Annotated in this window: 40 protein-coding genes, 1 CRISPR repeat array and 1 riboswitch (2 of these 42 running past the window's edge); of the genes, 22 read left to right on the top strand and 18 right to left on the bottom strand. The window is 36.9% G+C overall.

Going from position 1 to position 57,671, the window contains the following annotated elements; translation table 11 throughout:
- Nucleotides 1-718, top strand: the 3' portion of a protein-coding gene (mazG, locus tag EIY84_RS01675; protein ID WP_124639980.1) for a nucleoside triphosphate pyrophosphohydrolase. It extends 53 nt beyond the left edge of the window; only the last 718 of its 771 coding nucleotides appear in the window; the start codon falls outside the window, past its left edge; its stop codon occupies nt 716-718.
- Nucleotides 719-778: 60 nt separating this feature from the next.
- Here mazG and EIY84_RS01680 read toward each other — a convergent pair whose 3' ends face one another.
- The 4 genes from EIY84_RS01680 to EIY84_RS01695 all read right to left on the bottom strand — a co-directional run bounded on the left by EIY84_RS01680 (nt 779) and on the right by EIY84_RS01695 (nt 6,607).
- Nucleotides 779-2,767: a KUP/HAK/KT family potassium transporter gene (locus EIY84_RS01680; RefSeq protein ID WP_124639856.1), complete on the bottom strand. Its 1,989-nt coding sequence runs from the start codon at nt 2,765-2,767 to the stop codon at nt 779-781.
- A gap of 229 nt (nt 2,768-2,996) precedes the next feature.
- Nucleotides 2,997-3,980, bottom strand: coding sequence for a pyruvate dehydrogenase complex E1 component subunit beta (locus tag EIY84_RS01685; RefSeq protein ID WP_124639858.1), 984 nt, complete (start codon nt 3,978-3,980; stop codon nt 2,997-2,999).
- 157 nt (nt 3,981-4,137) lie between these two features.
- Nucleotides 4,138-4,557 (bottom strand): DUF2147 domain-containing protein, encoded by a 420-nt coding sequence (locus EIY84_RS01690; protein ID WP_124639860.1) that lies wholly within the window; start codon nt 4,555-4,557, stop codon nt 4,138-4,140.
- Nucleotides 4,558-4,669: 112 nt separating this feature from the next.
- The gene (locus tag EIY84_RS01695) at nt 4,670-6,607 is read right to left on the bottom strand and encodes an LTA synthase family protein (protein WP_124639862.1); all 1,938 of its coding nucleotides are present in this window, start codon (nt 6,605-6,607) and stop codon (nt 4,670-4,672) included.
- Nucleotides 6,608-6,806: 199 nt separating this feature from the next.
- Here EIY84_RS01695 and EIY84_RS01700 point away from each other — a divergent pair, with 199 nt between their 5' ends.
- The 5 genes from EIY84_RS01700 (at nt 6,807) to rpoN (ending at nt 11,756) form a co-directional block, all read left to right on the top strand.
- Nucleotides 6,807-7,325: a nitroreductase family protein gene (locus EIY84_RS01700; protein ID WP_124639864.1), complete on the top strand. Its 519-nt coding sequence runs from the start codon at nt 6,807-6,809 to the stop codon at nt 7,323-7,325.
- Between the two features lie 102 nt (nt 7,326-7,427).
- Nucleotides 7,428-7,970, top strand: coding sequence for a 30S ribosomal protein S16 (locus tag EIY84_RS01705; RefSeq protein ID WP_124639866.1), 543 nt, complete (start codon nt 7,428-7,430; stop codon nt 7,968-7,970).
- Between the two features lie 70 nt (nt 7,971-8,040).
- Nucleotides 8,041-8,583 (top strand): ribosome maturation factor RimM, encoded by a 543-nt coding sequence (rimM, locus tag EIY84_RS01710; protein ID WP_124639868.1) that lies wholly within the window; start codon nt 8,041-8,043, stop codon nt 8,581-8,583.
- 120 nt (nt 8,584-8,703) lie between these two features.
- A complete protein-coding gene (gene asnS, locus EIY84_RS01715) occupies nt 8,704-10,152 on the top strand; it encodes an asparagine--tRNA ligase (protein WP_124639870.1) in 1,449 nt (482 codons plus the stop codon).
- 125 nt (nt 10,153-10,277) lie between these two features.
- Nucleotides 10,278-11,756: an RNA polymerase factor sigma-54 gene (gene rpoN, locus EIY84_RS01720; protein ID WP_124639873.1), complete on the top strand. Its 1,479-nt coding sequence runs from the start codon at nt 10,278-10,280 to the stop codon at nt 11,754-11,756.
- A gap of 282 nt (nt 11,757-12,038) precedes the next feature.
- On the opposite strand, the gene uvrC is transcribed toward rpoN, so the two are convergent.
- On the bottom strand, nt 12,039-13,829 hold the full coding sequence (gene uvrC, locus EIY84_RS01725; RefSeq protein ID WP_124639875.1) for an excinuclease ABC subunit UvrC: 1,791 nt from the start codon (nt 13,827-13,829) through the stop codon (nt 12,039-12,041).
- A 128-nt stretch (nt 13,830-13,957) separates the two neighbouring features.
- Here uvrC and hutH point away from each other — a divergent pair, with 128 nt between their 5' ends.
- Nucleotides 13,958-15,451 carry a histidine ammonia-lyase gene (hutH, locus tag EIY84_RS01730; protein WP_124639877.1) on the top strand — a complete coding sequence of 498 codons (1,494 nt, stop codon included), beginning with the start codon at nt 13,958-13,960 and terminating at the stop codon, nt 15,449-15,451.
- Nucleotides 15,452-15,551: 100 nt separating this feature from the next.
- Here the strand turns inward: hutH and EIY84_RS01735 are convergent, their stop codons facing one another.
- Nucleotides 15,552-16,118, bottom strand: coding sequence for a Crp/Fnr family transcriptional regulator (locus tag EIY84_RS01735; RefSeq protein WP_124639879.1), 567 nt, complete (start codon nt 16,116-16,118; stop codon nt 15,552-15,554).
- Between the two features lie 226 nt (nt 16,119-16,344).
- Here EIY84_RS01735 and EIY84_RS01740 point away from each other — a divergent pair, with 226 nt between their 5' ends.
- The 4 genes from EIY84_RS01740 (at nt 16,345) to EIY84_RS01755 (ending at nt 20,014) form a co-directional block, all read left to right on the top strand.
- Nucleotides 16,345-17,037: an HAD family hydrolase gene (locus EIY84_RS01740; protein ID WP_124639881.1), complete on the top strand. Its 693-nt coding sequence runs from the start codon at nt 16,345-16,347 to the stop codon at nt 17,035-17,037.
- Nucleotides 17,038-17,039: 2 nt separating this feature from the next.
- Nucleotides 17,040-17,570: a GNAT family N-acetyltransferase gene (locus EIY84_RS01745; protein WP_206428185.1), complete on the top strand. Its 531-nt coding sequence runs from the start codon at nt 17,040-17,042 to the stop codon at nt 17,568-17,570.
- Between the two features lie 1,080 nt (nt 17,571-18,650).
- Nucleotides 18,651-19,277 (top strand): chloramphenicol acetyltransferase, encoded by a 627-nt coding sequence (locus EIY84_RS01750; protein WP_124639883.1) that lies wholly within the window; start codon nt 18,651-18,653, stop codon nt 19,275-19,277.
- 155 nt (nt 19,278-19,432) lie between these two features.
- Nucleotides 19,433-20,014 (top strand): hypothetical protein, encoded by a 582-nt coding sequence (locus tag EIY84_RS01755; RefSeq protein WP_124639885.1) that lies wholly within the window; start codon nt 19,433-19,435, stop codon nt 20,012-20,014.
- 120 nt (nt 20,015-20,134) lie between these two features.
- On the opposite strand, the gene EIY84_RS01760 is transcribed toward EIY84_RS01755, so the two are convergent.
- Complete coding sequence (locus EIY84_RS01760; RefSeq protein WP_124639887.1) at nt 20,135-21,100, bottom strand: EamA family transporter; 966 nt, start codon at nt 21,098-21,100, stop codon at nt 20,135-20,137.
- A gap of 173 nt (nt 21,101-21,273) precedes the next feature.
- Nucleotides 21,274-21,371, bottom strand: a riboswitch (purine riboswitch).
- A gap of 88 nt (nt 21,372-21,459) precedes the next feature.
- Nucleotides 21,460-21,969 (bottom strand): YceI family protein, encoded by a 510-nt coding sequence (locus tag EIY84_RS01765; protein ID WP_124639889.1) that lies wholly within the window; start codon nt 21,967-21,969, stop codon nt 21,460-21,462.
- 128 nt (nt 21,970-22,097) lie between these two features.
- Here EIY84_RS01765 and EIY84_RS01770 point away from each other — a divergent pair, with 128 nt between their 5' ends.
- From EIY84_RS01770 to EIY84_RS11780, 7 genes are all read left to right on the top strand, one after another.
- Complete coding sequence (locus EIY84_RS01770; protein WP_124639891.1) at nt 22,098-24,239, top strand: S9 family peptidase; 2,142 nt, start codon at nt 22,098-22,100, stop codon at nt 24,237-24,239.
- A gap of 441 nt (nt 24,240-24,680) precedes the next feature.
- Nucleotides 24,681-29,135 carry a type II CRISPR RNA-guided endonuclease Cas9 gene (cas9, locus tag EIY84_RS01775; protein WP_124639893.1) on the top strand — a complete coding sequence of 1,485 codons (4,455 nt, stop codon included), beginning with the start codon at nt 24,681-24,683 and terminating at the stop codon, nt 29,133-29,135.
- Between the two features lie 67 nt (nt 29,136-29,202).
- On the top strand, nt 29,203-29,802 hold the full coding sequence (locus EIY84_RS01780) for a plasmid pRiA4b ORF-3 family protein (RefSeq protein WP_124639895.1): 600 nt from the start codon (nt 29,203-29,205) through the stop codon (nt 29,800-29,802).
- An 18-nt stretch (nt 29,803-29,820) separates the two neighbouring features.
- Nucleotides 29,821-30,714 (top strand): type II CRISPR-associated endonuclease Cas1, encoded by an 894-nt coding sequence (cas1, locus tag EIY84_RS01785; RefSeq protein WP_124639897.1) that lies wholly within the window; start codon nt 29,821-29,823, stop codon nt 30,712-30,714.
- The gene (gene cas2 / locus EIY84_RS01790) at nt 30,711-31,049 is read left to right on the top strand and encodes a CRISPR-associated endonuclease Cas2 (protein ID WP_124639899.1); all 339 of its coding nucleotides are present in this window, start codon (nt 30,711-30,713) and stop codon (nt 31,047-31,049) included. The genes cas1 and cas2 overlap by 4 nt, the downstream gene beginning before the upstream one ends.
- 645 nt (nt 31,050-31,694) lie before the next feature.
- Nucleotides 31,695-31,892, top strand: a complete 198-nt coding sequence (locus EIY84_RS01795) for a hypothetical protein (RefSeq protein ID WP_124639901.1) — start codon at nt 31,695-31,697, stop codon at nt 31,890-31,892.
- A gap of 791 nt (nt 31,893-32,683) precedes the next feature.
- Nucleotides 32,684-34,325: a CRISPR direct-repeat array (repeat unit 46 nt; unit sequence GTTGCGACACATCGCGAATTTAAAAATTTTGAAAGCAATTCACAAC).
- Between the two features lie 264 nt (nt 34,326-34,589).
- Nucleotides 34,590-34,733 (top strand): hypothetical protein, encoded by a 144-nt coding sequence (locus tag EIY84_RS11780; protein WP_164471998.1) that lies wholly within the window; start codon nt 34,590-34,592, stop codon nt 34,731-34,733.
- Between the two features lie 256 nt (nt 34,734-34,989).
- Here the strand turns inward: EIY84_RS11780 and EIY84_RS01800 are convergent, their stop codons facing one another.
- Both EIY84_RS01800 and EIY84_RS01805 read right to left on the bottom strand, forming a co-directional pair.
- Nucleotides 34,990-37,212, bottom strand: coding sequence for a thioredoxin-like domain-containing protein (locus tag EIY84_RS01800; RefSeq protein WP_124639903.1), 2,223 nt, complete (start codon nt 37,210-37,212; stop codon nt 34,990-34,992).
- Nucleotides 37,213-37,222: 10 nt separating this feature from the next.
- A complete protein-coding gene (locus tag EIY84_RS01805; RefSeq protein ID WP_124639905.1) occupies nt 37,223-38,119 on the bottom strand; it encodes an ABC transporter ATP-binding protein in 897 nt (298 codons plus the stop codon).
- A gap of 194 nt (nt 38,120-38,313) precedes the next feature.
- On the opposite strand from EIY84_RS01805, the gene alaS reads away from it, so the two are divergent.
- On the top strand, nt 38,314-40,917 hold the full coding sequence (gene alaS, locus EIY84_RS01810; RefSeq protein WP_124639907.1) for an alanine--tRNA ligase: 2,604 nt from the start codon (nt 38,314-38,316) through the stop codon (nt 40,915-40,917).
- Nucleotides 40,918-41,054: 137 nt separating this feature from the next.
- Here the strand turns inward: alaS and EIY84_RS01815 are convergent, their stop codons facing one another.
- From EIY84_RS01815 to EIY84_RS01835, 5 genes are read right to left on the bottom strand one after another with little or no spacing between them, the layout of a single operon-like run.
- Entirely contained in the window at nt 41,055-41,540 is a 486-nt protein-coding gene (locus tag EIY84_RS01815; RefSeq protein ID WP_124639909.1) for a DUF4920 domain-containing protein, read from the bottom strand.
- 28 nt (nt 41,541-41,568) lie between these two features.
- Nucleotides 41,569-42,717 carry a cytochrome-c peroxidase gene (locus EIY84_RS01820; protein WP_124639911.1) on the bottom strand — a complete coding sequence of 383 codons (1,149 nt, stop codon included), beginning with the start codon at nt 42,715-42,717 and terminating at the stop codon, nt 41,569-41,571.
- A 3-nt stretch (nt 42,718-42,720) separates the two neighbouring features.
- Nucleotides 42,721-44,241, bottom strand: a complete 1,521-nt coding sequence (locus tag EIY84_RS01825; RefSeq protein ID WP_124639913.1) for a DUF6850 family outer membrane beta-barrel protein — start codon at nt 44,239-44,241, stop codon at nt 42,721-42,723.
- Between the two features lie 12 nt (nt 44,242-44,253).
- Complete coding sequence (locus tag EIY84_RS01830; RefSeq protein ID WP_124639915.1) at nt 44,254-45,480, bottom strand: DUF4876 domain-containing protein; 1,227 nt, start codon at nt 45,478-45,480, stop codon at nt 44,254-44,256.
- 18 nt (nt 45,481-45,498) lie between these two features.
- A complete protein-coding gene (locus EIY84_RS01835; protein WP_124639917.1) occupies nt 45,499-48,249 on the bottom strand; it encodes a TonB-dependent receptor in 2,751 nt (916 codons plus the stop codon).
- 302 nt (nt 48,250-48,551) lie between these two features.
- On the opposite strand from EIY84_RS01835, the gene EIY84_RS01840 reads away from it, so the two are divergent.
- A complete protein-coding gene (locus EIY84_RS01840) occupies nt 48,552-49,646 on the top strand; it encodes a type II asparaginase (RefSeq protein WP_124639919.1) in 1,095 nt (364 codons plus the stop codon).
- 75 nt (nt 49,647-49,721) lie between these two features.
- Here EIY84_RS01840 and EIY84_RS01845 read toward each other — a convergent pair whose 3' ends face one another.
- A complete protein-coding gene (locus EIY84_RS01845) occupies nt 49,722-50,108 on the bottom strand; it encodes an SRPBCC family protein (protein ID WP_124639921.1) in 387 nt (128 codons plus the stop codon).
- 37 nt (nt 50,109-50,145) lie between these two features.
- On the opposite strand from EIY84_RS01845, the gene EIY84_RS01850 reads away from it, so the two are divergent.
- Complete coding sequence (locus EIY84_RS01850; protein WP_124639923.1) at nt 50,146-50,751, top strand: NUDIX hydrolase; 606 nt, start codon at nt 50,146-50,148, stop codon at nt 50,749-50,751.
- A gap of 46 nt (nt 50,752-50,797) precedes the next feature.
- Here EIY84_RS01850 and EIY84_RS01855 read toward each other — a convergent pair whose 3' ends face one another.
- A complete protein-coding gene (locus tag EIY84_RS01855) occupies nt 50,798-52,069 on the bottom strand; it encodes a UDP-N-acetylmuramoyl-tripeptide--D-alanyl-D-alanine ligase (protein WP_124639925.1) in 1,272 nt (423 codons plus the stop codon).
- A 61-nt stretch (nt 52,070-52,130) separates the two neighbouring features.
- Complete coding sequence (locus tag EIY84_RS01860; protein WP_124639927.1) at nt 52,131-53,720, bottom strand: SUMF1/EgtB/PvdO family nonheme iron enzyme; 1,590 nt, start codon at nt 53,718-53,720, stop codon at nt 52,131-52,133.
- Nucleotides 53,721-53,885: 165 nt separating this feature from the next.
- On the opposite strand from EIY84_RS01860, the gene porU reads away from it, so the two are divergent.
- Nucleotides 53,886-57,671, top strand: partial view of a type IX secretion system sortase PorU gene (porU, locus tag EIY84_RS01865; protein WP_124639984.1) — the 5' portion only. Its footprint extends 96 nt past the window's final position; only the first 3,786 of its 3,882 coding nucleotides appear in the window; the start codon lies at nt 53,886-53,888; the stop codon falls past the right edge of the window.

A 57,671-nucleotide genomic window follows, 5' to 3' on the forward strand; every position in this document is an offset into this window, starting at 1 on the left:
GGACGACTTGCGAGAGAAATGTCCTTGGGACAAAAAGCAAGATTGGCAATCGCTCCGACATCTGACTTTGGAAGAGGTCTATGAACTCTCAGATTCTATCCTGAAAGAAGATTTACCCGAAATAAAAAAAGAGTTGGGAGATGTGCTTTTGCATTTGGTATTTTATGCCAAATTGGGTTCAGAGACTCGCTCTTTCGATATTGCCGATGTCATCAATGCGCTGAATGAAAAACTTATCTTTAGACATCCGCATATTTATGGAGATGTCGAAGTTGCTGATGAGGAAGAGGTGAAACAAAATTGGGAAAAATTAAAACTGAAAGAAGGAAATAAGTCCATTTTGTCGGGAGTTCCAAAAGGTTTGCCCAGTTTGGTAAAAGCGTACAGAATACAAGATAAAGTGAAAGGTGTGGGCTTTGATTTTCCAAACAAAGATCAATCTTGGAAAAAAATTGAAGAAGAATTTGCCGAATTCATGTACGAAGACGATCCTGTGAAAAAGGAAATGGAATTGGGCGATGTTTTATTTTCCATCATCAACCACGCCAGGATCATCGGCATCAATCCGGATACGGCGCTGGAAAAAACCAATCAGAAATTCATCAACCGCTTTCAGAAAATGGAAAAAATGGCGGAAAAAAACCAATACCAGTTGGATCAATTGTCGATTGACGAGTTGGATCATCTCTGGGAATTGGCGAAAAGAGAGGAGAAATAATCTGTAAAGTTACTCTCATTAAAAACAAATAAGGCTACCTGTTTCGGTAGCCTTACTTTTTTATCTGTGGTTGGTCTTCAACTGTTCTATTTTTCGAGTTACAATCTCTTGATCCATAATTGGTGCCGACTCTACCACCACATTGTGTGGAGATACTCCCCAAGCTTTGAAATCGTCACTGCCTATGTATTTTACAAAATTATAAATATTGAGTGTGATTTTTTCTTTCACCGTAAGTAAAGTTTCATTGATGTAAGTGTTGTCAATGATTACATATTTCAAATCCGGTGGGATGTTGTGATCTCTGAGCGATGGATGCGAGCTTCTTCCGGAAATAACCTCATCCTCAATCATGTCCTTCAGTACCTGATCAAAATAGTCGTTAATTCTACGATCTACTTTAAAACCGAGTAAGAAATTTATTCTGTAGATGGTTCCCGGCATAATTTCATCCACAAAATATTTGAAGGTATATGGGTCTTCTTGGTTAATGATGTTGAGAATGAAGTAATGATCGGCTCTTTTCGGTTGTTTTCTTATGATGGAGTAGATGATCTTGGATTCAATTTCATCTTCTCTTTTGGCACGGCTCAAAAAGGCCAGGTTGGTTGCATATTTAGGGATGGTCTCGTCCAATTTCATGTCCTTGATGATGGGTACATACTTGTCCAATTTTACAAAAGTGATGAATTTGGTTTTGATGCGTCTCCCGTTGAACCAAGCATACATGCATATCCCGATAAAACCACCAAGTACAACGGTAATCCAACCGCCTTCAAAAAACTTAATGATGTTGGCCGAGAAAAACCCTATTTCTATGGATAAATAAACAATGATAAATGCCAAAATCAATAATTTATTGGCTCTTTTCTTCAGCAACCAATATACCAAAAGTATGGAGGTCATCAACATGGTTACCGTAATGGAAAGTCCGTAGGCAGCCTCCATTTTGCCGGACTCTTCGAAGTGTAGAACGACAATTAAACAAAATAGCAGCAATCCCCAATTGATTCTAGGGATGTACATCTGACCTTTTACTCCGGATGGATAATCGATTTTTTGGTTGGGCCAAAAATTAAGAGACATCGCTTCAGAAAAAATGGTAAATGATCCGGAGATCAAGGCTTGACTGGCAATAATAGCGGCGGCAGTAGCCAAAATAACCCCGGGAATAACAAACCATTCGGGCATGATGCCAAAAAATGGATTGATGCTTACGGTTTTTCCTGCATTATGTTCATTCAATAACCATGCGCCTTGTCCCAAATAATTTAGGATCAGCATGATTTTTACAAAAGCCCAACTGACACGAATATTGATTTTACCACAATGTCCAAGATCCGAATAAAGTGCTTCTGCACCCGTTGTACATAAGAATACTGCACCTAAAATAATAATGGCACTAGGAGATTCTACAATCAAATTGTACGCATAATAGGGGTTGAAAGCTTTTAGAATTTCAAAATTGGTTAGCAAATGCATGGTGCCAATACCTCCCAAAACCAAAAACCAAATGACCATAACAGGTCCAAAATATTTTCCAATAAAACTGGTACCAAATTGTTGGATGATGAAAATAACCAAAAGTATCACACAAGTGATCAGCACAACAGGTGTATGCGGGTTGTAGATTTGTAAACCTTCAATAGCCGACATCACGGTTAATGAAGGGGTGATGACTCCGTCTGCCACCAAAGCCGCTGCGCCGACAATGGCAATCAGGTAAAGCCATCCTTTTTTTAAATTTTTCACCAAAGAAAAGAGAGCCAAAATACCGCCTTCGCCTTTGTTATCAGCGCGAAGTGCGATGATGACATATTTGATGGTCGTTTGTAAGGTGAGTGTCCAGATAACACAAGATAGCGCTCCTTCGATGTATTCATCAAAAGGCAGGGCTGATCCGGATTTAAAAGCCGAAACGATGGCTTTCATTACATAGAGAGGAGAGGTTCCGATGTCTCCAAAGACGATGCCTAAAGAAACAAGTACTCCAATAAAAGTTAATTTTTTGGTGTCAAAATGATGACCCCCTTCAGTGCTTTTTGCCATTTTCTGAAAATAATTTGCAAATATAAATTTATTTTTAAATCGAGCGGTTTTTTATCATTGCTTAAATGAAAGTATTGTAAATAAATTACTGTGCTTGTTGTCTAATTGTTTGATTGTTAATATATTTACTTTTGCTGTTAAATGAAAAAAAGCATAATGAAAATATAAAAAAACCGTGTTTAAACAAAAAAAGACGCAAATAAATGCGTCTTAATTGGTGTGTTTTGATTTATGCTTTTACATACATCGCTTTTTTGATTTCTTCTTTTACCTTTTCCAATTTTGGAAACCATTCTGCAAATAAAGCAGCAGAATAAGGTGCAGGTGCATCTGGAGTGGTGATTCTTTTGATTGGGGCATCCAAATAATCGAAAGCTTTTTGCTGAACCATGTAAGTAATTTCCGAAGCAACACTTGCAAATGGCCAAGCCTCTTCCAATATAACCAAACGGTTGGTTTTTCTTACAGAAGTTAATACGGTTTCGTAATCCAAAGGTCGTACCGTTCTTAGGTCGATAACCTCCACAGAAATTCCTTCTTTTTCCATGTCTTCAGCTGCTTGAAGAGCCAATTTCATAATTTTACCAAAAGATACCAAAGTAACATCTTTACCTTCTTTTTTGATATCGGCTTTTCCAATTGGGATGTAATATTCTTCTTCTGGAATTTCCATTTTGTCACCGTACATTTGTTCGGATTCCATGAAAATTACAGGGTCATTATCTTGAATGGCTGTTTTCAACAATCCTTTTGCATCGTAAGGGTTAGACGGTACTACCACTTTCAGTCCCGGACAGTTGGCGTACCAGCTTTCCAACGCTTGTGAGTGTGTGGCTCCCAATTGTCCCGCAGATGCCGTTGGACCACGGAAAACGATAGGGCAGTTCCATTGTCCACCGCTCATTTGTCTAATTTTTGCAGCATTGTTGATGATTTGGTCAATCCCTACCAACGAGAAGTTAAAGGTCATGAACTCAACAATCGGTCGGTTGCCGTTCATGGCAGCACCTACAGAAATACCGGCAAAACCAAGTTCGGCAATGGGGGTGTCTATCACTCTTTTGGGACCAAACTCGTCCAACATTCCTTTAGAAGCTTTGTAAGCACCGTTGTACTCTGCTACTTCTTCACCCATCAAATAAATCGACTCGTCTTTGCGCATTTCTTCGCTCATTGCTTGTGCAATTACTTCACGAAAAGTATATTCTGCCATAGTTTAATTTTAAATTTGAACTGCAAAATTAACGATTTTCTTATTATGTTGTGAATTCATTTTTAATTTTAGAAAATTTTCTACTTTCAATACAGTTTAAATGCCAAGACCATCCTTTTTTTTGGATGGTCTTGGTGGGTGTTATTTTATGTTAAATTTAATTCGCTTTATGCCAAATTTGACTTCTTCCGATTAATGAGAATCCGATGTAGCCTCTTACATTCAGGTTGTTGCCGTCTTTTTTAATAATGCATTTATAGACTTTTCCATTTTTAGGATCTGTGATGGTGCCGCCAGAAAATTCATCTCCATCTTTACTAAGATCTCTTACGATTTCCAAACCAATCAATGGTTTATTTTTTCTGTCGTCCTTGCATTTTACACAAGTGTCGTGTTCTGGCTTTGTTAGGAGTTGGGATATTTTTCCATAATATTTGCCGTCCGATTTTTTATAAATTTCGATGATGGATTTTGCTTTTCCTGTTTCATCGTCTATCGTTTTCCATTTTCCTTCTATTTGTGCATAAGAAAGCGTACCCATCAGCAAGGCTCCAAATGCAAAAAATAATTTTTTCATATCGTTTAATATTTATTTGGTTAAAATTAAATAATTTTTTCAAATAATAAACATTTTTATTATTTGTTGTCTGATTTTCAATAAATATGCCAAAGGTTTTAAAAGATTGTTGTTAGTTTAGCTTTCTATTGATCACCCTATTCATGTAGTCTTGGTACCAAGCCTTGGATAGTGTAATTCCTTTGTCTATTTCAGGATTTTTTATTTTTCCCAAAATGTTGTTTTCCATATTCAGGTCATCTTTTTTATACACTGCGACTACATTTTTTCCATCAAAACGATAAATGAAATTCCCGATAATGAAGTTTTCCATCACCGAATCGGAGTTTACAACAATTGGTGTACCTTGGTTTTCCGAAAGTACACTTTGTCCCCAAGATCTAATTTTTTTAGGATAACCAATCAGATCTGCTAAAGTTGGGTAAATGTCCATTTGTTGCGTGGTCTTTGTGATGTTTCCCGTCAAGTTGTATTTGGGATTGGGCGAGTAAAATAAAACCGGAATGGCAAAACGATTCATTGCTTTTTCGTATTCTGGATAGCCAATTTGGTTGGTGTGGTCGGCAACCAAAACAAAAATGGTGTTGTGGTACCAAGGCATTTTTTTGGCGGTTTCAAAGAATTTCTTCAAGGCAAAATCGGTATATCCAATCGGTTCGTGGATTTCTAACGGTCCTTTTTTGAATTTGCCTTTATATTTTTCCGGTACCTTAAAAGGATGATGAGAGGATACGCTGAAAAGTGTGGACATGAAAGGTTGTTTGGTTTTATCCAAATTTTTAGCGAAATATTGGAAGAACGGCTCGTCCCAAATCCCCCAAATCCCATCAAAATCCTGATCGTTGTTGTATTCTGTTTTCCCAAAATAATGTTTGAAACCCAAGATGTTCCCAAAGCCTAAAAATCCCATACTGCCGTTGGAAGCACCGTGGTAAAACGAGGTGTCGTAGCCCATTTCGTTGGTGATGGAAACTATGGATTGTATTTTTTGATTGGAAAATGGTGAGCTGGTAAATGCATCCGTCAGGCTGGGGATTCCGGCCAGGATAGAACTCATCCCATGGATGGATTGTCTGCCGTTGGCAAAGGCATTGGTCCAGATCATACTGTGTTGTGCAAGGCTATCTACAAAAGGAGTGTAAGAAACAAAATTTTTGATTTTTGTGTCCTTGTTGAAGGCACCGGAATATTCTTTGCCAAAACTTTCTAATATAAAAATGACGATGTTGGGTTTGGATTCTACATTGCGGGTGGGATAGCTTTTGTACGGGACAATGTTTTGGTCGATGTATTTTTCATCAACAAAATTTACCAATTCAAAATTATTGGTATTCATGGTTCTGAAAAATGAAAAAACAGAATTAAGAACCAGGTTGGCCTGCACCGGATTTTTGACATAACGGTTGGCATCCACCAGGTTTACAGGTCGTGTGCTGTGCTTGAAATCGCCCCGGATACCACCTATGGCTAAAGTGACAATGACGCAAAGGGAAACGATGGAGCTGATGAAGTAAGGGATGAGTTTTGTAGGTTTTTGTTCGTCAACACTTAATTTTTTATAGAGAAATACCCAAATTGACATGCAAAGTACAAAAGCAACAGCAACCGATGGATTTTGAATTAATGAAATCCCAAAAACCTTAGAAATATTGGTTTCGTTTTGTGCAACATGAAGGGCAGTGGTGGTCAGTCGTGCTTGTGAAAATTTGAAATAAATAAAATCCCCAAAATTCATGATGAAAGCGATTCCGTTGGTGATGAAATACAGCCAAAACAAAAATTTCTGATAGACTTTTTTAGTGTTTATGGTCAACGGCAGGATGCTGAGCAGAATAAAAAGTCCATTGACATACAGTATGGCGGTGGTATCGAACTGGGTGCCGTGATAGGCCAAACTGAGGTAGTCGGAAACCGAATCGACCTTGATGAGCTCTTTGTTGTACCACCAAAACAGCAATCTGGCGATTTGATAAAAAACAAAAACTAAAAATATTCTATAAAATAAAAGGACAATTTCCTGTATTCGGACTTCTTTCGTAGAGATTTTCATGCTGCAAATTTAGGATTTTACATTGTATTTGAAATTGATTTATGGGTAATAATCTATTTTAGTAATATAAATAATTATAACAATTTCTGTTTATGTTTTTATGTGTAAGTTCTTGAATATTAATAGGATTGTCTTAAATCTAAATTCAACCTTCTAACTGTCCACTTCTTTTGTATTTTTGTAAAAATTTATTTGAATCATGAACGAAGCAACGATTTTAAAACAAATTATAGAAAATAGAAGAAGCATCTATCCTAAAAATTATAGTTCGAAACCCATTGAGGATGAGGTTTTGGGGGAGATTTTGTCATCATCAAACTTTGCGCCCAATCATAAAAAAACCAAACCTTGGCGTTTTCATTTGTTGAAAGGCGAAGCATTGACCAACTTGAGTTTGGAGATACAAAAAATATACAAAGAAACCACACCGCAACATTTGTTTCTACAAAAAAAACACGACGATTTTGCCCATAAAATAAGTCAGACTTCAGCAATCATTCCTATCGTTGTTAATTACAGTGGGCTCGTTCCTCAGTGGGAAGAGGTGGCAGCGGTTTCCATGGCGGTACAAAACATGTATCTTACAGCAACCGCTCATAAGGTGGGATGTTATTGGAGTTCGCATCCCGTTTTTCATCAACTGAAATCGTATTTTGAACTTGAAGAAAATCAAGAATGCCTCGGGCTTTTCTATCTTGGTAATGTAGCGGAAAATTAAAAATAAATTTTAGTCAAAGACTTTGTTGTGTGATAAATAAAAAAAACTTATTTTTGCACACTTAAATATTAATCGGGACGAGATCCCTTAAAAACAACAATTATGTCAGTAAAAATCAGATTACAAAGACACGGTAAAAAAGGAAAACCTTTCTTTCACATCGTAGTAGCAGATTCAAGAGCAAAAAGAGATGGTAAATTCATCGAGAAATTGGGAACATACAATCCAATCACGAACCCTGCAACCATCGATTTGAATGTAGATGCAGCAGTACAATGGTTGAACAACGGTGCACAACCGTCCGATACCGCTAGAGCAATCCTTTCTTACAAAGGTGCTTTGTACAAAAAACATCTTCAAGGTGGTGTAGCTAAAGGTGCTTTCGACGAAGCTGAAGCTGAAAAAAGATTTGCAGCTTGGGTAGAAGCTAAAGAAGCTAAAGTACAAGGTAAAGTAGATGGATTGGTACAATCTAAAGCAGACGCTAAAAAAGCAGCTTTGGAAGCAGAAGTTAAAGTAAACGAAGCAAGAATCGCAGCAGCAGCTCAAGCTGAAGCCGATGCTAAAGCAGCAGCTGAAGCTACTGAAGAAGTAGTAGCAGAAGAAACTCCAGCAACTGAAGGAGAAGAGCAAGCTGAAGCTTAAGAAATTATAAAAATAATTATCTTTGCAGAGACGCGATTTATTCGCGTCTCTCTTATTTTATAGATTTATTATGAACAAAAAAGATTGCTATTTTTTAGGCAAAATCACCAGAAAACACGGCTTGCAAGGCAATGTAATCCTAAAATTAGATACCGACCAACCTTCGCATTACGATCGATTAGAAGGCGTTTTTCTAGAAGTAAACGGATTGTTAGTTCCTTTTTTTATTGAAAAACAGCAGTGGTCCAAAGACGATACTAAAATTATTTCGTTTAAAAATGCAAGTGAGCAAATGGTGGAACAAAGCATCGGGAAAAATGTATTTCTCCCGCTATCGACCTTGCCAATATTGACAGGAAAGAAATTTTATTATCACGAAGTTGTTGGGTATTCTATTGTGGATCAAGATGGTACGGATTGTGGAGTGGTGAAAGAAGTGAACGACCAAACGGCTCAACATTATTTTATTCTTGATTTGGATGGAAAAGAGGTGATCATTCCCATCATCAAAGATTGGATTTTGGAGGTTAACAGAGACGAAAAGAAAATAAAAATGCAGTTGCCGGACGGCTTGTTGGATGTGTTTCTAACAAAAGCCGTTAGGGACGAATAGAGAAAAAGATTGAATGTGCTTTCCGCTCTATAATTTCAATCATTTTGTGCATAGAAATCGCACACTTTACAATAATTAAGCCAAAAATCACTAAATTTGCGGTTCATTGAATTTTTACAAATGAAAAGACAAACGATAAAATCTTTATTAGCAGATTATAAAAAAGTTCTTCATCACGATATTACCGTGCAAGGTTGGGTTAGAGCATTCCGTTCCAACCGTTTTATAGCCCTTAACGACGGTTCTACCATCAACAACTTACAAGTGGTGGTGGATTTTGAATCCTTTGACGAAGAAACCATTAAAAATATTAAAACCGCCTCTTCTCTAAAAATTGTTGGCGAAGTGGTAGAAAGTCAAGGTGCTGGACAAAATATTGAAATTATTGCCAAGAAAATCGAAATTTTAGGCGATAATTTTTCTGAAGATTTGGAGAAAACCGTGCTTCAACCTAAAAAACATTCCTTAGAAGTGCTTAGGGATCAGGCGCATTTGCGTTTTAGAACCAATTTGTTTTCTGCCGTATTTAGAATTCGTCATGCCATTTCTTTTGCCATTCACAAATTCTTCAACGATGGCGAATTTTTCTACATTCACACTCCTCTTATTACCGGTGCCGATGCCGAAGGTGCTGGGGAAATGTTCAGCGTAACAGGATTTGACCTGAATGAAGTGCCAAGAACTGAAGACGGATCTGTAGATTACGAGTCGGATTTCTTTGGTAAAAAAACCAGCCTTACCGTTTCCGGACAGCTCAATGTAGAAACCGCCATGATGGGATTGGGCAGGGTATATACTTTTGGACCAACTTTCCGTGCAGAAAACTCCAACACCACAAGACACCTTGCCGAGTTTTGGATGGTTGAACCAGAAGTCGCTTTCAACGATTTAGAAGACAACATCGACCTTGCTGAAGATTTCTTAAAATTCGTTATTTCTTATGTTCTAGAAAATTGCAAAGACGATTTGGAATTCTTGGACAAAAGATTTGCCGAAGAACAAAAACAAAAACCAGAAAAAGATAGAGCCAAAGAAGGCCTTATAGAAAAATTGGAGAATGTGGTGAAAAAGAGATTCATGAGGGTTTCTTACACAGAAGCCATAGAAATTTTGATGAACTCCAAAGAAAATAAAAAAGGAAAATTCCAATTCCCGGTAGAAGCTTGGGGTTGCGATCTTCAAAGTGAGCACGAAAGATATTTGGTAGAAAAACATTTCGAAAGTCCAGTGGTATTGTTTGATTATCCTGCAGAAATCAAAGCATTCTACATGAAACTGAACGAAGATGGAAAAACGGTAAGAGCGATGGATGTTCTTTTCCCTGGGATTGGCGAGATTATCGGTGGATCGCAGAGAGAAGAAAAACTATCGGTACTGAAAGCCAAAATGGAAAAAATGAAAGTGGACGAACACGAACTTTGGTGGTATCTGGATACCCGAAAATTTGGATCGGTTCCGCATTCTGGTTTCGGTTTGGGATTGGAAAGATTGGTACTTTTCATCACCGGGATGACCAACATCCGAGATGTAATTCCTTTCCCAAGAACACCAAAAACGGCAGAGTTTTAATTTAAACAAAAATATAAAATTAAGCATTGACCGATTTGTGTAAAATAGTTGTAAATTTATTTCACCAAATCGGTCAATTGATATTTTATCATCATCATTTTTCAACAGACAACGATACTTAGATCATGCTAAAGCAACACCTTCAAATGAAACTCGGGCAAAAGCTCGCACCTCAACAAATTCAGTTGATGAAGCTCATTCAGCTTCATACCCTTGAGTTTGAACAAGAATTGGAGCGTGAGTTGGAAGAAAATCCTGCTTTGGAAAAAGTGAGCGATGACGACAAAGACGAAAACTTTGACGAGCTGGGTAAAGAATATGAAGAAGAAGGTAACGAAAGCATAGAAACCGATTTCGATGTGGACGAATATTTGTACGATGACGAACCTTCCTACAAAACCGCTTCCAGCAACTACTCGGCAGACGATGAAGAGTTTGATAGCCAAAGTCTTCTGACCGAAGGACAAACCTTGTACGATTATTTGATGGAGCAAATCCACCTGATCCATATCGAAGAAGAAGACCTGAAAATTGCCGAATACCTCATCGGAAACTTAGACAACGACGGATATCTGCGCCGTGAACTGAAATCCATTGTCGATGATTTGGCCTTTTCGCAAGGGGTTTATACCAACATCGATCAAGTGCAAAATGTATTGGAAAATTATGTACAGAAGTTGGATCCATCGGGAGTCGGGGCCAGAAATCTTCAGGAATGTTTGATCTTGCAAATCGAGAAAAAAGTTGTAGCCGACAAAGCCGTTCAATTGGCAGCCAATATTTTGAAACATCAGTTCGAAGCACTTTCCAACAAGCATTACAATAAAATTATTCAAAAATACGATATCGAAGAAGAGGATCTTAAAGAAGCCTTGGACGAAATCGCCCACCTTTCGCCAAAAGTGGGTGGTAATTTTGATACGCAAACCATCACCATCAACCAAGAAATTATTCCGGATTTTGTCATTCAGATTCGTGAAAATAAAAATGGAAAACCCGAAGTCTTGGCGATGTTGAACAGTAAAAATGCGCCTACACTTCGCGTTTCTGATGAGTACAAAGATATTCTGACAACCTATTCCCACGATAAAAAATCGACAGAACACAAGCAGGCAGCACTGTTTATTAAACAAAAATTGGATGCAGCAAAATGGTACATTGATGCCATCAACCAAAGGCAAAATACCTTGCTGAAAACCATAACAGCAATTGTGAAAATCCAAAAAGAATTCTTCATTACAGGCGATGAAAAATCCCTGAAACCCATGATTCTAAAGGACATTGCCGAGGATACAGGTTTTGATATTTCCACCATATCTCGTGTGGTAAAAAGCAAATATGCCGACACACCCAACGGAATTATCTTGCTGAAGGATCTGTTCTCGGACTCTCTCACCAACGACGATGGAGAGGAGGTTTCGACCAAAGAGATTAAGACTTTCTTGCAAGAAGCCATTGACAACGAAAACAAAAGAAAACCACTCACCGATGATGCATTGGTAGCCGTTCTCAAAGACAAAGGCTATAACATTGCCAGAAGAACCATTGCCAAATATCGGGAGCAGCTCAACATTCCTGTGGCAAGGCTAAGAAAGGAACTTTAGTGCGATTTCAACAATAAAAAATCAAAACAATACAACATAGAACTTTGCATCCGTGCAAGGTTCTTTTTTTTTTTTTGAAGCATCAAGATTGATCTTATTTTCAAAATTCCACCGGCTGTACGCTGTATCTTTTGTGCCCAGGCTTTTCCCTTCGCCTACAAAAGGATGCCGCTTCCATCCGGGCTAGATTCAAAAGTCGAGATTCTTTCAGATTTCCTATTGATGAAAATGTGTCAAAAAAAAGTTGCAGAAAAAATGTAATTTTCTGTTCGTGGGAAAAATTTAGCTGTTAAAATACTCCCAAATCACTTTGGCTTTGGCTTTGCCTACAATTTCCTCCAAGGCTTCTATTGTAGATTCTTTTACGCGTTTTACCGACTTTAGTTTTTGTAAAAGTTGCTCAATCGTTTTTTCTCCCACACCCGGAATTTCTTCCAATTCGGATTTTATGGTAGAATTTTTTCTGCGGGTTCTGTGGTGCTTTATCCCAAACCGATGCGACTCGTCACGGATGCGTTGAAGGACTTTTAAGGTTTCGGATTTTTTGTCCAAATACAACGGATCGGGATCGTTCGGGAAGTAGATTTCTTCCAACCTTTTGGCGATACCAATGATGGTGATCTTGCCGTACAATCCCAATATTTTCAAACTTTTTATGGCCGAAGAAAGTTGGCCTTTTCCACCGTCAATCAGGATCAGTTGTGGCAAATCTCCGCCTTCATCCAAAAGTCTGGAGTACCTTCTGAGGATCACCTCTTCCATGGTGGCAAAATCGTTGGGACCCGCCACCGTTTTTGGGTGGAAAATTCGATAGTCGGCTTTGCTGGGTTTACCATTTTTAAAAACCACACAGGCCGAAACGGGATTGGTGCCTTGAATGTTGGAGTTGTCGAAACCTTCGATGTGCCGAGGTTCTACAGGCATTTTTAAGAGTTTTTTCATCTCGGCCATCACACGATTGGTGTGTCGGTCCGGATCTACAATTTGTATTTGTTTTAGTTTTTCAACTCGGTATTCCTTAGCATTTTGTTCGGAAAGTTCCACAATTCTTTTTTTGTCGCCCATTTTCGGGACCAACAATTTTACATTGGGGATTTCTGTACTCAGGTGGAAGGGCAAGAGGATTTCTTTGGAATTGGAGTTGAATTTTCTTCGTATTTCAATCATGGCTTCTTCCAAGATTTCTTCATCGCTTTCTTCCAATATTTTTTTTATTTCCGTGGTATAACTCTGTATGATGTTTCCGTTTCGGATTTTAAAATAGTTAACAAAAACTGCCGTTTCGTCGCTGCACATCCCGAAAACATCTACATCGTCAATGGTGGGGCTCACCACGGTGTGTTTGGCTTGGTAGTCTTCTAAAAGTTCCAGTTTTTCTTTGGTCATTTGTGCCTTTTCGAATTCCAGATTTTTGGCAAACTCCATCATTTCTTCCAAAAGGTATTGTTTTGCGATTCTGAAATCGCCTTTAATAATCCCACGGATGGCCTCAACTTTTTTCTGATAATGCTCCAGGCTTTCCAATCCTTCGCAGGGACCATCACAGTTTTTGATGTGGTACTCCAAGCAGACCTTGTATTTGCCTTCGTCAATTTTTTTTTGTGAAAGATCCAGAGTGCAGGTTCGAAGTCTGTAGATGTTTTTTATGGTTTCTAGCAGGACTTTTGCGGGTCTTACTTTGGCATAAGGGCCGTAATATTCCGATCCGTCTTTTACCTTGTTTCGGGTAAGGAAAACTCTTGGGAAATTTTCATTTTTTATACAAATCCACGGGTAGGTTTTGTCGTCCTTCATCATGATGTTGTAGAAGGGTTGGTGCTCTTTGATCAGGTTGTTTTCTAGTAAAAGGGCATCGTATTCGCTGGGGACAATGGTGGTTTCTAAACGGTGGATTTTCCCAACCATTATTTTGGTTTTGTATCCAGAAACGGTTTTGTTGAAGTAGGAAAGGACTCTTTTTTTCAGGTTTTTAGCTTTGCCCACATACAACAATTGGTTGTCCTTGTCGTAATATCGGTACACTCCGGGTTCGGAAGAAAGGGTTTTTAATTGGAGTTCTAGTTGGGCATTCATCTTTCAAAAATAAGAAAAATTGTCCTTTTTATCGGATTGTTAAGATCAAAAATTTCATTTGAAGAATTGAAGGAGAATAATTTTATAAGCTCCTAAAAAAGCCGTATTTTTAGCCAAAATTTACAACAATGAAAATTTACGGAATAGATCATTTTTCGATAGAAGATGTTTTGGAAATTATCCAAAATCCTAAAAAAGCAAAACTGAATAAAAAATCCAAAGAACAAATCCTAAATTCGTATAATAATGTTCAGAAAATTGTGGCTTCTGACAAGACCGTTTACGGGATCAATACAGGGTTTGGACCGCTTTGTGATACCAAAATTTCAGAAAATGAAACGGCAAAACTTCAGGAAAATTTAATTATTTCTCACGCTGTTGGTGTGGGCAAACCCATTGCTAAAGACTTATCAAAAATCATGATGGTGGCCAAGATCCATGCACTTTCCAAAGGTTTTTCTGGTATTTCTATGGATGTGGTAGAGCGAATGATCTTGATGTTGGAAATGGACATTATCCCGGTGGTTCCAGAGCAAGGTTCTGTAGGTGCTTCTGGAGATTTGGCTCCACTTTCACATTTGGTTTTACCTCTTTTGGGTTACGGTCAGGTTTGGGATGCAGGTGTACCAACCGACACCCTTTCCGTACTTAAAAAACACAAAATAAAGCCTTTAAAATTACAAGCTAAAGAAGGTTTGGCATTGATTAACGGAACTCAATTTATCCTTTCTCATGCGATTGCTGGTTTGGACAAATTTGGATATCTATTGGATCTTGCCGATCTTTCTGCTGCCATGTCTTTGGAAGCATACCAAGGTTCTGCCAGTCCTTTCAAAAAAGAATTGCACGAAATTCGTCCGTACAAGGGGACAAAGAAAGTGGCTGCAAGAATGTTGAAATTTTTAAAAGGTTCAGAGAATTTAAAATACCATGAAGATTGTGGAAGGGTGCAGGATCCGTACTCCATGAGATGTGTTCCGCAAGTGCACGGTGCAAGTAGAAATGCCTACGAACACTTGAGAGAAATGGCAGAAATAGAGCTGAATTCGGTTACCGATAACCCGATTGTAATCTCCAATGAAGAAGCAATTTCCGGAGGTAATTTCCACGGACAACCCATGGCGATGCCGCTGGATTATGCAACTCTGGCTGCTGCAGAATTAGGGAATATTTCGGACAGAAGATCCTATCTTTTGTTGGAAGGAAAATACGGTTTGCCAAAATTATTGATAGAAAGTTCCGGCCTCAACTCGGGATTCATGATCCCGCAGTACACTACTGCAGCATTGGTTACTGAAAACAAAACCCTTTGTTTCCCTGCTTCTGCCGACTCTGTACCAACCAGTTTGGGACAAGAAGATCATGTGAGTATGGGAAGTATTTCCGGTAGAAAATTCAACCAAGTGTTGGGGAATTTAGAAAATATTTTTGCTGTTGAATTGATGTTTGCTGCTCAAGGTTTGGAGTTTAGAAGACCTTTGAAATCCTCTAAAATTGTTGAAGAAAATTTCAAAATTATCCGCGAAAAAGTGACTAAATTAGAAGATGACCGATTGATAGGTAAAGATATTTTGGCAATTGCTGATCTGATCTGCGAAAGAAAATTGAAAGTTACGGTCTAAAAATACAGACTTCCTAAGTGAATACTAAGCCATCTCAATTTATCATTAGAGGTGGCTTTTATCTGTAAACTTTCTAACGGAATTGTTTATTAAAAAAATCTTATTCTTCAAAGTTTTTCATTGCCCGGTTCAAAGTTCTGACGGTAATTCCTAAATAAGAAGCCATTTCTTCTTTTGAAAGAGAAATATTTTGTTGGGTCTGCAATTCCATCAGCTTGGTTAAACTATGTTCAACCGTGTATAATTGCTGAAATGAAGCTCTGCTTGCAGTATCTACAATTCGTTTTGCAAAACTATCTAAAAGTAGCTGATTCAACTGAATATCTGCTTTGAGAAGTGTTGAAAAATAAAATTTATCAATAGCGAAATAAGAAATATCCGTCATCGCGTCAACAGTACACAGACATGGAATATTACGAATCAATTCCACTTCTCCAATAATTTCACCTTTCCCTAAAAATTCAATAATGTATTCTTTGTCGTTATCTTCTGTAAAATAACATTTGGTGATGCCATCAACAATCAGCATTACTTTTGCGAGTGCTTCATTTTGAGAAAGCAACCTTTCTCCTTTCCTACATTTTTTTAAAATGATAGCTTCTTTACGATTTTGGCTTTCGTAAAGTGCTGATAAATAGCTAAAAAATGTTTCGTTTGTTTTTAACATAAAACCCTTGGGACAAATGTCCTTTTTACTAAATTTAATTTTGCTGAACTTTGCAATTCACAAGTACTTGACAAAAATCTTAACCCATGATAATTTGTTTATTAAACCACATAGTAACATAGTCTAGATAGCAATAAGACTGCATAGTTACACTTAGTATCCGTCAAAGACGGATATCTATTGTATTTTTTGTCAGATATTAAAAACAAATTTAGCAAATAAAGAAATGAAAAAAGATATAAAAATCATAGCCTTCGATGCCGATGATACCTTATGGGTAAATGAACCTTACTTTCAAGAAGCCGAAAAACAATTCTGTGCTTTGCTTGAAAATTACCATCCGCAACATACCATTTCGCAAGAACTTTTTAAAACCGAAATGAAGAATTTACATCTTTACGGTTACGGCATTAAAGGTTTTTTGTTGTGTATGATAGAAACAGCGAATCGAGTTTCTAACAGCACCGTTTCCTTAAATATTATTGACAAAATCATTGAAATCGGACACGAATTGCTACAAAAACCTATTGAATTGCTGCCAGGAGTTACCGAAACTTTGGAAGCCTTGAATGGTGATTATAAATTGGTAGTTGCCACCAAAGGCGATTTGTTAGACCAGAAAAGAAAATTGAAAAACTCTGGGTTAGAACATTACTTTCATCACATAGAAATTATGAGTGAGAAAAAAGAGAGTGATTATCAAAAACTGTTCAAGCATTTGGATTGTCAACCCGAAAACTTTTTAATGTTGGGCAATTCCATTAAATCCGACATTATTCCGGTTTTAGAATTGGGTGGCAATGCGGCTCATATTCCCTACCATGTAACTTGGACGCACGAACAACACGAAATCAATTTGAAACACGAAAATTTTATCCAACTGAAATCAATTAATGAAATTTTAAATTATCTGAAATAGCAATGGAAATTAATATTAGACAAGAAACTTCGGCCGATTATCCAATCGTGTTTGATTTGATAGAACAGGCGTTTCGCGATGAAATTTTAAGCGATAAAAAAGAACAATTTTTGGTGGAAACACTCAGAAAATCCGATGGGTTTATTCCGGAATTATCGTTAGTCGCAGAAATGAACAACCAAATTGTTGGCTATATTCTGCTTACGAAAATCAGTATTGAAACCAAACCAGAAAGCATCACTTCTTTAGCATTGGCACCTGTAGCCGTTTTGCCCACTTTTCAAAAGCAAGGAATTGGAAGTAAATTGATAGTGGAAGCCCATCACATTGCTAAAGACTTAGGCTATGAGTCGGTTGTTTTATTGGGACACGAAAATTATTATCCAAAGTTTGGATATCAACTTTTACATCATTTCAATATTTCTCTTCCGTTTGAAGCACCCAAAGAAAATTGTATGGCGATAGAATTTGTTCCTGATGCTTTAAAAAACAAAGCAGGAAAAGTGATTTACCCAAAAGAATTTTTTGAATAAAAAAACATAACAATGAAATATAAACCACATAGACCCATAGGAAGTATTTTTTGCGAAAAGAAATATTTTAGCAACACAATAGAAGTCCGTCTGTGACGGACACTATGTATAGCTATGCAGTCCTAGTGCTATATGTTCTATATTCCTATGTAGTTTAATCAAATGATTAATTTTGTGTTACAATATATCGTTTTTTGAATGAAAACTTAATGACAAAAAAAATAACATTGAAATTTAAACCACATAGACCCATAGGAAGTATTTTTTGCGAAAAGAATTATTTTAGCTACACAATAGAAGTCCGTCTTTGACGGACACTATGTGCCACTTAACCGCCTTATTGCTATAAGTTCTATGTTCCTATGTGGTTTAATCAAATGATTAATTTTGTGTTACAATATATCGTTTTTTGAATGAAAACTTAATGACAAAAAAAATAACATTGAAATTTAAACCACATAGACCCATAGGAAGTATTTTTTGCGAAAAGAAATATTTTAGCAGCACAATAGATGCCCGTCTTTGACGGACACTATGTGCCACTTAACCGCCTTATTGCTATAAGTTCTATGTTCCTATGTGGTTTAATCAAATGATTAATTTTGTGTTACAATATATCGTTTTTTGAATGAAAACTTAATGACAAAAAAAATAACATTGAAATATAAACCACATAGACCCATAGGAAGTATTTTTTGCGAAAAGAAATATTTTAGCAACACAATAGAAGTCCGTCTTTGACGGACACTATATGCCACTTAACCGCCTTATTGCTATATGTTCTATGTTCCTATGTGGTTTAATCAAATGATTAATTTTGTGTTACAATATATCGTTTTTTGAATGAAAACTTAATGACAAAAAAAATAACATTGAAATTTAAACCACATAGACCCATAGGAAGTATTTTTTGCGAAAAGAAATATTTTAGCAGCACAATAGATGTCCGTCTTTGACGGACACTATGTGCCACTTAACCGCCTTATTGCTATATGTCCTATGTTCCTATGTGGTTTAATAAAATGATTATTCTTGTGTTACAATTTTGATAATGTACTTAGATAAAAAATAAGATTAAAAATGAAAAAATTAATAGACCTTGATGCTTGGAACAGAAAAGAGCATTTCCTTTTCTTCTCAAAATTTGAAGAACCCTTTTTTGGGGTAACTGTAAAAGTGGATTGCACCACTGCCTATCAAAAGGCAAAGGAAAAAGGCATTTCTTTTTTCTTGTATTACTTATACAGAGCCTTAAAAGCAGCCAATGAAGTAGAAAATTTCAGATACAGAATTATTGAAAATCAACCTTATGATTTTGCAACGGTAAACGCTTCGCCAACCATCAACCGACCAGACGGAACATTTGGCTTTGCATATATGGATTATTTTGAAGATGAAAATATGTTTTACGAAAAAGCATTGCAAGAAATTGAAAAGGTAAGAAATTCAAACAGTTTATTACCGGCTGTTTCCGGAGAAAATGTCATTCATTTTTCTGCCGTTCCATGGTTGGATTTTACCAGTATTTCTCATGCAAGAAGTTTTTCGCATCCCGATTCTTGTCCAAAAATAACTTTTGGTAAAATGACTGAAAATAATGGTGTGAAAGAAATGTCTGTTTCTATTCATGGACATCACGCACTCATGGACGGATATCATGTAGGTCAGTTTGTTGAAAAATTTCAAAACCTCTTAAATGCCGAATGAAAAATATGGAATCGATAACGAACAAATTGCAAGAGAGTAGGGAAGTGCTCTGTTAGGAATATTTTAATAAATTTGAAAAGCTGTCCCAGCACGGAATTTGGTTTTAGAAACCCGTTCCATTGCAAAGTGCACAATTGTAATTAAATAAAATCGTCATGAATATTAAGTTTTTTTTGAGCTTGTTGTTTGCATTTCCGTTAATGATTTTTGGTCAAGAACAATTAGAAGCGAAGTTGGTTGTTGAAAAAGGTAAATTTATCTTTGATAAAAAAAGCTATAAGTTGTTGAAAACTCAGGTGGATGAAATTTCAAAACAAAAAAAAAAGAACGATAGCATGATGAAAATTAATCCGAGCATTTCGTATATGGTTCTTGATTGTAGGGTAACCGAAATTCCGAGATTAAACTCTAAAACGACGCATTTTACAGCTTTAGTTAATTCTAATTTGAATTTGAAAAATATAAAACGAGGTAAGAATTTAATGTCTATCGTTGTTAAGAAAAACGGAATAGCGGGAAGCTTTAAATGCATTGAAGCATCTGATGAAAAAATTTGCAATCAGATAAAAAGAATGTTTAGAAAAGAAGAATTTAAAACCTGGCACAACGCACTATTTTCTAGTATTGCCGTAGATTATCATTTAACTTTTTCCATTATTGTTGATACCGATTTTACGAATTATAATTTGAGAAACAAGTGGTCGTTGGATAACAATATTCAAGATTTTGAAAAGTAGATTTCATTTAATGTGATCTCCCCAACGCAGCCCGACTTGAGTGGAGCTCTTTTTGTGGAGCCCTGCGGAACAAAAAAGCGGGAACGGAAGGCGGAAAAGCTGCCCTAAAAAAAATTACAATCAGTCTTTTTTTATTTCTTGTGTACGAATGGTTTTGAGGTTGAAATTGATGTTGAGCATGATGATGGCGAGTAAAATGAAAACAACGCCTAACCATTGGGTAGAATTGATGATCTCGCCCAGCATGATGAAGGAAATAACGATGGAAACAGGTAGCTCAAAAGCTGAAAGAATGCTACCTAAGCCGACACCAACAATTGGAAATCCTTTGTTGAACATGAGCGGTGGAATGACGGTACCAAATAAAGCGATCGGGATCCCCCATTGATAGAGAATGCTGAAATCCAAAGATCGGTTGCTGATAAAATCTTCGGGAACCCAATGGATGTTGAAATAATAGGGTAGGATCTGTGTTGAAAGGGTGAGCAAGGCGACAACGATAGCACCGCCAAAAAGCATGACTAAACTTCGTTTTGCCGGGGAAAGATGCAAGGCGATGCTGTTGGTAGAAAGCAAAACGAGACTGAAACTGATGGCGGCCAAAAATCCGAATATAACCCCTCGGTAATCCAGAGATTGTGTGCCGTTCAGGGCGTTGGTTGCAAGTAGGGTTCCGGCTAAAACGATAAGTACAGCTGCAGTTTTTTTAAGGTTAGGAAGTTTTTTTTGCTGTATGGATTCGATCACAACCCCGATCCACACGGATTGCATCAGTAAAACCACGCCTATGGAAGCCGAAAGAAATCGTATGGAAATGTAGTACAAAACACTGGTGAGTCCAAAACAAATTCCTGCGAGAAGGAGTTTTGTTAAGTCGTCTTTTTGCATTTTATTGTTGTTTTTACTGAACAAAGTCAGGATGGCAAGGCAAATTATCCCAAGAAGATATTGGGCAAGGGTAACTTCGGCAGTTGAAAAGAGATTTTGATAGGCGGTCTTTACAAATGTAGCCAACATCCCATAACTAGAGGCTCCAATAAGGACAAAGGCTATTCCATGGCTTAATGATTTCTGTTTGTTTTCCATAATTTTTCTTAATTGATTGCACATTAGACGCTATCGTTTATTCCCAAAAAATGATTTAAAAACACATGGAAATCAACCTTTTTATTGAGGTGAAAAAGCATGATTAAGAAAAAGGAATTGAAAAAATCAAAGGGTTCAGTTTTCTTATTTAAATCAAAATTTATGCAAAAAAGCGATAAAGTTTGGATCTAAATAATCAACTATTTGTGGTAGTGGGTAGAAACGCTCAACCGTATTATGAGCTTATATCTATATCCGAAATCGAGGGCAAATTTAGGAATTATTATGAGAAATAAAAAATCGTTCTTTGCTTTTTACAAAGAACGATTTCTAAAATAAATGAACGATTGTTGTGGTTTTTAGTTTTTGATAAACTGCAGTTCGCCAGCGATGTTCACGGTATCGCCAACCAAAACGCCGCCCGTTTCTAATGCTGCATTCCAGTTGAGGTCAAAGTCTTTTCTGGAGATTTTTGAAGTAAAGGAAAAACCTGCTCTGGTATTTCCCCAAGGATCTTTGTTGATGCCTCCGAAATCGACATCCAAATTAATTTCTCTGGTAACTCCGTTGATGGTTAATTTTCCTGCCACCTCGTCCGTAAGAGAAGTACTTTCGAAAGTAATTACAGGGTTGAGTTCCGTATTGAAAAAGTCGGCGTTTTTCAGGTGGTTGTCTCTATCTGCATTGTTGGTGTCAATCGAGTTTACTTGCACGGTTGATTGTACTTTTGCTTGGGCAAAAGTATCGTCTTCTGCGATAATTTCCGCATCAAAATTTCTAAATTCTCCTTTTACATTGGAGATCATCATGTGTTTTACTTTAAAGGTAATTTCGCTGTGAGTTGGGTCTAATTTCCAAAGGGTACTCATAATATTTTGTTTTTTATTGTTATTGATGGTGCAAAGATACAAGCATTACGATGGGCTGACATTGATGTAGGTTAAGAAATGATTTTGGAATTAAATTTCCTATTTTTGCGATAATTCAAAATTTAGAAATGAAAATTAATAAAATCTCTTTGTTAATGATGGTTTGGGGCGGATTTGCCTTTGCACAGAACCAAAAATACACCATGGCCGAAGCGGTGAACGGACTGAGATCCAACTTGGCCGTTAAAAATATCGCTCAACCTTCTTGGATTCCCGGGAAAAATACTTGGGTAAAAGCCGATAAAAACGCCTACATCTACACCGAAATGGCAACGAAAAAGTCGGATACATTGGTTTCACTTCACCAAATCAATAAGAATTTTACCAAAGAAAAAGCACTGAAAAGAATGCCTTTCGTGACATTCCTTTCCGACAATTCGGGGTATTACAAAACCGACTCTACCTATACCAAATTGGATAAGGTAAACGGCGAATGGAAAGTGAAAACCTGGATGGTAATTCCTGCAAAGGCTGAAAACATCACTGTTTTAGAAGATGTAAATACGGTGGTTTATACTTTAGGCAACAACCTTTACGCCAACCAAAACGGAAAAGCCATCGCGATAACCCAGGATAAAAACGAAAACATCCTGAACGGACAAGCGGTACACAGAAATGAATTCGGGATTGATAAAGGAATTTTTGTTTCTCCAGATCATAAAAAAATTGCTTTCTACAGAATGGATCAAAGCATGGTTGCCGATTATCCCATCATCGATTGGTCTGTGGTTCCGGCGGTGAATCACAACATCAAATATCCCATGGCGGGAAGAGCTTCTCACCAAGTTACGCTGGGAGTTTATGACCTTGAAACCGGAAAAACACAGTTTATAAAAACCGAGGGCGACAAAGAACAATATCTGACTTCCATTGCGTGGACTCCGGATAATAAGTCTGTATTCATCGGGATTTTGAACCGTGATCAGAACAATTTGGATATGAATTTGTACGATGCGGCATCTGGAAATTTGGTGAAAAATCTTTTCAACGAAAAGCATCCGAAATATGTTCATCCTACGACTTCCATGATTGCCGTACCTGGATCTTCTGATGATTTTATTTATCAATCGGAAAAGTCAGGCTTTAATCATTTGTACCAATTCAACCTGAAAAAAGGTTTGAAAAAACAAATCACCACGGGAAACTGGGCAGTAACTTCTGTGTTGGGCATAGACCCGAAAACCAAAGATATTTTCTTTGTTGCTACCAAAGAATCGCCATTGGAAAAACACCTGTACAAGGTGGGTTACAGCAATTCTAAAATCACTCGCTTGGATAAAGAAGCCGGAATGCACAACGGAATTTTGAGTTCAAACTTCGAATACCTCTACGATTCTTTTGCCAATGCCGATACACCGAGAAAGGTGGACATTATTAATGTTAAATCTCTGGCATCAGAAAATGTCTTGAAGGCTGAAAATCCTTTAACAAAATACGCACAGGCTGAGGTGAAAAATGTTTCGTTGAAAGCCGATGACGGAACGCCGTTGTACGGAAAATTAATTTTGCCAAAAGATTTTGATCCTTCAAAAAAATATCCGGTTATCGTTTATCTTTACAACGGTCCGAATGTGCAAATTGTGACCAATTCTTTCCCGGCTTCTGGAAATCTTTGGTACGATTACATGACGCAAAACGGATACATCGTGTTCACCATGGACGGTAGAGGTTCTTTCAACCGCGGTCTGAATTTCGAAAATGCCACTTTCGGAAAATTAGGAACGGTAGAAATGGAAGACCAACTGAAAGGTGTCGATTATCTGAAATCTCTTCCGTATGTAGATGCCAATAGAATGGGCGTTCACGGATGGAGCTTCGGCGGATTTATGACCACCAGTCTTATGCTTCGTCACCCGGATGTTTTCAAAGTAGGTATTGCAGGTGGACCGGTAATTGACTGGAGTATGTACGAAATTATGTACACCGAAAGATACATGGATACACCAAAACAAAATCCTGAGGGGTATAAAAACGCCAATCTATTGGACAAAGTACAAAACCTAAAAGGAAAACTTTTGATGATACACGGTGCACAGGACGATGTTGTTGTATGGCAACATTCTGTAGATTTTGTAAAATCTGCTGTGGACAAAGGCGTGCAAATCGACTACTTTATGTACCCGGGTCATCCGCACAATGTCATTGGCAAAGACCGCGTGCATCTGATGCAAAAAGTGACCGATTATTTTGATCTTTATCTGAAAAAATAAGAATTCCTAAATACTAAAAAACTCCCTCAAAGTCTGTGCTTTGGGGGAGTTTTGTTGTATAAAAAATGCCCCGAAGATAGTCGAGGCTCTAAATGTTTTAGTTCACGAATTTATAATTGTTAATTTGTGTTCCTTAAATTGAAGATTCGACGAAGTCAAACATTCAAGATATGATTAAACAAAAAAAGACGAGTTGCCCCGTCTTGAATGTTTTAGCTCACATACTTGTTTATTTTTAAATGGTGTTCGTGAAACATTTAGCAAAAAAAAATGCCCCGAAGATAGTCGAGGCTCTAAATGTTTTCACAACGGAATAATCCTTATTGTGAATTGCTTTCAATATGACAAATGTAATATTTTTATTTTATACTTTTTACGGTTAACCGTAAAAAAGTATAAAAATTATTGTCTATTTTTAAAAAAAAATAAAAACATTTGATAATGGCAAAAAAAATACTCGGATTAGACTTAGGAACAAATAGTATTGGGTGGGCGTACGTAACCGAAGGAGAAACACAAAATGAATCAGAAATAAAGCAGATAGGTGTTCGTGTTAATCCATTAACAGTTGATGAGCAAACAAACTTTGAAAAAGGTAAGTCAATTACAACCAATGCAGATAGAACGCTAAAACGCGGAGCAAGAAGGAATTTAGACCGTTATCAATTGCGTAGAGAAAATTTGTTAGAAGTACTAACCAAAGCAAATATTATTAATGCAACTGCCAAATTATGTGAAGATGGCAAACAAACCACTTTTCAAACTTGGGAATTGAGAGCGAAAGCAGCTTCAGAAAAAATTGAACTCAATGAATTTGCACGAGTACTTTTGGCTATCAATAAAAAACGTGGTTATAAAAGTAGTCGTAAAGCAAAGAACAGTGAAGAAGGTCAAGCCATTGATGGAATGGGAGTAGCAAAAAAACTATATGAAGAAAATCTTACTCCTGGACAGTTGGTATATCAAAATTATGAAAAAGGAATTAAAACTATTCCCGATTTTTATCGCTCCGATTTGCAAAGTGAATTTGACAAGGTTTGGAACTTTCAAAAACAATTTCATCCTGAAATTCTAACAGACGAATTTTACAAAGAATTGCAAGGCAAAGGTCAAAAAGCAACTTCTGCATTGTTTTGGACAAAATACCAATTCAATACCGCTGACATAAAAGATTTCGAGGATAGTTTTAAAAATCAATTCGCAGCAAAATTTGATACTAGAACCTTAAAGAAAATTCAAGCTTACCAATGGCGAAGTGAGGCAGTAAGTACGCAATTAGAGAAAGAACAAATGGCTTATGTGCTTACTGAAATAAACAATAATCTCAACAATTCAAGTGGTTACTTGGGTGCTATTTCAGACCGAAGTAAAGAATTATTTTTCAATCAAGAAACGGTTGGACAAAATCAATTCAATCAGTTGCTGAAAAACAGACATACAGCTCTTAAAAACCAAGTTTTTTACCGACAAGATTATTTAGATGAGTTTGAAAAGATATGGACTACACAAGCAAAATATCATGCTCAACTCACTGATAAACTAAAAGAAGAAATTCGGGATATTGTTATTTTCTATCAACGCAAGCTTAAATCACAAAAAGGTTTAATCAGTTTTTGTGAATTTGAAAGCAAAGAAATCGAGAAAGATGGTAAAAAGAAAACGGTTGGAATGCGTGTGGCTCCGAAATCTTCGCCTTTGTTTCAGGAGTTTAAGATTTGGCAAATTCTACATAATGTTTTAGTGAAAAAAGCAGGAAGTAAAAAGAGAAGCGTTAAAAAAGAAAATCAACCCTCCTTATTTGAAGAAGAAAAAGAAATTTTTGAATTAGACTTAGCTGCTAAAAATCAAGTTTTTGAAGAACTAAACATTAAAGGAGGTTTAAAAGCCAATCAAATTATTGAAATTTTAGGCTATAAACCTAAAGATTGGGAAATGAACTACGCCCAATTAGAAGGGAATCGTACCAATCAAGCTTTATACAATGCTTATCTTAAAATTTTAGAAAGAGAAGGTTACAATGAAGATTTATTAAAGTTATCTGATAAAGATGAAATCAATGTCAATGAGCTAAAAACACCGGCTTCTGAAATAAAAGCAATGGTAAAAGCCATTTTTGAAGTATTGGAAATTAATACAGAAATTTTAGAGTTTAATGCAGAATTGGATGGTAAAGATTTTGAAAACCAAGCCTCTTATCAATTTTGGCATTTACTTTATTCTGCAGAAGATGATACCAAAAAATACAGCCAAGAAGATGTTTTACTTTACGGAAACGATAATATCGGACTAAAAAAACAGCTCTGTTCTAAATTTGGTTTCAAGCCAGACCACGCGAAAATATTGGCTAATGTGGTATTTCAAGATGATTATGGAAGCCTTTCTACCAAAGCCATGCGAAAGATTTATCCGTATATCAAAGAAAATAAATACAGCGAAGCGTGTGCTTATGTTTCTACTGATTATAGTAAATTATCCCAAAGAGAGGATGATATTTACGATAAATTAGCCAAGAACTATCGTCACTCAAAATGGGTTGATAAAACTGAAAATGAAACCAGAGCATTAAAATCCAAATTGGATTTATTGCCTAAAAACAGCTTGCGTAATCCGGTAGTAGAAAAAATTCTCAATCAAATGGCAAATGTGGTAAACACCTTGATTGACAAAGAGAATGATCAATTAAAATCGGAAGGCAAAGAACCTAATTTCCAGTTTGATGAAATACGAATTGAATTGGCTCGTGAATTAAAGAAAAATGCTGCCGAAAGAGCTGAAATGACGACCAATATCAATACGGCAAAAACAGCTCACGAGAAAATAGTTAAACTTTTACAAGCAGAATTTGGATTAAAAAATCCAACTCGGAATGATATTGTTCGCTATAAATTGTATGAAGAATTAAAAAACAACGGCTACAAAGATTTATACACCGATACTTACATCCCAAGGGAAATTTTGTTTAGTAAACAGGTGGACATTGAACACATTATTCCACAATCTCGTTTATTTGATGATAGTTTCTCTAATAAAACCGTAGTATATCGAAAAGATAATTTGGATAAAGGAAATCAAACTGCTATTGAATACATTGAAAATAAATTTGGTGAAACTGGATTAATTTCTTTCCAAGAAAGAATTGAAGCTCTTCATAAGATGTGGAACAAAAACAATCCTGAAAATGGTATTACAAAAGCAAAATATCAAAAATTACTAAAACGTTCTTCTGAAATTGGCGAAGGATTTATTGAGCGAGATTTGCGAGATAGCCAATACATTGCAAAAAAAGCAAAAGAAATGTTGTTTGGTATTACCCGTTCTGTGGTTTCTACTTCGGGACAAATTACAGATAGGCTGCGAGAAGATTGGGATTTGGTAAATATTATGAAAGAACTCAACTTGCCAAAATACCGAGCATTAGGCTTGACCGAAATGGAAGAACGAAAATATGGGCAAAAGGTTGAAGTGATTAAAGATTGGACCAAGCGAAATGACCACCGCCATCACGCAATGGATGCTTTGACTATTGCTTTTACCAAAAGAAGTTTTATCCAATATTTGAATAACTTGAATGCCCGAAGAAATGAGAAATCGGATGATACGATTAGTAATTCTAAAGGTAGAACCAGTATGGATACGTCTAACCTAAAATTATCAACTCGTGATGTTTTAGGTATTGAAGAGAAAGAAACAATTATTAGAACTGATGACCAAGGCAATAAAAAACGAGTATTCAAAGAACCGATTACCAATTTCCGCCAAGTAGCCAAAGAGCATTTGGAAAATGTAATTGTATCCCACAAAGCTAAAAATAAAGTAGTTACAAAAAACAAGAATAAAGTAAGAGGTTCAAATAAAGTGCAAGAAGCATTAACTCCTCGAGGGCAATTACACAAAGAAACCGTTTATGGCAAATACCAGTATTACGTACAAAAAGAAGAAAAAGTAGGTGCTAAATTTGATAAAGAAACCATTGATAAAGTAGGTAATCCTTTATACAAAAAACTTCTATTGCAACGCTTAGAAGAATACGGCAACGATTCTAAAAAAGCATTTACAGGAAAAAATACCCTAGAGAAAAATCCAATTTACTTAAATGTAGAAAAAACAGAAGTGCTGCCTGAAAAAGTAAAATTGGTTTGGTTGGAAGAGGATTATTCTATTCGTAAAGATGTAACACCAGATTTGAAAATTGACAAAGTAATTGACAAGGGTGTGAGAACAGTTTTGGAAAATCGTTTGAAAGAATTTGGAGGAGATGCAAAAAAAGCCTTCTCTGATTTAGATAAAAATCCTATTTGGCTCAACAAAGAAAAAGGAATTGCTATTAAAAGAGTTACCATAAGCGGTGTAAGTAATGCCGAAGCTTTGCATTACAAAAAAGACCATTTTGGAAAACCAATTTTAGATGCAAATGGCAATAAAATTGCGGTTGATTATGTACAAACCGGCAATAACCACCATGTGGCGGTGTACAGAGATGAAAAAGGAAATTTACAGGAAAGAGTTGTATCTTTGTTTGAAGCAGTGGCTCGAGTGAATTTAGGATTACCCATTATTGATAAAACCTACAAACAAAGTGAAGGTTGGCAGTTTTTATTTACCATGAAACAAAATGAACTCTTTGTTTTCCCCAATGAAAAAACTGGTTTTAATCCTGCAGATATAGATTTATTAGATCCTAAAAACAAAAAGCTGATTAGCCCAAATTTATTTAGGGTGCAGAAAATTGCAAATAAAAATTATTTCTTTAGACATCATTTAGAGACTACTGTAGATACTAACCCAGCATTAAAAGATGTAACATATAAGCCTCAGTTAGGATTAAATGCTATTGAAGGAATAATCAAAGTTCGCACCAATCATTTGGGAGATATTATTGGGGTGGGAGAGTATTAATTATTAGAGTAAAATAAGAAAAGTAAAAAAACAGTAACTTTAAAACTAAAGAAAAATAGATAAAACCATGTCACACAAACTAAAAATTACGCTACAACACAGCGAACCTAAAATTACCAGAACAGTAATTATTCCTGAAGATTTCAGTTTTCACCAGCTGCATACCGTTATCCAATGTGTGATGAACTGGGATAATGCCCATCTGTACCAGTTCAATACCGGTGCGGCTTTCAGAAGCGATACCATTGCATTGGAAGATGAAGAAGATGAAGAAGATGATTTCGGATTTTCATTTAATTCTTTCAAAAAAATTAATTCCGAGGAAACCAAAGTGTCAGACTATTTCAATAATAACCTTAAAAAAATGTTATACATTTATGATTTTGGAGATGATTGGCGACATATTATTTCTGTGCAGAAAAAACCTACAGAAGATGTGTTGTTTCCCAAATGCGTGAAAGGAGCAAATGCTGCCCCGATGGAAGATTGCGGTGGTATTTGGAGACATGAGAATCTTTTGGAAATTTCTCAAAAAAAAAGAAAATCTGCCGAAGAAAAAGAAATGTTAGCATGGTATGGAATACCTACTGACAAAACTTTTGAAGAGGTTTATCCTTTTGATATTGATACGGTTAATAAAATTTTATTGAAAGTTTTTTCTTCTTAATATAAATTCCAAAATACCATGATCACTCGCTCCATCTACATCGGTAATCCGGCTTATCTCAAACTCAAAGATGAACAAATGTACATTCTCCACCCTGAGACTAAAGAAGTGAAAGGCAAAGTCTCTATAGAAGATCTCGGACTGTTGATGTTAGACCATTTTCAGATTACGCTCACCCATCAACTCATACAATCCATGATGGAAAATAATGTAGTGGTCATCAGTTGCAATTTTTATCATCTGCCACATGGCATCATGTTACCCTTATATGGACATACCGAACATTCTCAAAAGATCAAAGCACAAATAGAAGCCAGCGAACCTCTTAAAAAGCAACTTTGGAAACAAACTGTAGAATATAAAATTAAAAATCAAAAAGAGGTTTTACTTAGAAGAGGTAATTATTTTGAACCCATGCTAAAATACCTTCAACAAGTGAAATCTGGAGATTCTACCAACATGGAAGGGATTGCAGCCCAACATTATTGGAAATACCTTATCAGCTTAGATTTTATCCGAGATCGGTATGGTGATTACCCCAATTCTTTTTTTAATTTTGGATACTCCGTCCTTAGAAGCATTATTGCCAGAGCCATTGTGGAAGCGGGTTTACTTCCTGTTTTAGGCATCTTTCATAAAAATAAATACAATCCGTATTGTTTGGCAGATGATCTTATGGAACCCTATCGTCCTTTTGTAGATTTTTTAGTGATGAATTGGTTAGAGCAAAATCCAATGGTGGACGACCTGACCAAAGAATTTAAAGCAGCTTGCCTCAACATCGCCTCCCTAGATGTAGAGATTGATGGAAAAAAAAGACCATTATTGGTTGCGGTAAAGACGACTGCTTCTTCATTGTACAAATGTTATACAGGAGAAAAAAGACAAATCGCTTATCCTGAATTGAAATGAATTCAGAACGATTAAATGCTTATAGAATTATGTGGGTAATGGTCTTATATGATTTGCCAACCGAAACCAAAGTCATGCGGAAAGCAGCCAATCTTTTCCGTAAGAAACTGGAAGATGATGGTTTTGCACTGTTTCAATTTTCCATTTACATACGGCATTGTCCCAGTCGGGAAAATGCCGAAGTACACATCAAAAGAGTGAAAGCTATTTTGCCCAAAGCCGGAAAAGTGGCCATTATGTGCATCACCGACAAACAATTTGGCGACATTGAAATCTTTTTTGCCCGATCCAAAGAAGAACCACCACCCACTTGGCAACAATTAGAGCTTTTTTAGAATCTTAAAAATGATTGTTTTAAAGAGAAACGGAATCAAAATTATCCAACTCTTTTCTTATCAAGAATTCAGCGAAAAGAAGGAAAGAAGCCAAAGCAATTCATAAGTGTAGGGAATTTTGTAGTTACATACCTTTTAAGTTAGATGTTTTCTTTTCTAATTCATCTTATATTATTTAGGTAATTAAAAAAATGTATATTCGTAAAGGGAAAGTGAGAAGGTTCTAATCCAACCAGCACTCAGACTTCCTATTAAGGCAGAGAAATAAAACTCTGTCTTTTTTACGAAGTTTAAAAATAGTTATACGATAATGAAATACTGACTATGGCGTCCCTAAACAAGATAGTCTATGATATATAGCGTATTAAAGAAGCTGGCCAAAAGGACAGCTTCTTCTTGTAACCAAGCATTGGAAGAGGAGGATAAGTCCGCCCAATGTCGCTGTTATTATACAAATATACAAAACTTATTGAGGACCAAATAGGTATTATTTGATAGTTGCGAAAATGAAAATAAACCATCAAAGAAGTTCTTCAAACATCATATTTTAAAAAAAGAAGCTGATAAAAGATATAAATATAGTTTAGAATTAAACAGCCAGATGAAATTTGGTTAAATATTTTGGATAATAAAACTAAAACATACATGAAAAACTACGAAAGAGGTGTGTTAAAAATAGTTGTAAATAAAGACAATGTAGCTGAAAGTTTTTATTTTATTGAAAAGAATGATCCATCACTAAACAATAAAATTGGCCAAATAAGGGATCTGTTCCAAAACTTGGGGGAAAAAGAATTTTCTTCATTAGTTACTACTTGTCACATAGAAAATAGGATATATTAATTAGATGTATAATTCAGCCCGCGGTTTAAACCGCGGGCTATGGAGCAAAATTGTTTTTGTTTGGGTTGAGAAAAAGAATTTTATCCGATAAGATATGTTGGGTTAAAAGAAGGGTATTAAAATTTCATATTTTGACAGCAAAAATAATTTATATTCTCCAAGAATTTTTATTTGATTACTTTTGTTTAATCCCCCAAGTTTTGACCTTGATCCCAAATAAGAAAAGGAATACTAATGTTTAGAAACTAAAAAACGAACCATTATGGTTCGTTTCTATTAATGCGCTACATGTTATAGACCGATCTGTTGAGGAACGCCATAACCAGCACTTCATTAACATTACAAATATACAAAATTTTTTAATTACCAAATAACACACGAGGAATTTTATAAACAAATCGAAAAAAAAGCATCCGAGCTTAAAAATTATGCGACGACAAGATTTTCTTCAAAAGCCAGAAACATTGCTTTGCGGTTCATCAACGGTAATTTTAGAGCTCAAGGTTTTCAAGGAAACACTTTTAAAAGATGGAAACCTAAGTTACGAGACATATCAAATTTAAAAATTTTGAAATCCTTGATGCATGAATTGATCTTATAGGTAGAAATCTAATTTCATCAAGGATTCAGCGAAAAGCGATGGAAAAGTTTGGGCTGAGCTAAAGCAATTCATCTAAATTAGGATTAGAAAATCAACTTATTTCTTAGAAAAAACAGATGATATCATTATTTTTTTTAATTGAAAAAAATCAAATCAATTAACTGAATTTCAGTTAATTGATTTGATTGAGGTTGCGACACATCGCGAATTTAAAAATTTTGAAAGCAATTCACAACTAGAGAAAAGTCTAGTGAAAGAAGGGAAATGTTGCGACACATCGCGAATTTAAAAATTTTGAAAGCAATTCACAACAAAAACCAACAAGCCTACTAAGGCACTTGAGTTGCGACACATCGCGAATTTAAAAATTTTGAAAGCAATTCACAACTGGAAACACGGTATTAATCCAAATTCCTCTGTTGCGACACATCGCGAATTTAAAAATTTTGAAAGCAATTCACAACTGAAGCAGGTTATTGATTTTCAAAGTAAGTGTTGCGACACATCGCGAATTTAAAAATTTTGAAAGCAATTCACAACGAATGAATTAACATGTTCTAATGCTTCATTGTTGCGACACATCGCGAATTTAAAAATTTTGAAAGCAATTCACAACAGCGGTTTAAACTCGAAGGAGTTAGCAAAAGTTGCGACACATCGCGAATTTAAAAATTTTGAAAGCAATTCACAACCTGCAATGATTTTACAGTGAAGAGAATAAAGTTGCGACACATCGCGAATTTAAAAATTTTGAAAGCAATTCACAACAAATATTAAAAAAATAAAATAATGGAAAATGTTGCGACACATCGCGAATTTAAAAATTTTGAAAGCAATTCACAACTCTTTCTTCTGCCGGAATAATATTTTGTAAGTTGCGACACATCGCGAATTTAAAAATTTTGAAAGCAATTCACAACTTTGTGAGTATTCGCACCAATAAAGCCAATGTTGCGACACATCGCGAATTTAAAAATTTTGAAAGCAATTCACAACTTTTGCTTCAAAATTTACCGTGTAACTTTGGTTGCGACACATCGCGAATTTAAAAATTTTGAAAGCAATTCACAACAACAGAGGAAAAATTATCAGTATATGTATTGTTGCGACACATCGCGAATTTAAAAATTTTGAAAGCAATTCACAACTATAACGATCTGATTATGAATGATAAAATTGTTGCGACACATCGCGAATTTAAAAATTTTGAAAGCAATTCACAACGACAGATGGAGTATTAAACCCTTATTTGTTGTTGCGACACATCGCGAATTTAAAAATTTTGAAAGCAATTCACAACATTATGTTAGAGGTGATGGTAAAGTATTGAGTTGCGACACATCGCGAATTTAAAAATTTTGAAAGCAATTCACAACGGGAGCAGAAAAATTCACTCTATATCCACCGTTGCGACACATCGCGAATTTAAAAATTTTGAAAGCAATTCACAACATGTGATTTAATTAATGTAAATCTTAAACTGTTGCGACACATCGCGAATTTAAAAATTTTGAAAGCAATTCACAACCATCTTTGATTTCTCTGATCAGTTTTAGAGGTTGCGACACATCGCGAATTTAAAAATTTTGAAAGCAATTCACAACTACTTTTCCTTCTGCTGTTTTTCTGGTAATGTTGCGACACATCGCGAATTTAAAAATTTTGAAAGCAATTCACAACATGAGCATAAACCTCATATATTTTTGCCCCGTTGCGACACATCGCGAATTTAAAAATTTTGAAAGCAATTCACAACAGTCTTGAATTTTATTTGAAATCTAAATAAGTTGCGACACATCGCGAATTTAAAAATTTTGAAAGCAATTCACAACAGTTTGGCAAGACTAAATAAATTCTTGATAGTTGCGACACATCGCGAATTTAAAAATTTTGAAATCCTTGATGCTTGAATTGATTTTATAGGCAGAAATCTAATTATATCAAGGATTCAGCGAAAAGCAGTGGGAAAGAAAAGGCTGAGCTAAAGCAATTCACAACTTGGTTTGTAGACGGCACGCCAAATAAGAATATAACAACGCAATGAGCTGATAAGAGCTTTTTTCTCTCAACTGGAGAAAAAGAACCCCAATTGGTGTTTGTCGGTTCTTTTGGTAGAAACGGCAAATAAAAACTTTTCGTCATTGTCGGTAAACATCGTGTCAGCCATCCTTAACCACAACGGCATCTACAACGATCTGAAAGACCAACCAAAAATGCTAAGTTTGTCTGATGAGATATAGATAATAGTTGTATATTCGCAAGGTCAGACATACTTCTGTCGGGTGTTCCTCAGGGATGAATTGTTTTAGAATTAATATTGTTTTTCGAATAAATTCTATTCTTAATCCTTAACATATCGATAGGTATTAATTCGCTATTGTAATGCAATCCAAATACTAAAAAACTCCCTCAAAGTCTGTGCTTTGGGGGAGTTTTGTTGTTTTGAATCTTCAAAAAAAGTAAGAATTTTGAAGAACTGAATGGACGGTAGTGGTTCTAAAAATTGTAAATCCTTACGGTTTTGTTTGAGATTTCATTGATGATTTCATCAAATTGCGAGTCATAAGGAAAAGGTAAATTGGCATTGTAAATTTTCCCTTCAGGATCTACCAACATAAATCTTGGGATACCGTTGATGCCCAATAGTTGCATAATTTCTTTGTTTTTTAGCCACATTTGTACTGCCTTGGATTTGTTGTTTTTTACATTCATCTTCCAATTGTTTTTATTTTCATCAACACTTAGGGAGAGGAAGACCAAATTGTTGTTGTAGCTGTACTGTTTGGCCAGATATTCAAATTTTGGTTTGGTCTCTCGGCACGGTCCACACCAAGTGGCCCAAAAATCGATGACTACATATTTGCCTTTGTATTTTTTCAGGTCAAAGGATTTGCCCAATGCATCTTCAAAAGTTATTGTAGGCATTGGTTTTCCTTTTTGTTGGTTGTTGATGACGAATAATTCTTTGGCTACAAAATCTCTAAATCGGGTATCCGAAAACTCATTCATCCTGCTTTCAAAAAGTTGATTTCTCTTGTTTTCGTCGTTGGTCATCTCAAAATAACTGAGCAATTGGGTTTTCAAAAGTCGGTCTTTTTCTTTGCTTTTCGGCATCGTGTTCAGCTTGGCCATGATGGTGCTGTCCGGATTTTTGGATCCTTCTTTTGGCAGCAATTGGTTCAGTTTCATTTTTGTGAAATCTTTGGAAGCCATTAGCATTTCTGTTGGATTTTTTATGATTTCGTTCAGCTCTTTGGTTAGTGCTGTAGGTGCAGCATTCTTCTTGTCATTGGCTAAAGAAATGGTCTGGAAATCGTGCAGCGCATTGATCATTTTTGCTGCATTTTTCTGCTTCATGTATTCGTAAAAATCTCTTCCAAAATAAATGTTTTCTTCGGTTCTGTACTGGTCTAAGTGTTTTTTGCTGTCGTTCCATTCTTTTTCTGCTGCGTCATAGAAATATTCGGGCTTGTCCAAATATTCTTCTTTGTTGTTTACAAAATAACTGTAGAATTGCCCTTCATTCATTTGCTGTTTTAGGTAATTAAATTCAGCATTTCTACTGCCAGTAATATTTACTTCAGACTGTTTTTCATCGGCATTAAATTGTATTTTCAAATGATCCCCTTTGGACAAAATTGCTCCAAATTTATTACCACCCAAATTGAAAGTATATTCGCCTAAAGGTAAATTTTCGGTACTTTCCCAAAAGAATTTTCCGTTTTTAATAGGAATTTTGGCAACAGGTAAGTTGAGCTCGTTAGAATACAGGCTGATTTCTTTATGCTTTTTTACCGTATTTACGGTGCCTTCTATGATGGTTTTTCCGTCCAACTTTTCAGGGTATATCGGGCTTGTGATTCCAAAATATATTCCAACAGCAACAGTCAGTCCCACCAAGGTTTTTGCAATGGTTTTTCCATTTTTAAAAAAAGCAGCTTTTACACCACGGTTGGCATAGATTGTATAGCCGATAACGAAAAACAAAACTGCCCAAAAAATACTGAGATACTCCGTGTAATTCAGGAAATGACTCATCATCGAAGAGTCTTTTAGTTTGACAGCTGTAGCCAAATTGTTGTACGGGATATAGTCGTAGGTTTCTTGCCTGATTTGACCGGTGATGTTGATGACAAATCCCATAACTCCAATAACAAAAGGCCAGATAAATCCTCGAATAACTACAGAAAGCATCAGTTGTAGCGAGACAATCCCTAAAGATAAAATGATCAAACGAATGTAAGTGTGGATGATGAAGGAGAAATCTATGCTTAAACTCAATGCTTTTTGAGGGAAGATTAGTTGTTGTAAAGAACTGATTGCAACGGATGATACAATAAAAGTAGTGATGCAAATGAGGGTTAAAGTCATTGCAGAAAGAAATTTTCCGGTATAAATGCTCAACTTACTCAGTGGTTGAGATTCCATAAAAACCCAACCGTTGTTTTTATGGTCGGTTTGGCAAATTCTAATGGCAGCAATGATGATGAAAATAACCATCATGAAACTTCCAAACCCGGAAAAAAAAGTTTGTATGGACTCTGTGGACACTTCGGAAGGAAGTCCTGTGTATTCTCTGGCTTCTTCAACAAAAAGAGATACGGTGAGCAGTATCAGAGGGAGCAATGCTCCAAGGATTATGGATAAAATAAGCAATCCCAAACCTTTGGTTTTCAGCCATTCGGATTTGAAGGCTTTTATAAAATAATTGATGTTCATTTTTTGTGTATTAGTTTTGTTTTGTAATTTCCATAAACCATTCTTCTAGACCTCCTACGGCAGATATTTGGTAGATTTCTGCTCCTTTTTCAATTAAGGTTTTGTTAATTTTTGCCACATCTGCAGAACTGTTGGTGTTCACCAAAAGCTCTCGGTTGTTTTTCAGTTCAGCATTTTCGACATATGGCAAATATTTTTCGGCATCGTTCATGGAGAATTTTGTCTTTTGAAATTGAAACATTTGGTTCAGCTCTTCTCGGCTGCCTTCAAATTTCATTTCACCATGAGAGATGATGCCCAAATGCGTCACCATCTTGTCGATTTCTTGTAAAAGATGACTCGAAATAAATATGGTAGTGCCTTTTTCACGGTTTAGTTTTACCAAAAGTTCACGGATTTCCATCATTCCGTTGGGATCAAGGCCGTTTACAGGTTCGTCCAAAATCAGTAATTCAGGATCAGAAATCAACGCTAAGCCAATGGCCAATCTCTGTTTCATTCCCAAAGAATATTTTTTCATTTTGATGTCTTTGGCTTCGGAAAGTCCTATGAGTTCTAATGTTTCTGTGATTTTAGATTCACTCAGATTTCGGATTTCACAAACAATTTTCAGATTGTCATAACCCGAAAGATGATCGTAAAAAGCAGGGTAGTCGATCAATGAACCGATATTTTTTAATCCTTCCGGGAAAAATGAGGATACCGAATTTCCAAAAAGTTTTATGCTGTCGTTTGCCTCGTTTTCCAGTCCCATAATCAGCTTCATGGTGGTGGATTTTCCTGCGCCATTGGCTCCCAAAAAACCGTAAATAGAACCTTTTGGAACTGAGAGGTTAATGTTCTTCAGAATCTGCTTTTTAGCGTCAAATCCAAAATTAAGATTCGAGATTTCTATGATGTTTTTCATGAATAATTTTAAAATATTAGTCCGTATATTAATCTAATTGTTACAATTTGTTGTGTTTTTTTTAATAAATTATTATTTTGAACTAATCGTATAAAAGGGTAGTAAATATTTTATAATTTCCTTAAATTTGCAATCTTATAAAAATCAACATTTAACAAATGGTTTCGGGCAACCGACAACAGCTAAAATAAATTATGACTTCACAAGAAATTCGCCAAAAATTTTTAGATTATTTCCAAAGCAAAGGTCACCTCATTGTTCCTTCGGCACCCATCGTCCTGAAAGACGATCCAACCCTGATGTTTTCCAACTCCGGAATGACGCAGTTCAAAGATTATTTCTTGGGCTACAAAGAGCCTAAAGCACCTAGGATTGCAGATACTCAAAAATGTCTTAGGGTTTCCGGTAAACACAACGATTTGGACGATGTGGGCAGAGATACCTACCACCACACCATGTTCGAGATGCTTGGAAACTGGTCTTTTGGTGATTATTTTAAAAAAGAAGCCATTGGTTTTGCTTGGGAATTGCTAACCGAAGTCTATAAAATCCCGAAAGAAAATCTCTATGTAACCATCTTCGAAGGCGATGATAAAGAAAACCTAGAAAGAGACCAAGATGCCTACAACTTCTGGAAAGAACATATTGCCGAAGATAGAATCATCAACGGAAACAAGAAAGATAATTTCTGGGAAATGGGCGAATCCGGACCTTGTGGACCTTGCTCAGAAATCCATGTTGACCTTAGATCCGAAGAGGAAAAAACCAAAGTTTCAGGCTTGTCTTTGGTTAATAACGACCATCCTCAAGTGGTGGAAATCTGGAACAATGTATTCATGGAATTCAACCGTAAAGCCGACGGAACTTTAGAAAAACTTCCTGCTCAGCATGTGGATACCGGAATGGGCTTCGAGAGATTGTGCATGGCTTTGCAAGGCAAAACTTCCAACTACGATACCGATGTTTTTACACCGCTTATCGCTAAAGTTGAAGGCTTGACCGGAAAAAAATACGAGGGAATTTTAGAAAACGAAAAAGACATCGCCATCCGTGTGGTAGTCGATCATATCCGTGCAGTTGCTTTCGCTATTGCCGATGGACAGCTGCCTTCCAACGGAGGTGCCGGTTATGTGATCCGAAGAATTTTGAGAAGAGCGATTTCTTACGCCTACCGTTTCTTGGGTGCCAAAGAACCTTTCTTGTACCAATTGGTTGCCGTTTTAAAATCTGAAATGGGCGCTTATTTCCCTGAAATTGTAAAACAGGAAAATCTGGTAACCGAAGTGATCAAAGAAGAAGAAGCTTCTTTCCTAAAAACCATTGAACACGGTTTGGTTAGGTTGGATGTCATCATAAAAGATACTTTGTCTAAAGGCGAAAAAGTACTTCCTGGTGCTGAGGTTTTCGAATTGTACGATACCTACGGTTTCCCTGCGGATTTGTCCAGAATTATTGCCGAAGAAAAACAACTTACGGTGGACGAAATCGGTTTTGAAGAGGAAATGCAAAAGCAAAAAAATCGTTCTAAAAAATCATCGGCTCAAAAAGTGTACGATTGGGAAGTGGTGGCAGAATTGCCTGAAAACTTCGTGGGCTACGATAAAACCGATAACCAAGTAAAAATTACCCGTTACCGAAAAGTGGAAAACAAAGACGGTGTTTTCTACCAAATCGTACTTAACGAAACGCCTTTCTATCCAGAAGGTGGTGGACAAGTGGGTGATAAAGGGACTTTAGAAAATATCGAGGGTCAATTTGAAGTCTTAGAAACCAAGAAAGAAAATGGATTGGTGATTTCGCTTATTCAAAATTTACCACAAAATATTTCTACAGAATTTACTGCAAAAGTAGATACCAAAGATAGAAAAAACACCCAAGCCAACCACTCGGTAACTCACTTGTTGCACGAGGCTCTGAGAACGGTTTTGGGAACGCATGTAGAGCAAAAAGGATCTTTCGTAGGACCGGATTATCTGCGATTTGACTTTTCGCATTTTTCAAAATTGTCCGAGGACGAATTGTCCACGGTTGAAGCTATGGTGAATGCTAAAATTAAAGAAAATATCGCCCTACAAGAATTCAGAAACATCCCGATTGCCGAGGCAATGGAAAAAGGAGCTATGGCGCTTTTTGGAGAAAAATACGGCGATAGTGTTAGGATGATTCAGTTCGGTTCTTCCAAAGAATTGTGTGGAGGTACCCATGTGAAATCTACCGGAGAGATTGGTCATTTCAAAATTATTAACGAAAGTTCAACTGCTGCGGGCATCCGAAGAATTGAAGCCATTTCTGGAGATAAAGCCAATGAATATTTCCAAAATTTGGAGAGCCAATTGAAAGAAATTTCAACTTTGTTAAAGTCTAAAGATGTGGTGAAATCCATTGAAAAATTGATGGACGATAACGCAACCTTAAAAGCCGAAGTAGAAGCCTTGAAAAAGGAAAAAGCAAAAGGTGAAATTTCCAATTGGAAAAATGATTTTGTAGAGGCCAACGGCAAGAAACTTTTGGTGAAGAAATCATCTATGGATGCAGCGTCCATCAAGGATATTGTTTTTCAATTGAAGAAAGAAGTGGCGGGTGCTGTTGTTGTGATCATCTCGGATGCCGGTGACAAACCAATGATTACCGTTGGCGTATCCGCAGATTTAGAAAACAGCCATAATGCAGGAAATATCGTGAAAGACTTGGCTAAAGAAATCCAAGGAGGTGGTGGTGGAAACCCAGGTTTTGCTACGGCAGGAGGTAAAAACCTTGCCGGTATCGAAAATGCCTACCAAAAAGCCTTGGCTTTGTAACAGCAATTCAATAATCATTACAGAATACCATCAAAAAACCTCGAATCTTTCGAGGTTTTTTTGATGATGCATCAAGCGTTTCTAATAAAAAAAGGAACTTTAGAAAAGCTCCCTTGTGTGTGTTTTTACGAGAAGGATTAGTTAATTACTTTTATTCCTTTTGCCAAAACTCTGATTTCGGTTTTAGGCTCGGTGATCTTTGCAATTTCTGCTGCCGGTTTTTTAGCATCTTCGGCATAATGTCTCAGCTCTTCTACAGAAGTTGTTTTCAGCGTTGCATCGGCATTCAACAAAACGGTTTTTCCCATGGCAGATTGGGGTAAGAAAAAAGCATAATCCTTCATTTTTACAAAAACCCTCTTATTTTTAGAATTGGCAAGGGTAAGCCAACATCCTTTTTTCTCGCAAACTCCGGTAATGGTTGCTTTGATGACGATGTCTTTCAGCTCTGCACCTTTGTCTAGACTGGCAATTACTTTGTCGGTGTCATAGACATTAAAACTTTTGTCTTCGGGTACTCCGGCGCCGTATTCCGTACCCGGAACAGCTTCTGCTATTTGGTTTTTCTGTGCAAATGCAATCGTACTGATGGCCATTGCGCCTAATAAAATAAGTTTTTTCATAGTGGATATTTTTTAATTGATTTTTTTTTTAATTCACAGGAAATTCTGGTCTTCTCATTTTGAAGGTGGTTCCCGTCATCGATTCTAGGAATTTTACCACGGCTTGGGTTTCTTCTTTGGTAAGATCCAATTTTTTTAATAGAGGGTCGGTAACGGGATAGTTAGGATCTTTTTGTTTTTGATCGGGTTTGGGATCGTTCATGTGCATCCCGCTGTTGTAGAGGTTTACAATGCCTTCAAGATCATCAAACAAACCGTTGTGCATCCAAGGTCGGGTAATCATCAGATCACGAAGTTGTGGCGTTCGGAATTTGCCCACATCTTCCGGTTTTTTGGTGATGGCATATACGCCAAGATCTTCATATTTTCTTTTGTAATAAGTTAGACCGATGTTGTGGAATTTTTCATCGGTCAGGTATTGTCCGTTGTGGCAGTTCATGCATCGTGCTTTGGTACGGAAAATGTGCATGCCGTAGATTTCTTGGTCGGACAAGGCATTGTATTTACCATCCAAAAACTGATCAAAACGACTCGGCTGGCTGTTTACGGTTTTCTGAAATTCGGCCAAAGCTTCGGTAATGCGATCCATGTTGATTTTTTCGTCACCATAAGCGGCTTTGAATAATTTTTTGTATCCATTGATCTTGGATAATTTTCCCGAGAGGAATGGCGGTTCCATATTCATTTCATGATGAGCCGCAATGGGATTGATGGCCTGGTCCTCTAGCGTTTCCGATTTCCCGTCCCAGAATAAAGTTTTTCTGGCACCTACATTTAATATCGTTGGTGTATTTCTGCTTCCTTCGAGGTGGTCATTTCCCAAGGAAACACGGCGTCTGTCGGTCCAGCCAATTTCCGGATCGTGGCAAGAACTGCAAGAAACCTGGTTGCTGCCGGAAAGTTTAGGATCGAAAAATAACATTTTTCCCAAGATCACTTTGGGCTTTTCTTGGTTGATGAAATAAGCAGAATCTCTTTTGATCGGGGCAAACTCTTTCCAAGCGACACCTTCATCAATATTGGGTTTTGGCCACTTCGAAATTTCTTTTTTATAACTGTTGATGATGTCTTGTATCGCAGGATCGTGCACATCCAAAAGGTTGTTGCTCACCTTTGGTGTAAAACTTAGCAAAAACAATAGCATTGCAGCCGTTCCTATTAAAATGATCTTCTTCATGACTTAAAATGTAATTCCCAGAATGATTTGTGTAAAATTATTGTTTTTTTCTTGAATACGCGCCTGTTTCCAACTTCCAAGAACATAAAATGCGGGTAAATTTTGTAATTGAATATCGTATCTCAAACTGGCACCCATCTGCAAATAACCACTGGTCAAATACTTATAATCTTGCATCAACCAATCGACGATGTTACTTTTTATGTCGGTGTTGATGGCATTAACACCAGAATTGATGTGCTTTTGCGAAACATGTGCGGAAAGGCTGAGCATTTGGTTTTTCGTAATTTCTTGTTTGTAGAATGTTTCTAAACCCATGCTGTAAGCCGTAAATTTTTGTCCACTAAATGGATATTTTCTTTTTTCTGTAAATTCTTGATACTGAAAAACAGGTACTACGCCCGCTACAAAACGATCTGCTTGGTATTGATACATCAATTTTACCGTGGTTTGGTAGTCTTCTTTTTTGTACGATTTTCTTTTGTAGAGTGGCTCAATAATTTGGGTATTGTTGGTGTAACCGTATTCGGCACCTGTGAAAATATGGGCTTGATATTGGGCAACAGCTCCCAAACGATGTTGGTTGATATTAAAAAATTTTGCTCCTTCAACTTCGTAAATGGTTTTGTCCAAATCTGAAATATCAAAATAACGATTGCTAGGATTGACACTTTTCAAATTCTGAGCTTGAGAAAGGCTTCCGGTCAAATAAAATGGATTTTTAGAATTTCTAAAAACTTGTGCTCCGGTTTTGTACCCAAATTCTTCGTAAATAGCCGCAGGACTTCCACCGTTGAAAAAATAGTTAGAAAACCCGAAACCCGTCATTTGATACATTAAAGCTTGACCCAATTCGCTCACAAATGAGATGGAAGTATTTTGAGTGTATTTGTTGATCTGTCCGAAAACTCCAACTTCATAATCTTTGTAAAAACGGTAGTTGGCGCCCAGATTTATGTATAGGTCAGAAGTGGTGCTTTTTTGTCTGGGATCTCGGTCTCTAGAGCCGAGTTGAGCGGTGTAATCTGCACTAAGTCCCAATGTCCAACGATTGAGTTTTTGAGAAATCCCACCTCCAAAACTATAGCGTTCTAATTTCGTATCACCACCTGCAGAATCCGCAATTGTATAAGGTGCTATTCGGTCATAATCCAAATTTTCATTCCATTTCACCGATTTTAATTTCATATTTTGATAACCGGCATTTCCCCAAATACTGCGGTTTTCATTGGTTTTTTGGAAAGAATTTACCTTGATGCTCAGGTTTTTCTCACCAGAACCTTCTTGCTGTCTGTAGATTTTTTTTTCTTCGTTCTCGTAACCGATGTTTAGATCCGAGAAAGAAAATTTACCATAACCCAACATACTTGCTGGGTTATGATAAAATTGAGGAAGAAGTTGTCGTTCTGTGCTGTATTGATGTTCTAATTTTTGAAAAAGTCTAAGACTGTCTTGGGCTTTTAAGCTGAAAGACGATAGTCCCAAGAAGGGCAAATAGAGCAAAGTGAGATAGCGAAACTTCATGATGTTTTTATTTTAGTGAACGATACCGTTTTTTAGACTTGGTTCAGCATTTTTAGTGAAATCTTCTGTAGAGTTATTGGTGTCTTTGTAGATGTTTTTTCCTGTGCTGGTTACGCCCAAAGTCTTTCTACGCACGGATTTTCCTAATCTGGCAGGATCATTCCAAAATGCACCAACACCTGTCCATCCAGAATCTATAGAACTACCGGTGAGGAGGTGTAAAAATTTATCTTGAACCGAATTATTCATTCCGTCCAAGATCCAAGAATTTGGGATGGCATAGGCGGATTTGTTGGTGGTGTTACCAGCCGCGTTGGTGTAAGAATAGTTGTATTTATGATTTTGCAAGAAGGTTGTCGCATTTTCACCTGCTGGGAATCTTGCGATCACATAAGACTCTACACCGCTGCTGTGCAAGAAGATCATGTTGTAAGTCATGGTGGTGAAAATCACATTCACATTCGGTACAGACGGGTTATCTACTTGTCCCAAAGTTGGGTTGGTCGAAGGGAATTCGAAATCGGCATTATGCAAATCGAAAGCATTGGTGGTTACCGCATTGTGGTTAATGGCATTGTCTGCCACTACGATAAAATCTCCGGGTTGCACAGGATATTGGTTTCCGGTTCCTGGTAATACCATCACGCCTTTTACGGCAAATTTCTCATTCGGATTGTACGGGGTAACATTGTTATTAACAGATGTTAAAAATTCTGACTGTCCGATGATCAGTTGATCCGCATACAACACTTTATCGGTATTGTTCACCAATTTAAAATATCTGCTGGAGTTGTAATTTTTTCCGTCTGCCGTTTTCACTCCGGTATAAAATACTTCTTCAATAATGAAATCTTGACTGAATTGTTTGATAAACAAAGGAATATTAATGCTTGAAGTGGTGGTGTTGATGTCAATAATCCCGCTTCCTGCTACGGAAAAAGTTCCGTTGGTATTGGTGATGACGGATCCGTTGGCTGTGATTTTGTAAGATCCATAAGCTAAATCCAGCTGCAGGGTGTTGAGGTTAGAAATGGATTTTTTTATTAAACTTCCGGTATTCACCTCTAAGATTTCTATTTCCAAATTGCTGTAGGTAGCCACATCATCTGCAGTGAAAGTCATGTTTAGGTTACTTTTTTGAGTCACTTCGGTTCCGAAATCATCGTCTCTAGAACAAGATACCAAGCTGGTGGTGAGGGTGAGTCCCAACAAACTCAGGATAAGAAAGTTCTTTTTCATGTTTTTATTATTTAAATGTTAAAAATTATAATTGATTTCCATCCCAAAATAGGGTGTACTTAGATTTTTTCTTTCGATCTTGATCCCGTTCATGTAATAAGGATGGGCATAGCCGAAAAGTTTATTTACAAATAGAGAGGTTCTGATGGATTTATAAATTTTTTTGGTCACCTTGAAATTGGCATTCAAGGTATAGGTGTATCGGGTTTGCATATTATCGGTCACCGAAACATTGCGCACCAACCATTGTTTGTACAGATCGGTTTTATCAGCCTCGGTGAAAGGATGGATTACACCATCCAATCCGTAATAAGAAATGGGTTCGGCTATTCGATGATCTTTTTTTCGGTGATCGAACAATGTTCCTTGGAAAGAAGCTGAAATCGTCAAATCCATTTTGGGTAAATAAGTATCGACCAAAAAGTTGTAGTTGAGGTTAGAATTGATGTATCCATCATCGTTTTTATAAATTCCGTAATACGGAAAATTTTGTCCCGCAATGGAGGTACTCGGCTTATAATGAATGGGAATGGTATTTCTGTATTCCGTCTTGAACCAGGCTCCGGTAAGGGTGAATCTGGTATTGATACCTTCAAAACGAGGTGAGCTGTACCCGAATTCTATTCCTCTTTTCAAGGTAGCACTTCCGTTTTCGGTGATGGAATAATTCCCAAATTCGGTCATCAGTTGATAAGGGACATTGGCTAGATTCGGACCGTTGTTCCAATCGTTGAGATCAACAGAAGCTGCATCGTATTTTTTATAGGTATGAAAAGCGGTTTGCAAGGTATTTCTAAAACCGTTGCTCATTTCTTCTTGAAAATAAGTCAGAAAGATTTCGTGATTTCTGTAGCTAAGATCTATTCTGGTTTCGTACTTTGTATTTTTAGCGGCAGTAAGATTTTTATTTTCCAAAGACTGAACATAGGTCATGAAATTGACATATCTGTACTTTTCATCGTTGTGATAATAGTTCAGTTGGGTATAATCGGTATATTTCAGATTTGGATACAACATCAACAGAGTAGGTTGTTTATAAAACTGTCCAAATCCTAAGGTGATATCAGCTTTCAAAGCATGATCTCCAATAAAAATTTTCGGCAATCCGTATTGGAAATTCAGTCGAGGTTCAACAAAAATTTTATTTCTAATGCTGAAGCTTGGGTCTATTCCTATTAATTTTGAAGTTCTGATACCAGCATAAAGGCTTAGTTTATGCTCTTCTAATTGATACGACATTTGGTCACCTACAAATGCGGCCATATTTTGCCAAGCCGGGATATCGTCATAGGTTCTGGGTCTTGTCGTCATGGTAGCGGTAGGTGGCGTGAGCATATCATATTGTTGCCCTTTGCCAAAATTTTTAGAAAATCGCCAATCCAATCCGGCTTCGTATTGATGGAGGATATTTCCCCATTTTTTCACCCCATTCAGTTGGATTAGAGCGGATAGATCCATTGGTTTGCCATCGGTAGAAGATTCTGAAATGTATCGTAATTGTGGGAAAATCCCTATATTTTCACCTTGAGTGGTCGCGAAAGAAATAGATCTAGGTCCGGATTGTTGTACCAATTTGGTTTGTTCAATCTTATCAAACCCTTGTCTGATGGCGGTATTTAGGGTAAGTTTATTAAAGAAATTTTCCTTTCCCAAAAGATAAACGAAATTGTTGCTAAGGCTGAGTCTTCTGTTGTTGTTTTTGTACACATCTACACTGGGATATCCGGTGTCCGGATCGTACTTTTCTTTGTCCAGATTGTTAGAAAAATCTATGGTCGATCGCCATTCCAAATGTTTTCCCCAAAGATTGGTTTTCAATCTGGATCGTAATGAAGCGGTGATTCTTTGATAATTTTCAAACTGATTGGTAGGATCTGCCTGAGCATCAAGATAATCCATGCTGGCGGTCATTTGCCAATTTTCTTTCAAGGCAAAACCTTTGCTCAGATAATATTGTTTGCTAAATCCATCTGCTTTGAATCTGGCTTGTAGCGGAGTTTTCCCAATCTTTCTATCGATTTTTATCACCCCAGAAGTCAGGTCGCCATAAGCTGCAGAGGGTATCCCTCGGATGATTTCTACGCGTTCGATATCGTTGGTAGAAAGGGTTCTCATGTCCACACCAATTCCTGCGGAAGCTTTAGAAGCCGGACCACCAAGAAACTGACTGTCGTTTACAGAAAGTTGAAGATCGGCGTTGGAGTTCCAAATGTTATTATCGATGATGAATTGCGTTCCTAAAGCTGAAGTGTTGTAACCACTAGGCATAGCATTGGGATTTTCTCGTAGGGCAACTCGGTTGGAGGCCATCAAACTTGGCGTTTTAGAAAGTCCACCCGGTAACAATTCCATAAGATCGGCAAAGCTAGAAGGTTGCAAATGTTCCATTGCTTTTGCATTGATGACGGATTTGCTGGTGAGACCTTTACCTTCTTTGGCGGTAACGATAACTTCTTGGATTTTATTTTCTGCCTGAAGAACAATATTGATTTTCTGTTGATGATTGGGCAGAATCTTGATGACTTTATCTTGAAAATGAGGATGGGAAACCACTAAGGTATAGGTTTTATCTTGATCAAGTTTCAGTTTTGCTTCGCCATTTTGGTTGGTGGTGATAGATTTTTGTCCAATTATTTTTACCGTAGCACCAGAAATCCATTTGCTTTTACTTGCACCAGAAACCACGATGTCTAAACTAACATTATGATTTTGAGCAGAAACAATCCCTAAGCCACCGACTAAAAATAACAAACTATAAATCTTCCTCATTCTTATTTTTATTTAGTTTAAATAAGGTGGCAAATATAATAAGTTGTTTTCACAAAAACTTTATTTTTCCGAAAAAAGAGATTGGGTTTAAAAAAAGTAAAGCAATATTGTCTTAAAATAATTAGAACAGTATTGATGAAATCTGAGAAAATACTGTTATTTTTGAATCTGAAAGAGGTTTTATGTTCCAGTATGTTTTCTTAATTTATGAGTGTATTGTATTTTAAAAAGTAATAATCGGATACTCTTTTTTTTATTTCTAAATGACAACTCGGTTTGTTGTCTATATCAATTTATAGATCATGCGAAAATTTTTCATTATTTCTATTGGATTTATTTTATCAATCCACATCCAAGCACAAGTAGCCACAGCTACTCCTACAAGAATACAGACCACTCAAGTTCAAACCAAAACTCAACCTAGAGTCATCATCCTTGCAACCGGTGGTACCATTGCTGGTGCTGGCGAATCGGCTACCAAAGCAGCTTATACTGCTGGCCAGGTTCCTATTGATGCCTTGTTGAATGCGGTGCCGGAAATGCATCAGTTGGCCAAAATTAAAGGCGAACAAATCGCAAATATCGGTAGTCAAGATATGAATATCGATACTTGGCTAAAACTTAGCAAAAGAATCAACCAGATTTTTGATCACAACGAAGCCGATGCCGTAGTGGTTACCCACGGTACCGATACTCAGGAAGAAACGGCATATTTCCTAAGTTTAACCGTTCAGTCAAACAAACCTGTGGTTTTGGTGGGCGCCATGAGACCTTCTACCGCCATGAGCCAAGATGGTAACCGTAACTTATTGGATGCCGTGATGGTTGCTTCTTCTCCCAATTCTAGAGGAATAGGAACCGTTGTTGCAATGAACGAATTGGTTTTTGCTGCTAGAGATGTGACCAAAACCGTTACGACAAGTACTGCGACTTTCCAATCTAGAAATTTTGGACCTATCGGATTAATTTATGATGGAAAAGTAAGCTACTATTACCAATCTCTTCGTCAGCCACAGAAGAAATTTGATGTGAGTACATTGAACAAACTTCCACAAGTGGAAATAGTCTATGGATATGCCGGAGCAAGTTCAAAAGTGATTGATTGCATGGTTACCGATGGCGTAAAAGGAATTGTCTATGCCGGAATGGGAAATGGTAACTTTAATGCACCGGTCGGTAAAGCGTTAGAAAATGCTGTAAAAAGCGGAGTAACCGTAGTTCGTTCTGCCAGAACCGGCGGTGGTAGAATAACCTTACACAACGAGGTGGATGATGAGAAACTGGGTTTTGCCGTAGCAGATGATCTTAACCCTCAAAAAGCGAGAGTCCTTCTCATGTTGGCGCTTACAGAAACTATAAATGTGAAAACCATTCAAGATATTTTCTTTAAGTATTGAGGTTATTTAGAATTAAAAAATACCGCCCCAAAATTTCGTTTCGGGGCGGTGTTTTTTGTAGAACTTTAGAATCGATTAGAGCCTCTCAATTTTATCGGTTAGTGCGTCGATAAAGTTTTTCAAAGGTTTTTCAACCATCATTTTTATGAAAGGATTGAACTGCCCTTCAAACAATAACTGAACCTCGGTTTGGCTTTCATTTAGAGGGTTCATCATTCCTTTTAAAGAAAACTCCAAGCTGGAGCTGGCAGAGCTTAGCGTTACTTTTTCAGGAGTTACGGATTCTATCTTCAATGCGATTTCCGGCATTCCTTTTAGTCCAAATTTGAAGCCGTCTTCTCGAGCTTCAAATTTTTGCAAAGACTCTGGCATCAGTTGTTCATAGTCTTTTGGGGATTTCAAAAGTTCTTGAAGTTCTTGTGATGATTTATTTACGATGATTTTTCTTCCTTCTAAATTCATTTTTAGTTATTTTTGTAGAGTTAAAAGTGTCCTACAAATGTATAAAGTTTTTATCAACGAGAAAAGATTATTGTTTTCTAAAAGTCCGCAAAGCATAGAGAAAAAAATTTTATACGACGGTTCTATCAGTTTAGAAATTGCTCTCGATCTATTGCAAAATACTTCCTGCCAAGAAATTAACATCTATGGTGAAAATTTAGAGGAAATTTGGGAAGATTTTATTCATTTTTTTAAAATTGTTGAAGCCGCTGGTGGTATTGTTTATAATGACCAATATGAAATTCTTTTTATCAAAAGATTGGGTCGTTGGGATCTGCCGAAAGGAAAAGTTGAAAAAGGAGAATCTCTTGATCAAGCGGCTCTTAGAGAGGTTGAAGAAGAAACCGGCCTCAGCGATTTGATTTTGGAAAAGTTTGTAAACAGTACCTTTCATATTTATACCGAGAGAAATGGTGAACGGATTTTGAAAACAACATATTGGTACAAGATGTCGTATTTTGGAAAAGATCAGGCCATTCCACAAATTGAAGAAGGAATTACAGAAGTGGATTGGAAGGGACAAAAGGAAATAGAAGATGTGGTCTATCCATCGACATTTAAGAACATTCAACTTATTTTAAATGACGAATCGTTGACCGATTAACGATAAAAAGAATAGCCCTCAATTTTTTCTGAGGGCTATTTTTGTGTTAAAGAAAATCTATGATTTTCTCCAATGCGATGCCTCTAGATCCTTTTAGTAAGATATTATCTGAAGTGATGGTGTTGCATTTTAAATGTTCAATCAATTCCGAAGAATCGCTAAATGCAGTTGAATTTTTATTGCATTCTTTGAATCGAGGTCCAACGGTGTAGATTTCATTAAATTCCAAAGCTTGTGCAAGTTCTAAAATGAGACGATGTTCCTGATGGCTTTCTTCCCCTAATTCCAGCATATCGCCCATAATTACAGTTTTACTGCCCTCAAAAGTGCTGAAGTTTTTCAACGATTCCGACATGGAACTTGGATTGGCATTGTAGGTATCCAAAACCAAAGTTTGATCGCCTTTTTTAACAATCTGAGATCGCATGTTGGTGGGTGCATACTCTTCGATTGCCGTTTTTATTTTTTCGATTTCTATTCTTAAATAAAGTCCCAAACTTACGGCTGCACAAATGTTCGTGAAGTTATAATTTCCAGTAAGTTGAGAAATGATTTTGGTGTTTTTATAATTCAAACCAACGAAATGTTCATGGGTGCAGAGTTCAAATTGATAGTTTGAATTTTCTTTGCCAAACGAAATGGTGTTGAAGTAATTTTTTACTTTTTCCACTTGAATTTCATCGTTGGCGTTGACCAATATTTTTTGTTGATGGTTTTTTAGATAATCAAACAATTCGGATTTCCCTTTTATAACTCCTTCATATCCACCAAAGCCTTCTAAATGGGCTTTGCCAAAGTTGGTTATGTATCCTATGGTTGGCTGTGCTAGGGATGCTAACATTTCGATTTCTTTTTGATGATTGGCACCCATTTCTATCACGGCTATTTCGTGTTCGGGTTGTATAGAAAGAAGGGTAAGCGGAACACCAATATGGTTGTTGAGGTTCCCTTTGGTAAATTGCGTGTTGAATTTTTTGGAAAGTACTGCATGGATCAATTCCTTGGTGGTCGTTTTTCCGTTACTTCCTGTTAATCCGATAATCGGAATGTTGAGCTTGCTTCTGTGCAATTTAGCCAATTCTTGTAAAAAAAATAGAGTAGAGGGAACATAGAAAATATTTTTATCTACATTTTCATATTCCTTTTGTTCGACAATAACAGCAAGAGCACCTTGGTCTATTGTTTTTTCTGCGAGGCTGGCTGCATTAAAATTTTCACCGGAAAATGCAAAAAAAACATCTCCGGGTACTACTTTTCTATTGTCGATTTCTACTTTATTTGATTTTAAAAATAGAGGATAAAATTGTTCTGCATTCATGATTCAAAAATAAAAAAAAAACCTTCCAAAAGAGGAAGGTTTTTTGAAAATATAATAAGAATTATCTTCTTGTTCTACCTTTGCTAATTTCTTTAGCATCTTGAGCTACACGGAATCCGATCCATCCATAAGCTGAGTTTTGGTTTTTGTATCTTCTTTGTCCCGGATCCAACCAATAGGCTGTATCTTGCCAAGAACCACCTTTTACCACTCTAATGTTGTTAGAGATTGCAGATGTTCTTTCTTTGGAATCTTTTTGAAGGATCACCTTACCTTTACCATCTACGATAAATCTTTGAACAGGTCCGTTGTACATGTTATACGCATCTGTGCTATCGGTGTTTCCTCTGTCATAATCCAGAGAAGATTGTTTGTCACCGTCTCTGAAGTTAGAGTAATCGGCAATTGTTTTTCTTTCGAATTTTCCAGGAAGTGCTGTGTAAAGTTTTCTTCCATCGGCTAAAGTGTCGTATTTGATGCTTCCATCGTCCACTTTTTTATTTGTACCGTCTCCGTTTTTAACAATTGTTTTTACTTTGCTACCTCTAAAGTAGTTATAGTCACTGTATTCGGCATCAACAACCGGTCTGTAAACATCGGCAGTCCATTCAGAAACATTTCCAAACATACCGAATAAACCTAGGTCGTTAGCTGGATATTTTTTAACATCCGCAGTTTGAGCAGAACCGTCGTCTTTCCATCCTGGGATACCGGAATAGTCACCTTTTCCATTTTTGAAGTTAGCCAACAATTGTCCGTGCTTACCTCTGATTTTATCCAATTCAGGTTTTTTGTTATCGTAGTTGTTGTACTGTCTGTTTTTTTCCATACCCAAAGCAGCATATTCCCATTCAACTTCTGTTGGTAATCTGAATTCGGTTACCATGTTGGCGTTAGGTGCTCTGTTTACAGCAAGAACTCTTTGGCTTCTTGTTCTGATGCCATTTTTGTTTTGCATTCTTTGAGTGTTGATGTATGCTTGCATATCCGGATCGTTCGATTTGAATTTGTCCATGTTGAAAGCAGTACCACCTTGGTTGTTAGAATCGTTGATGTACAAGTCTTTAGAAATGATACCTGCATCCATCAATGCTTTTTCATTTGCTCTATCGGTCAACCAATCGCAATATTTATTTGCTTGGCTCCAAGTCACACCTACTACCGGGTAATAGTCGTATTCTGGAGATCTAAAATACATTTCAGCATTGTCATTTCTAGACAATTTATTATCCCACATCAAAGTGTCCGGCAATGCACCGCTATAGATTTCTTTGAAGGTAGGGTCGTTTGGTGGAAATACATATTTCAACCAAGTTGTATATTCACGGTATTCGTAGTTGGTGATTTCTGATTCGCCAAGGAAGAAAGAGCTTACCTGCATTCTATGAGGAGAGTTGTTCCAGTCTTTCAAGACATCGTCTTTTACAGCACCCATAGTAAAGGTACCTCCTTCTACATAGACCATTCCTGGCCATCCTTTTTGTTTTTGAGTTTTTCCTGTAAAGAACCAACCTTTTTGGTCGTTTGGTTTCCATCCAGTTTTGCTGACAAATCCTTTGGTGCCACCTCCACTTTTACCACCACCTCCACAGCTGGTGAGTGCAAGGGTGGAGCTTAGGGCTATTAAAGAAAATAACTTTAGTTTTTTCATAGTCGTTATTAATATTTTCAAAGTACAAAGAAAAAATAAATAATTCAATTAATCAAGTAAAGAGTTGATTTTTTTGCAAAACGATTTCAAATTAATTTTATGGTATCGCATCATTATTATAAAATTTTCGTTTATTTTGTAACCGAAACAGTTGATGTCAATATTATGAAACCTAAATATTTTGCTTTAGCTTCTTTGTTAATCTGTTCTTATGTGTCTTCTCAGAAAATTACAATGAACTGGGAAGGTGCCAAAGTACAGCAATACAATGAAACCAAACTCAATCTTCCTTTTGTAAAGAATTATGATTTTTCATTTGACCAAAATAATATAATTATTCATACCAAACAAAAAATTGGTGAAAAACAATTGAAAATTTCTAATTATGTGTGGGAAAATGTTAATCAAAAGGAAGTGTACGACCTTAATCCTTTTGCTTTTCCAGAAGATGCAGTAGGCGATATTAATTATATATATAATAAGGATGAGAGAAGCAACCTTGCGCTAATCCATGTTAATGCATTTCGTTGGTACAAAGGAAGCATACAAAGATTGAAGTCTTTTGATCTTAGCACTTCCGATCAACCAATTGGTTCTCATTCAGTGGATAGAATAGGGACATCCAATAATCCTTTGGCTTCTGGAAATTTTTTTAAAATTAAAGTAGATCGCTCTGGAGTTTTTAAAATTACCAAACAGTTTTTACAAAGCAACGGACTGAATCCGGCAAACATCAATCCTAAAAATTTTAGAATTTATGGAAATGGTGGTGTCATGTTGCCGGAATTCAACCAAGATGCTCGATACGATGCGCTGCAAGAAGACGCCATACAAGTTGTAGGCGAAGAGGATGGCGTGTGGAACGATGGAGATTATGCCTTATTTTACGCTCAAGGTCCGCAAGGATACAATTTGTACGACCAAACCAACGGTGCAGGAATAAAAAGAGTTGAAACCAGAACCGATAAAGCGCAACACCTGAAAAACATTTATGAAGACCATGCGTATTATTTTATAAATTTTGATATCGGGCCTGGGAAAAGAATTCAAACGGTGGACGAAACTTTGCCTGCCAATTTAATTTCTCGTTATGATGAATATCAATATGTGGATAATGATGAGAAAAATTTATTGAAAGTAGGACGAATTTGGGTGGAAAATACACCGTTTACTTCTGCAAAAAGTATCGTGTTCAATACCAATTCGCCCATACAGAGTGCTGATAATATAAAGTATAGAGCCAATGTAGTGTCTTATCTTTCACAAGGGAACTCTGTGGTTTTTAATATCAACGGACAAAATTCCAGTAACCAACCAACTGCAATTACCGGACAAGACTTCGAGGTGAAACGATATTCAGGAAGCATCAGCAACCTTTCAGGAAACTCGGTAACCGTTAATATAACACCCAATATTTCTACCAATCCCAACGGATTGTACTATTTTGATTATGCCGAAATTCAGTATAAAGAAAATTTGAATTTCAACGGCAGTCAGATGAATTTTAGAGACTTTTCTGTGGTTACAGGCGGGCAGCAGAAATACGGATTTTCCATTTCCAATTCCTCTGCCATCGAACAAGTTTGGGATGTTTCGGATGTGACCAACCCGACAAAAAGGGTCAACAAAAGTACCGGTGGTAACTTTAATTTCGCTTTTGTAGCCAATAATCCTGATTTCAATAACGAATTTGTCGCATTCAAAGCCGATGCTGCATACCAACCCGGTTTTGTAGGCAAGGTGGAAAATCAAGATTTGTCCGGACTTCAAAATATCGATTATTTGATCATCACGGCTCCTGAAATGTTTTCCCAAGCTCAACGATTGGCGCAGTATCATCAGACCAAGAGTAATTTTACCACGAAAATTGTAGATGTCAATGCCATTTATAATGAATTTAGCAGCGGTGGTAAAGATTTGACGGGCATTCGTGATTTTATTACCAAATTGAATACTCCGGCAGGAAGTCTAAAATATGTCTTACTTTTAGGCGATGCTACCTACGATTACAAAGATCGAATCTCCAACAACTACAACAAAGCCATAGGTTACATCAGTGAGGAGAGTAGCAATTTGGTGAGTTCTTTTATTACCGATGATTATATCGTGATGACAGAACCTCAAAATGCAACCTATTTGGGGAATATTTTGCCGGATATCCCTGTGGGGCGTATTCCTGCGGCGACAGTAGCTGAAGCGACCACGATGGTGGATAAAACTTTGGCTTATTACAATGCCAAATCGGGACAGTCCAGTCCTTTTGGTGAATGGCGCATGAAAATGGATTATGTTGTAGATAATGACGCCGATGGAGGCGAACCTTTCCACAACATCATGAACCAAGCTTTGGTTGATGTGTTTGAAGGTGCCACCGACAAACCGGAATACAACATCAGAAAACTGTATTTGGATTCCTTTCCTGCTGTCAGTACTTCTGGTGGTATCCGATTTCCACAGGTAAACCAAGCCATCTCCAACGATATTGGTAACAGTTTGTATCTGTTTTATTTTGGCCACGGTGGTATCAACGGTTGGGCACAAGAAAGGGTGCTGACCTCGCAAGAAGTTCAGGCGGCCAATAACTATTCGCCGGTGTACTCTCGTTTCCCATTGGTTTCTACCATTACTTGTGAATTTACACTTTGGGACGAACCCGGAACTTTTTCCGTGGGCGAACAATTTATCAAACACAAACAAGGTGGTGCTGCAACCATGATTACCTCCAGCAGAGCCATCGCTGTGGATTACGGTATAAAATTCACAGATTTCCTGACCAAATCCATGTTTAAGCTTACCAACGATCGTTTCGATACTTTAGGAAATGCCTATTTGGATGCTAAAAAGGAATTCAATCTGATGTACTCTCCGGGAAGCAATCACATGAAAGTGAATTATTTGGGAGATCCCGCCATGATACTTAGTCGCCCCAAAAGATTGTTGGTGGTCGATCAAATAGAATCTCCAGTACCTGGACTTATCAGAGCTTTGGATTTTGTTAAAATAAAAGGACATATCAATAAGGACAACGGTACTTTGGATACTTCCTTCAACGGAAGAGTGGTCATCAACATCTTCGATAAAAGATTAAACAAACACAACCTGACCATGCAACCCATCTTGAATTACACCGAAGAGGGTAGTGCCATTGTAAAAGCTTCCGGAACGGCTGTTAATGGCGTATTTACGGTTGAATTTTATGTCCCTAATGATATTAATTATACCGTAGGAACGGGAAGAATGCTGGGCTATGCCGATAATAAAATTTTTGATGTGTTTAATAACCAAGCGGTACAAGTTGGGGACATCAACCCAAATGGAGTGAACGACAACCAACCGCCAAAAGTAAAGTTGTACATGAACAATACCAACTTTGCTAACGGTGGAATTACCAACCAAAATCCCATGCTTTTGGCTTGTATAACAGATGATACAGGAATTAATTCGACTGGTGCTGGTATCGGTCACGATATTACCACTTATTTGGATGGCGAAATTGTAAACACCGTTGTTCTCAACGATTATTATTCGCCGGGCGAGGGTAACGGTTGCTTGGCACCGGGTTTGGCCGATTATCAAAAAGGAAATGTAACCTATCCGTTCAGGAATTTGGCACCTGGAGAACACACTTTAACATTTAAAGTTTGGGACATCAACAATAATTCGACAACAGAATCGTTAAAGTTTGTGGTGAAGGATGAAACCAACCAACATTTGGTCATCAACAGACCTCTGAATTGGCCCAATCCATTTACCGACAAAACCTATATTCAGTTCGAGCACAATTGCGATGATATCTTGGATGTGAATGTACAAATCTATACCATCACCGGAAAATTGGTGAAAACCATCAGTCAAACCGTAATGGCAGAACCTTTTTTACAAGGATTCAGAACACCAAAACAAGCGATTGAGTGGGACGGTAGGGACGATTTTGGTGATGTTGTAGCAAAA

It is taken from the genome of Amniculibacterium aquaticum, from assembly GCF_003852705.1.
GTDB classification, from domain to species: domain Bacteria; phylum Bacteroidota; class Bacteroidia; order Flavobacteriales; family Weeksellaceae; genus Amniculibacterium; species Amniculibacterium aquaticum.

Coding starts and splice junctions, on each gene's coding strand:
- EIY84_RS01835 (WP_124639917.1), bottom strand. CDS start 48,249: ATGAGGAAGATTTATAGTTTGTTATTTTTAGTCGGTGGCTTAGGGATT.
- EIY84_RS01735 (WP_124639879.1), bottom strand. CDS start 16,118: ATGTTAAAAACAAACGAAACATTTTTTAGCTATTTATCAGCACTTTAC.
- EIY84_RS01780 (WP_124639895.1), top strand. CDS start 29,203: ATGTCACACAAACTAAAAATTACGCTACAACACAGCGAACCTAAAATT.
- EIY84_RS01830 (WP_124639915.1), bottom strand. CDS start 45,480: ATGAAAAAGAACTTTCTTATCCTGAGTTTGTTGGGACTCACCCTCACC.
- EIY84_RS01820 (WP_124639911.1), bottom strand. CDS start 42,717: ATGAAGAAGATCATTTTAATAGGAACGGCTGCAATGCTATTGTTTTTG.
- cas1 (WP_124639897.1), top strand. CDS start 29,821: ATGATCACTCGCTCCATCTACATCGGTAATCCGGCTTATCTCAAACTC.
- EIY84_RS01860 (WP_124639927.1), bottom strand. CDS start 53,720: ATGAAAAAACTAAAGTTATTTTCTTTAATAGCCCTAAGCTCCACCCTT.
- EIY84_RS01765 (WP_124639889.1), bottom strand. CDS start 21,969: ATGAGTACCCTTTGGAAATTAGACCCAACTCACAGCGAAATTACCTTT.
- EIY84_RS01755 (WP_124639885.1), top strand. CDS start 19,433: ATGAATATTAAGTTTTTTTTGAGCTTGTTGTTTGCATTTCCGTTAATG.
- rimM (WP_124639868.1), top strand. CDS start 8,041: ATGAACAAAAAAGATTGCTATTTTTTAGGCAAAATCACCAGAAAACAC.
- EIY84_RS01695 (WP_124639862.1), bottom strand. CDS start 6,607: ATGAAAATCTCTACGAAAGAAGTCCGAATACAGGAAATTGTCCTTTTA.
- uvrC (WP_124639875.1), bottom strand. CDS start 13,829: ATGAATGCCCAACTAGAACTCCAATTAAAAACCCTTTCTTCCGAACCC.
- EIY84_RS01840 (WP_124639919.1), top strand. CDS start 48,552: ATGCGAAAATTTTTCATTATTTCTATTGGATTTATTTTATCAATCCAC.
- hutH (WP_124639877.1), top strand. CDS start 13,958: ATGAAAATTTACGGAATAGATCATTTTTCGATAGAAGATGTTTTGGAA.
- EIY84_RS01850 (WP_124639923.1), top strand. CDS start 50,146: ATGTATAAAGTTTTTATCAACGAGAAAAGATTATTGTTTTCTAAAAGT.
- EIY84_RS01805 (WP_124639905.1), bottom strand. CDS start 38,119: ATGAAAAACATCATAGAAATCTCGAATCTTAATTTTGGATTTGACGCT.
- alaS (WP_124639907.1), top strand. CDS start 38,314: ATGACTTCACAAGAAATTCGCCAAAAATTTTTAGATTATTTCCAAAGC.
- cas2 (WP_124639899.1), top strand. CDS start 30,711: ATGAATTCAGAACGATTAAATGCTTATAGAATTATGTGGGTAATGGTC.
- asnS (WP_124639870.1), top strand. CDS start 8,704: ATGAAAAGACAAACGATAAAATCTTTATTAGCAGATTATAAAAAAGTT.
- EIY84_RS01700 (WP_124639864.1), top strand. CDS start 6,807: ATGAACGAAGCAACGATTTTAAAACAAATTATAGAAAATAGAAGAAGC.
- EIY84_RS01740 (WP_124639881.1), top strand. CDS start 16,345: ATGAAAAAAGATATAAAAATCATAGCCTTCGATGCCGATGATACCTTA.
- EIY84_RS01745 (WP_206428185.1), top strand. CDS start 17,040: ATGGAAATTAATATTAGACAAGAAACTTCGGCCGATTATCCAATCGTG.
- EIY84_RS01685 (WP_124639858.1), bottom strand. CDS start 3,980: ATGGCAGAATATACTTTTCGTGAAGTAATTGCACAAGCAATGAGCGAA.
- EIY84_RS01770 (WP_124639891.1), top strand. CDS start 22,098: ATGAAAATTAATAAAATCTCTTTGTTAATGATGGTTTGGGGCGGATTT.
- EIY84_RS01825 (WP_124639913.1), bottom strand. CDS start 44,241: ATGAAGTTTCGCTATCTCACTTTGCTCTATTTGCCCTTCTTGGGACTA.
- cas9 (WP_124639893.1), top strand. CDS start 24,681: ATGGCAAAAAAAATACTCGGATTAGACTTAGGAACAAATAGTATTGGG.
- EIY84_RS01845 (WP_124639921.1), bottom strand. CDS start 50,108: ATGAATTTAGAAGGAAGAAAAATCATCGTAAATAAATCATCACAAGAA.
- EIY84_RS01855 (WP_124639925.1), bottom strand. CDS start 52,069: ATGAATGCAGAACAATTTTATCCTCTATTTTTAAAATCAAATAAAGTA.
- EIY84_RS01705 (WP_124639866.1), top strand. CDS start 7,428: ATGTCAGTAAAAATCAGATTACAAAGACACGGTAAAAAAGGAAAACCT.
- EIY84_RS01690 (WP_124639860.1), bottom strand. CDS start 4,557: ATGAAAAAATTATTTTTTGCATTTGGAGCCTTGCTGATGGGTACGCTT.
- EIY84_RS01815 (WP_124639909.1), bottom strand. CDS start 41,540: ATGAAAAAACTTATTTTATTAGGCGCAATGGCCATCAGTACGATTGCA.
- EIY84_RS01795 (WP_124639901.1), top strand. CDS start 31,695: ATGAAAAACTACGAAAGAGGTGTGTTAAAAATAGTTGTAAATAAAGAC.
- EIY84_RS01680 (WP_124639856.1), bottom strand. CDS start 2,767: ATGGCAAAAAGCACTGAAGGGGGTCATCATTTTGACACCAAAAAATTA.
- EIY84_RS01760 (WP_124639887.1), bottom strand. CDS start 21,100: ATGGAAAACAAACAGAAATCATTAAGCCATGGAATAGCCTTTGTCCTT.
- rpoN (WP_124639873.1), top strand. CDS start 10,278: ATGCTAAAGCAACACCTTCAAATGAAACTCGGGCAAAAGCTCGCACCT.
- EIY84_RS01750 (WP_124639883.1), top strand. CDS start 18,651: ATGAAAAAATTAATAGACCTTGATGCTTGGAACAGAAAAGAGCATTTC.
- EIY84_RS01800 (WP_124639903.1), bottom strand. CDS start 37,212: ATGAACATCAATTATTTTATAAAAGCCTTCAAATCCGAATGGCTGAAA.